This is a genomic window from Aeromonas genomosp. paramedia (genome assembly GCF_023093515.1).
Classification (GTDB): Bacteria; Pseudomonadota; Gammaproteobacteria; order Enterobacterales; family Aeromonadaceae; genus Aeromonas.
This window is the reverse complement of record NZ_JAAROG010000020.1, coordinates 141686-196819: the sequence shown is the minus strand read 5'-3', so window position 1 is coordinate 196819 and position 55134 is coordinate 141686. Positions and strand designations below refer to the sequence as shown.

58 protein-coding genes and 2 tRNA genes (1 of these 60 running past the window's edge) are annotated in these 55134 nt (G+C 62.3%); 35 read left to right on the top strand and 25 right to left on the bottom strand.

Annotation, left to right across the window (positions count from 1 at the left end; all coding sequences use genetic code 11):
• Positions 1-170: the 3' end of a bifunctional 2',3'-cyclic-nucleotide 2'-phosphodiesterase/3'-nucleotidase gene (locus HB860_RS16515; RefSeq protein WP_247627443.1), read on the top strand. It extends 1810 nt beyond the left edge of the window; 170 of the gene's 1980 nt are visible here — the last part of the coding sequence; the start codon falls outside the window, past its left edge; its stop codon occupies positions 168-170.
• A 62-nt stretch (positions 171-232) separates the two neighbouring features.
• On the opposite strand, the gene lpxL is transcribed toward HB860_RS16515, so the two are convergent.
• Complete coding sequence (lpxL, locus tag HB860_RS16510) at positions 233-1156, bottom strand: LpxL/LpxP family Kdo(2)-lipid IV(A) lauroyl/palmitoleoyl acyltransferase (RefSeq protein ID WP_247627321.1); 924 nt, start codon at positions 1154-1156, stop codon at positions 233-235.
• A 253-nt stretch (positions 1157-1409) separates the two neighbouring features.
• Here lpxL and hldE point away from each other — a divergent pair, with 253 nt between their 5' ends.
• Positions 1410-2837 (top strand): bifunctional D-glycero-beta-D-manno-heptose-7-phosphate kinase/D-glycero-beta-D-manno-heptose 1-phosphate adenylyltransferase HldE, encoded by a 1428-nt coding sequence (gene hldE / locus HB860_RS16505; protein ID WP_106885090.1) that lies wholly within the window; start codon positions 1410-1412, stop codon positions 2835-2837.
• A 108-nt stretch (positions 2838-2945) separates the two neighbouring features.
• On the opposite strand, the gene tolC is transcribed toward hldE, so the two are convergent.
• Positions 2946-4271, bottom strand: coding sequence for an outer membrane channel protein TolC (gene tolC, locus HB860_RS16500; RefSeq protein ID WP_139438805.1), 1326 nt, complete (start codon positions 4269-4271; stop codon positions 2946-2948).
• Between the two features lie 307 nt (positions 4272-4578).
• On the opposite strand from tolC, the gene nudF reads away from it, so the two are divergent.
• The 11 genes from nudF (at position 4579) to parC (ending at position 15887) form a co-directional block, all read left to right on the top strand.
• Complete coding sequence (nudF, locus tag HB860_RS16495) at positions 4579-5220, top strand: ADP-ribose diphosphatase (protein WP_043132558.1); 642 nt, start codon at positions 4579-4581, stop codon at positions 5218-5220.
• 105 nt (positions 5221-5325) lie between these two features.
• Positions 5326-5751, top strand: a complete 426-nt coding sequence (locus HB860_RS16490) for a DUF1249 domain-containing protein (RefSeq protein ID WP_404835543.1) — start codon at positions 5326-5328, stop codon at positions 5749-5751.
• A 27-nt stretch (positions 5752-5778) separates the two neighbouring features.
• Positions 5779-6597 carry a 3',5'-cyclic-AMP phosphodiesterase gene (gene cpdA / locus HB860_RS16485; RefSeq protein ID WP_247627320.1) on the top strand — a complete coding sequence of 273 codons (819 nt, stop codon included), beginning with the start codon at positions 5779-5781 and terminating at the stop codon, positions 6595-6597.
• Between the two features lie 9 nt (positions 6598-6606).
• Positions 6607-7194: a YqiA/YcfP family alpha/beta fold hydrolase gene (locus HB860_RS16480; protein ID WP_247627319.1), complete on the top strand. Its 588-nt coding sequence runs from the start codon at positions 6607-6609 to the stop codon at positions 7192-7194.
• Positions 7195-7196: 2 nt separating this feature from the next.
• On the top strand, positions 7197-7820 hold the full coding sequence (locus HB860_RS16475; protein ID WP_139438796.1) for an NUDIX hydrolase: 624 nt from the start codon (positions 7197-7199) through the stop codon (positions 7818-7820).
• A gap of 38 nt (positions 7821-7858) precedes the next feature.
• A complete protein-coding gene (locus HB860_RS16470; protein WP_247627318.1) occupies positions 7859-8260 on the top strand; it encodes a GFA family protein in 402 nt (133 codons plus the stop codon).
• 93 nt (positions 8261-8353) lie between these two features.
• A complete protein-coding gene (locus HB860_RS16465) occupies positions 8354-8596 on the top strand; it encodes a DUF1656 domain-containing protein (protein ID WP_139438791.1) in 243 nt (80 codons plus the stop codon).
• Positions 8589-9455: an efflux RND transporter periplasmic adaptor subunit gene (locus tag HB860_RS16460; RefSeq protein WP_247627317.1), complete on the top strand. Its 867-nt coding sequence runs from the start codon at positions 8589-8591 to the stop codon at positions 9453-9455. Before HB860_RS16465 ends, HB860_RS16460 begins: the two co-directional genes overlap by 8 nt.
• A 1-nt stretch (position 9456) precedes the next feature.
• Positions 9457-11469 (top strand): FUSC family protein, encoded by a 2013-nt coding sequence (locus HB860_RS16455; RefSeq protein ID WP_247627316.1) that lies wholly within the window; start codon positions 9457-9459, stop codon positions 11467-11469.
• A 159-nt stretch (positions 11470-11628) separates the two neighbouring features.
• Positions 11629-13524: a DNA topoisomerase IV subunit B gene (gene parE, locus HB860_RS16450; RefSeq protein ID WP_202047484.1), complete on the top strand. Its 1896-nt coding sequence runs from the start codon at positions 11629-11631 to the stop codon at positions 13522-13524.
• A gap of 71 nt (positions 13525-13595) precedes the next feature.
• Entirely contained in the window at positions 13596-15887 is a 2292-nt protein-coding gene (gene parC / locus HB860_RS16445; RefSeq protein ID WP_247627315.1) for a DNA topoisomerase IV subunit A, read from the top strand.
• Positions 15888-15931: 44 nt separating this feature from the next.
• Here the strand turns inward: parC and HB860_RS16440 are convergent, their stop codons facing one another.
• Positions 15932-16720, bottom strand: a complete 789-nt coding sequence (locus tag HB860_RS16440) for a hypothetical protein (RefSeq protein ID WP_247627314.1) — start codon at positions 16718-16720, stop codon at positions 15932-15934.
• A gap of 628 nt (positions 16721-17348) precedes the next feature.
• Between HB860_RS16440 and HB860_RS16435 the strand changes: the two genes are divergently transcribed.
• On the top strand, positions 17349-17561 hold the full coding sequence (locus tag HB860_RS16435) for a hypothetical protein (RefSeq protein WP_247627313.1): 213 nt from the start codon (positions 17349-17351) through the stop codon (positions 17559-17561).
• A gap of 107 nt (positions 17562-17668) precedes the next feature.
• Here the strand turns inward: HB860_RS16435 and HB860_RS16430 are convergent, their stop codons facing one another.
• The 7 genes from HB860_RS16430 to atcJ all read right to left on the bottom strand — a co-directional run bounded on the left by HB860_RS16430 (position 17669) and on the right by atcJ (position 22067).
• Positions 17669-18466 (bottom strand): CPBP family intramembrane glutamic endopeptidase, encoded by a 798-nt coding sequence (locus HB860_RS16430; protein ID WP_247627312.1) that lies wholly within the window; start codon positions 18464-18466, stop codon positions 17669-17671.
• A gap of 193 nt (positions 18467-18659) precedes the next feature.
• Positions 18660-19034 (bottom strand): hypothetical protein, encoded by a 375-nt coding sequence (locus tag HB860_RS16425; RefSeq protein WP_247627311.1) that lies wholly within the window; start codon positions 19032-19034, stop codon positions 18660-18662.
• A gap of 71 nt (positions 19035-19105) precedes the next feature.
• The gene (locus tag HB860_RS16420) at positions 19106-19357 is read right to left on the bottom strand and encodes a hypothetical protein (RefSeq protein WP_247627442.1); all 252 of its coding nucleotides are present in this window, start codon (positions 19355-19357) and stop codon (positions 19106-19108) included.
• A gap of 199 nt (positions 19358-19556) precedes the next feature.
• Positions 19557-20459 (bottom strand): cold adaptation protein AtcC, encoded by a 903-nt coding sequence (gene atcC, locus HB860_RS16415; protein WP_247627310.1) that lies wholly within the window; start codon positions 20457-20459, stop codon positions 19557-19559.
• Positions 20460-20469: 10 nt separating this feature from the next.
• A complete protein-coding gene (gene atcB, locus HB860_RS16410; protein WP_139438759.1) occupies positions 20470-21231 on the bottom strand; it encodes a cold adaptation protein AtcB in 762 nt (253 codons plus the stop codon).
• Positions 21232-21244: 13 nt separating this feature from the next.
• Positions 21245-21775 (bottom strand): cold adaptation protein AtcA, encoded by a 531-nt coding sequence (gene atcA / locus HB860_RS16405; RefSeq protein WP_139438756.1) that lies wholly within the window; start codon positions 21773-21775, stop codon positions 21245-21247.
• Between the two features lie 7 nt (positions 21776-21782).
• Positions 21783-22067, bottom strand: a complete 285-nt coding sequence (gene atcJ, locus HB860_RS16400; RefSeq protein ID WP_025325592.1) for a cold adaptation protein ActJcold adaptation protein ActJ — start codon at positions 22065-22067, stop codon at positions 21783-21785.
• A 321-nt stretch (positions 22068-22388) separates the two neighbouring features.
• Between atcJ and HB860_RS16395 the strand changes: the two genes are divergently transcribed.
• Complete coding sequence (locus HB860_RS16395; protein ID WP_247627309.1) at positions 22389-22808, top strand: EF-hand domain-containing protein; 420 nt, start codon at positions 22389-22391, stop codon at positions 22806-22808.
• Between the two features lie 78 nt (positions 22809-22886).
• On the opposite strand, the gene HB860_RS16390 is transcribed toward HB860_RS16395, so the two are convergent.
• From HB860_RS16390 to HB860_RS16375, 4 genes are read right to left on the bottom strand one after another with little or no spacing between them, the layout of a single operon-like run.
• The gene (locus HB860_RS16390; protein ID WP_247627308.1) at positions 22887-23414 is read right to left on the bottom strand and encodes a protein disulfide oxidoreductase; all 528 of its coding nucleotides are present in this window, start codon (positions 23412-23414) and stop codon (positions 22887-22889) included.
• 3 nt (positions 23415-23417) lie between these two features.
• Positions 23418-24149 carry a DsbA family protein gene (locus tag HB860_RS16385; RefSeq protein WP_247627307.1) on the bottom strand — a complete coding sequence of 244 codons (732 nt, stop codon included), beginning with the start codon at positions 24147-24149 and terminating at the stop codon, positions 23418-23420.
• Positions 24146-26188, bottom strand: coding sequence for a protein-disulfide reductase DsbD family protein (locus tag HB860_RS16380; RefSeq protein ID WP_247627306.1), 2043 nt, complete (start codon positions 26186-26188; stop codon positions 24146-24148). Before HB860_RS16380 ends, HB860_RS16385 begins: the two co-directional genes overlap by 4 nt.
• 50 nt (positions 26189-26238) lie before the next feature.
• Positions 26239-26616, bottom strand: a complete 378-nt coding sequence (locus HB860_RS16375; RefSeq protein WP_247627305.1) for a hypothetical protein — start codon at positions 26614-26616, stop codon at positions 26239-26241.
• A gap of 176 nt (positions 26617-26792) precedes the next feature.
• On the opposite strand from HB860_RS16375, the gene HB860_RS16370 reads away from it, so the two are divergent.
• From HB860_RS16370 to pspG, 4 genes are all read left to right on the top strand, one after another.
• A complete protein-coding gene (locus HB860_RS16370; protein ID WP_247627304.1) occupies positions 26793-27521 on the top strand; it encodes a 1-acylglycerol-3-phosphate O-acyltransferase in 729 nt (242 codons plus the stop codon).
• A gap of 207 nt (positions 27522-27728) precedes the next feature.
• Complete coding sequence (gene pspA, locus HB860_RS16365; RefSeq protein WP_202047473.1) at positions 27729-28391, top strand: phage shock protein PspA; 663 nt, start codon at positions 27729-27731, stop codon at positions 28389-28391.
• A gap of 2 nt (positions 28392-28393) precedes the next feature.
• On the top strand, positions 28394-28600 hold the full coding sequence (locus HB860_RS16360) for a PspC domain-containing protein (RefSeq protein ID WP_042649985.1): 207 nt from the start codon (positions 28394-28396) through the stop codon (positions 28598-28600).
• Between the two features lie 48 nt (positions 28601-28648).
• Positions 28649-28867 (top strand): envelope stress response protein PspG, encoded by a 219-nt coding sequence (pspG, locus tag HB860_RS16355; RefSeq protein WP_005331057.1) that lies wholly within the window; start codon positions 28649-28651, stop codon positions 28865-28867.
• Positions 28868-28937: 70 nt separating this feature from the next.
• On the opposite strand, the gene HB860_RS16350 is transcribed toward pspG, so the two are convergent.
• Both HB860_RS16350 and rarD read right to left on the bottom strand, forming a co-directional pair.
• Positions 28938-29282, bottom strand: a complete 345-nt coding sequence (locus tag HB860_RS16350) for a GIY-YIG nuclease family protein (RefSeq protein WP_247627303.1) — start codon at positions 29280-29282, stop codon at positions 28938-28940.
• Positions 29279-30172 (bottom strand): EamA family transporter RarD, encoded by an 894-nt coding sequence (gene rarD, locus HB860_RS16345; protein WP_247627302.1) that lies wholly within the window; start codon positions 30170-30172, stop codon positions 29279-29281. Before rarD ends, HB860_RS16350 begins: the two co-directional genes overlap by 4 nt.
• 101 nt (positions 30173-30273) lie before the next feature.
• On the opposite strand from rarD, the gene HB860_RS16340 reads away from it, so the two are divergent.
• Positions 30274-30855 (top strand): uracil-DNA glycosylase family protein, encoded by a 582-nt coding sequence (locus HB860_RS16340; protein WP_247627301.1) that lies wholly within the window; start codon positions 30274-30276, stop codon positions 30853-30855.
• Between the two features lies 1 nt (position 30856).
• Here the strand turns inward: HB860_RS16340 and HB860_RS16335 are convergent, their stop codons facing one another.
• Positions 30857-31714, bottom strand: coding sequence for a DMT family transporter (locus HB860_RS16335; protein WP_139438720.1), 858 nt, complete (start codon positions 31712-31714; stop codon positions 30857-30859).
• Positions 31715-31805: 91 nt separating this feature from the next.
• Here HB860_RS16335 and HB860_RS16330 point away from each other — a divergent pair, with 91 nt between their 5' ends.
• Entirely contained in the window at positions 31806-32696 is an 891-nt protein-coding gene (locus tag HB860_RS16330; protein WP_025325605.1) for a LysR substrate-binding domain-containing protein, read from the top strand.
• Between the two features lie 97 nt (positions 32697-32793).
• Here HB860_RS16330 and znuB read toward each other — a convergent pair whose 3' ends face one another.
• Together znuB and znuC are read right to left on the bottom strand one after the other, a co-directional pair.
• Entirely contained in the window at positions 32794-33573 is a 780-nt protein-coding gene (znuB, locus tag HB860_RS16325) for a zinc ABC transporter permease subunit ZnuB (protein ID WP_247627300.1), read from the bottom strand.
• 20 nt (positions 33574-33593) lie between these two features.
• Positions 33594-34358, bottom strand: a complete 765-nt coding sequence (gene znuC / locus HB860_RS16320) for a zinc ABC transporter ATP-binding protein ZnuC (protein WP_005331064.1) — start codon at positions 34356-34358, stop codon at positions 33594-33596.
• Positions 34359-34452: 94 nt separating this feature from the next.
• On the opposite strand from znuC, the gene znuA reads away from it, so the two are divergent.
• Both znuA and HB860_RS16310 read left to right on the top strand, forming a co-directional pair.
• Complete coding sequence (znuA, locus tag HB860_RS16315; protein ID WP_247627299.1) at positions 34453-35397, top strand: zinc ABC transporter substrate-binding protein ZnuA; 945 nt, start codon at positions 34453-34455, stop codon at positions 35395-35397.
• A 76-nt stretch (positions 35398-35473) separates the two neighbouring features.
• Entirely contained in the window at positions 35474-36148 is a 675-nt protein-coding gene (locus HB860_RS16310) for a transglutaminase-like cysteine peptidase (RefSeq protein ID WP_111913433.1), read from the top strand.
• Here HB860_RS16310 and HB860_RS16305 read toward each other — a convergent pair.
• Positions 36143-37084 carry a TAXI family TRAP transporter solute-binding subunit gene (locus HB860_RS16305; RefSeq protein ID WP_282101243.1) on the bottom strand — a complete coding sequence of 314 codons (942 nt, stop codon included), beginning with the start codon at positions 37082-37084 and terminating at the stop codon, positions 36143-36145. The genes HB860_RS16310 and HB860_RS16305 overlap by 6 nt on opposite strands.
• Positions 37081-38379: a LapD/MoxY N-terminal periplasmic domain-containing protein gene (locus HB860_RS16300; RefSeq protein WP_247627298.1), complete on the bottom strand. Its 1299-nt coding sequence runs from the start codon at positions 38377-38379 to the stop codon at positions 37081-37083. Before HB860_RS16300 ends, HB860_RS16305 begins: the two co-directional genes overlap by 4 nt.
• 270 nt (positions 38380-38649) lie before the next feature.
• On the opposite strand from HB860_RS16300, the gene mepM reads away from it, so the two are divergent.
• Positions 38650-39987: a murein DD-endopeptidase MepM gene (gene mepM / locus HB860_RS16295; protein ID WP_139438705.1), complete on the top strand. Its 1338-nt coding sequence runs from the start codon at positions 38650-38652 to the stop codon at positions 39985-39987.
• A 67-nt stretch (positions 39988-40054) separates the two neighbouring features.
• Here mepM and HB860_RS16290 read toward each other — a convergent pair whose 3' ends face one another.
• Positions 40055-40999 carry a D-2-hydroxyacid dehydrogenase gene (locus tag HB860_RS16290; protein WP_202047463.1) on the bottom strand — a complete coding sequence of 315 codons (945 nt, stop codon included), beginning with the start codon at positions 40997-40999 and terminating at the stop codon, positions 40055-40057.
• Positions 41000-41160: 161 nt separating this feature from the next.
• Here HB860_RS16290 and HB860_RS16285 point away from each other — a divergent pair, with 161 nt between their 5' ends.
• Entirely contained in the window at positions 41161-41742 is a 582-nt protein-coding gene (locus HB860_RS16285; RefSeq protein WP_247627297.1) for a YjaG family protein, read from the top strand.
• Between the two features lie 47 nt (positions 41743-41789).
• On the opposite strand, the gene HB860_RS16280 is transcribed toward HB860_RS16285, so the two are convergent.
• A complete protein-coding gene (locus tag HB860_RS16280) occupies positions 41790-42269 on the bottom strand; it encodes a MarR family winged helix-turn-helix transcriptional regulator (RefSeq protein WP_025325615.1) in 480 nt (159 codons plus the stop codon).
• Positions 42270-42432: 163 nt separating this feature from the next.
• On the opposite strand from HB860_RS16280, the gene HB860_RS16275 reads away from it, so the two are divergent.
• The gene (locus HB860_RS16275) at positions 42433-42960 is read left to right on the top strand and encodes a hypothetical protein (RefSeq protein ID WP_025325616.1); all 528 of its coding nucleotides are present in this window, start codon (positions 42433-42435) and stop codon (positions 42958-42960) included.
• A 9-nt stretch (positions 42961-42969) separates the two neighbouring features.
• Positions 42970-44568, top strand: a complete 1599-nt coding sequence (locus tag HB860_RS16270) for a BCCT family transporter (protein ID WP_139438696.1) — start codon at positions 42970-42972, stop codon at positions 44566-44568.
• Positions 44569-44639: 71 nt separating this feature from the next.
• On the opposite strand, the gene mutS is transcribed toward HB860_RS16270, so the two are convergent.
• Positions 44640-47210, bottom strand: coding sequence for a DNA mismatch repair protein MutS (gene mutS / locus HB860_RS16265; protein ID WP_247627296.1), 2571 nt, complete (start codon positions 47208-47210; stop codon positions 44640-44642).
• 268 nt (positions 47211-47478) lie between these two features.
• Positions 47479-47886, bottom strand: a complete 408-nt coding sequence (locus HB860_RS16260; protein WP_236661740.1) for a Spy/CpxP family protein refolding chaperone — start codon at positions 47884-47886, stop codon at positions 47479-47481.
• Between the two features lie 239 nt (positions 47887-48125).
• Between HB860_RS16260 and pncC the strand changes: the two genes are divergently transcribed.
• The 8 genes from pncC to HB860_RS16220 all read left to right on the top strand — a co-directional run bounded on the left by pncC (position 48126) and on the right by HB860_RS16220 (position 55134).
• The gene (pncC, locus tag HB860_RS16255; protein WP_202047579.1) at positions 48126-48617 is read left to right on the top strand and encodes a nicotinamide-nucleotide amidase; all 492 of its coding nucleotides are present in this window, start codon (positions 48126-48128) and stop codon (positions 48615-48617) included.
• Between the two features lie 80 nt (positions 48618-48697).
• Positions 48698-49759: a recombinase RecA gene (recA, locus tag HB860_RS16250; RefSeq protein WP_005324574.1), complete on the top strand. Its 1062-nt coding sequence runs from the start codon at positions 48698-48700 to the stop codon at positions 49757-49759.
• Positions 49760-49799: 40 nt separating this feature from the next.
• Positions 49800-50300, top strand: a complete 501-nt coding sequence (locus HB860_RS16245; RefSeq protein WP_139438832.1) for a regulatory protein RecX — start codon at positions 49800-49802, stop codon at positions 50298-50300.
• Between the two features lie 276 nt (positions 50301-50576).
• Positions 50577-53201: an alanine--tRNA ligase gene (gene alaS, locus HB860_RS16240; RefSeq protein ID WP_247627295.1), complete on the top strand. Its 2625-nt coding sequence runs from the start codon at positions 50577-50579 to the stop codon at positions 53199-53201.
• 16 nt (positions 53202-53217) lie between these two features.
• Positions 53218-54465, top strand: coding sequence for an aspartate kinase (locus HB860_RS16235; RefSeq protein WP_202047460.1), 1248 nt, complete (start codon positions 53218-53220; stop codon positions 54463-54465).
• 93 nt (positions 54466-54558) lie between these two features.
• Entirely contained in the window at positions 54559-54747 is a 189-nt protein-coding gene (gene csrA, locus HB860_RS16230) for a carbon storage regulator CsrA (RefSeq protein WP_005315760.1), read from the top strand.
• A 213-nt stretch (positions 54748-54960) separates the two neighbouring features.
• Positions 54961-55053, top strand: a tRNA-Ser gene (locus tag HB860_RS16225).
• Positions 55054-55057: 4 nt separating this feature from the next.
• Positions 55058-55134: transfer RNA gene (locus tag HB860_RS16220), tRNA-Arg, on the top strand.

Below are 55134 nucleotides of genomic sequence, written 5' to 3'. Positions count from 1 at the left end.
ACAACTGGCACATGAAGGCGCTGCCCGCAGGCGTTGACGTGCGCCTCTACTCCTCTCCGGGTGAGGAGGCCAAGGCCCTGGCGGGGGCGGATCTGGCGTACCAGTCCACCCTGCCGATGAGTGACGCCAAGCATCCCGGCTACGCCATCTACCGCCTGATCCGCCAGTAAGGCAGCCTCGGGTAGACAACAAAAAGCCCTCGCAGTGCGAGGGCTTTTTCGTGGGGACGAGCTTAGTAGAAACCCGGATCCTCCGGGTTGGGACGGGTCTTGAAGCGGCGATGCAGCCACATGTACTGCTCGGGGGCACGGCGCACGGCGGCTTCAATCTCGCGGTTGGCACGGGCGGCATCGACCAGGTCGTCACCGCTCGGGTAGCCTTCCAGCGGCGCCCCTATATGCAGGGTATAACCGGTAGCGGTACGGATGTTGTAGCAGGGCAGGGTGACGGTGTTCTTGACCCGGGCCAGGGTGGCGGTGCCCGTGATGGTGGCCGCCTGCTCCACCGCGAAGTAGGGCACGAAGACGCTGGCGTGGCTGCCGTAGTCGTGATCCGGCGCGTACCAGAGGGCGTCGCCGTTGCGCAGCGCCTTGATCATCCCCTTCACGTCCATCCGATCCACCAGGTACTTGTTGGAGGCGCAGCGACCGTGGTACTGGGCATACTCCAGCACCGGATTGGTGTTGGGGCGATAGACGCCGACCCCGGGCCGCACCAGGCCGAAGCAGCGGGCGTTGAGCTCAAGGGTGAGGAAGTGGCAGGAGAGCAGCAGCATGCCCTGACCCTTTTCGATGGCGTCGATGACATGCTCTTCCCCTTCCACCTTCATCAGGCGGCGCATCCGCCAATCCGGCCAGAACCAGGCCATGCCCACCTCGAAGATGGCGCAGCCCACGCTCTCGAAGTTCTGTTTGAGCAGGGTTTCCCGCTGATCCCGGCTGAGCTCGGGCATCGCCAGCTCCAGGTTGCGGCGGGCAATCTTGACGCGGGATTTCAATACCTTGCGTGCCAGGGTGCCGAGCTGGCGACCCAGCCACATCTGGCTGCGCCAGGGCAGCAGCACCAGCAGCCAGAGCAGGCACAGACCGAACCAGCTGCCCCAGTAACGGGGATGGAACAGACGGGGTTCGAGGCGGGGAGCATGTTCTTGGGCCATGAAGAGTCTCTTGTTCACAAAGGCAAGGGAGGGAGCCCAGCCGACACGGGGGCATCGGTGCCCGTGGACAGGCTGTCACTCGCAATCTGGGGATTCTATCCGAAAAACGGGGGCGGGTGCGAATCGCCATCACCTGGTCAGAGGGGTCGGGCGGAAAGTGCCATGGCGGGCATGGCAGTGCTTTTTTCACGTCCCGGAAAAGAGTGTGATAAAATCGCCCGCTGAAATTTTCAGGTTTTGAGAGCCGATACAGATGAAAATCACCCTGCCCGAGTTTGAGAAAGCCCGCGTTCTGGTCGTTGGCGATGTCATGTTGGATCGCTATTGGCATGGCCCCACCGGCCGGATCTCCCCCGAGGCGCCGGTGCCCGTGGTCAAGGTCGAGCACATCGAGGAGCGCCCGGGTGGCGCCGCCAACGTGGCCCTGAACTCCGCCGCCCTGGGTGCCCAGGCCGTGTTGCTCGGGCTGACCGGTCAGGATGAGGCCGCCGATGCCCTGGCCGGCCAGATGGCAGGGGTCAAGGTCGCCTGTGATTTCGTTCGTCTGACCGACTACCCGACCATCACCAAGCTGCGGGTGCTGTCCCGCAACCAGCAACTGCTGCGCCTCGATTTCGAAGAGGCCTTCCACGACGTGGACGCCAGCCTGCTGATGGGCAAGGTGGAGCAGGCGCTGCCAGGGGCCGACGTGATGATCCTCTCCGACTACGGCAAGGGCGCCTTGAACGACGTGCCTGGCATGATTGCCCGCGCCCGTGCCGCCGGCATCCCTGTGCTGGTGGATCCCAAGGGGACGGATTTCGAGAAGTATCGCGGCGCCACCCTGCTGACCCCCAACATGTCCGAATTCGAGGCCGTGGTGGGCAAGGTGAAGAGCGAAGAGGAGCTGGTCGCCAAGGGGCTGGAGCTGGTCAAGCGCTTCGAGCTGGACGCCCTGCTGGTGACCCGTTCCGAGAACGGCATGACCCTGATCCGCGAAGGGCAGCCCGAGCTGCACCTGCCGGCCCAGGCTCACGAAGTCTATGACGTGACCGGTGCCGGCGATACCGTCATCTCCACCCTGGCCACCTCCCTGGCCGCCGGCATGAGCCTGGACGAGGCCTGCGCCCTGGCCAACACAGCCGCCGGCATAGTGGTGGGCAAGCTGGGTACCTCCACAGTGAGCCCGGTGGAGCTGGCCAACGCCCTCTACACCGAGCAGGAGACCGGCTTTGGCGTCATGTCCGAGGCCCAGCTCAAGGTGGCCGTGCAGGCCGCCCGCCTGCGCGGCGAGAAGGTGGTGATGACCAACGGCTGTTTCGACATCCTGCACGCGGGCCACGTCTCCTACCTGGCCAATGCCGGCAAGCTGGGGGATCGCCTGATAGTCGCGGTCAACACCGATGAGTCCGTGCGTCGCCTCAAGGGACCGGGTCGCCCGGTCAACCCGACCGAGCGCCGCATGACGGTACTGGCGGCCCTGGGTGCCGTGGACTGGGTGGTGCCCTTCGGTGAGGACACGCCCCAGCGACTGATCGCCGAGATCCTGCCAGACCTCTTGGTCAAGGGGGGCGACTACAAGCCCGAAGAGATCGCCGGCTATGCCGAAGTGACCGCCAACGGCGGCGAGGTGCGGGTGCTGAACTTCGAGGACGGCTGCTCCACCAGCGAGATCATCAAGACCATACGCGAGCGCGGCTGAGCACCTCCGGCCTCGGCCGGAGGTGCCTGATCACTCGCCCTGGCGAGGGGCAAGCAGGCAGCAAAAAGGCGACCACAAGGTCGCCTTTTTTCATGCCGTGAATTTGGCTCAGGATTTGGTCGTCACCTGGGCGGCGGGCATCAGGCCCTGGTTCACGTCTTCCAGATCCTTCTGCTCCAGTATGCCGGCGGCCTGCTTGAGGGAGAGGATGCTGAGGATGTAGTTGTAGCGGGCCTCGGAGAGTTTCTGCTTGGCCTGGTACAGCTTGCGGGTGGCGTCCAGCACGTCGACTATGGTCCGGGTACCCACTTCATAGCCGGCCTCGGTCGCTTTCAGGGCGCTGTCGGCGGAGATGACGGACTGGCTGTAGGCGCGCACCGAGCCGATGCTGGCGTTCACGTTGTTGTAGGAAGAACGCACCGTGCTCTGCACCGAGCGGAAGCTGCGCTCCAGCTGCTCGCTGGCGGCCACGTAGTTGAACTGGGCCTGCTTGACCTGGGAGGTGGTGGCGCCCCCGGTGTAGAGCGGCAGGTTGAAGTTCAGACCGACATTGCCCTGATTGCTGTTGCTCTCGGGGTTGCGGATCTCGTCCTTGTAGTCGTTGTAACCGGCGGTGAGGCCGGCGCCCAGATCCAGGGTCGGCTCGTGGCCCGTCTTGGCCAGATCGATCTGCTCCTTGGCGATGTCCTTGCCGATGCGGGCGCTGTGCAGCTCAAGGTTCTTGTCCAGTGCCAGCTCCAGCCACTTGTCGGAGTTGAACGGGGTCTTCTGCGGGGCGAAACGCTCGGTGTTGAGCACATCCAGCTGGCGATGATCGATGCCGGTCAGCTCGCGCAGGCTCTCGTAGCTGTTGTCCAGGGTGTTCTCGGCATTGATCTCGTCTGCCAGCGCCTGATCGCGCTCGGCCTCGGCTTCATGCACGTCGGTGATGGCGGTCAGGCCCACTTCGAAGCGCTGCTGGGTCTGTTCCAGCTGACGCTCTACCGCGGTCTTGTTGGCACGGACGAACTCCAGGGTGTCCATCGCCTTGAGCACGTCGAAGTAGGCCTGGGCGGTACGCAGCATCAGGTTCTGGTACTCGAGGTTGTAGGCCACGTCGGACTGGGTGGCGCTCTTCTCGGTCAGGTCCAGGTTGACCCAGTTGCTGCGACGGTAGATGGACTGATCCAGGGTCACCGAGCCGGTGGCGCCGCTGTTGGTCTGGGTATCGTCCTTGTTCTGCAGGTAGTTCAGACCGGCACCCAGATTGATCTGTGGCAAGAGGGCGGCGCGGGATTCGTTGATCTTCTCGAAGGCTTGGTCCCGCTTGGCCTTGGATTCCAGCAGCTGGGTATCCTTGATCTGGGCTTGCTGGTAGATTTCGAGCAGGTCTTCGGCATGAGCGGCACTGCTCACACCCAGCATCACCATGACTGACAAGAGTGTTCTTTTCATATGATATTTTTAACCTTATTTATCAACCCAAAGCTGTCCGCTGGATGAGGGAGGGGATTGTCACCGACCAAGCTTGATTTCAGCTTAACCACTCTACTACATGCAGATTTCATTGCGAACTGTCTCTTTTCCTGCGACAGGAACGTCAAGAGTCAGGGCGAGTTTTCTCGGCAACGCGCCTAGCCAAATGTCCTGTGGCTGCTAAAATCCATCCCTCATCGTCGGCGAGAGCGAGTGAATGAATGTTCATTCATGCCCCCGAATATTATGGTCAAACCAAGCCAAGTCAAGCTGGTAGGAGTCTCGTATGTCACAGCAAGCCTTGCCTCAAACCAGTCACTATTCCGGTGATGATGTGAAAATCATCGATAAATCATCTGGATACAACGGCTTTTTCAAAGTGAACGTCTATCGCCTGCAACACAGGTTATTTGCCGGTGGCTGGAATGAGCCCATAGTCCGCGAGCTGTTCGAGCGGGGCCATGCGGCCGCGCTGCTGCCTTATGATCCCGTGCTGGACCAGATAGTGCTGGTGGAGCAGTTCCGCATCGGTGCCATCGAGACCAGCCCCACGCCCTGGCTGCTGGAGCTGGTGGCCGGCATCATAGATGAAGGGGAGACCGCCGAAGCCGTGGTGCGCCGCGAGGCGGTGGAAGAGGCGGGCATCGAGGTGGGCCGCTGCGAGCATGCCATCAGCTACCTGGTGAGCCCGGGTGGCAGCACAGAGCGGATCGAGGTCTATGTGGGGGAGGTGGATGCCAGCCAGGCGGCGGGGATCCACGGTCTGGCGGAAGAGGGTGAAGACATCCGGGTCCATGTGGTGAGCCGCGAGCAGGCTTACGCCTGGCTCAAAGAGGGGCGCATCGACAATGCTGCCTCCGTCATCGCCCTGCAATGGCTGGCCCTCAATCATGGCGAGCTGCAGGCCCGCTGGCTGGCGGGGCGCTGAGGTGGTGCTCGTTCACGCCAGGCGCCATGTGCCTCCTGCCTGCGAGGTCAACTCACCATGGACCCTGATTGATGGAGTTGCGATATGCCATTAGTCCAGAGCCCGATGAAGCGCTATGTGCCTGATCTGATGTCCTTGCAGCGTACCTGCGAGGTCAATTACATGGCCTTGATGAAGTTGCTGCCCCCCGGCGGCAGCGTGGGGGCGGAGCGCCGCTATCAGGTGGGCAACGGCCTGCAGTTCCAGCTCACCGTCAGCGAGGAGAGCCGCTTCACCAGCCAGGTGATCCTGGCCCAGCACAATCCCGAGTTGCCGAGCTACTTGCAGGCTCGCATCGAGATTCGTTTGTATCACGACGTGCGGATGGCGGAAGTGTGTGCGGCGCAACAGATTTCAATGTTGCAACCACGTTATGATTATCCCAATAAAAAAATGCACCACAGGGATGAAAAAGAGCAGGTAAATCTATTCCTGGCCGATTGGCTAAGATTTTGTCTCAAACATGGCACCAGCCTGATCAACATCCTCTAGTCGAACCCATAAAAAAGAAGCGTGATTTTGGAAACAGAGCTACCTCAGGCGCCGGACGGCAGTGTGCGCCTGTTACAGATTACCGATACCCATCTCTTCGCCAGTGCCGAGGGACGACTGCTGGCCGTGCGAACCGCAGATAGCCTGGCCGCCGTGCTGGAGCAGGTGCAGGCCAACGCGCATCCGTTCGATCTGATCCTCGCCACCGGGGATCTCTCCCAGGATCACAGCCCGGAATCCTATCAGCGGTTCGCCTCCATGATGGCCCCGCTGGCGCGCCCCATCTACTGGTTGCCCGGCAACCACGATGACGGCCCCCTGATGACGGAATACCTGCATGCCGCCGGGATCAGCGAGGCCAAGCAGCTGGTGGGAGACCACTGGCAGGTGATCCTGCTCGATACCCAGGTGCGCGGCAAACCCCACGGGGTGCTCGGCGATCACCAGCTGGCGGCGCTGGACAGCGCCCTGCGCCAGCATCCCGAGCGCCACGCCCTCATCGCCCTGCACCATCAGGCGGTGCCGGTGGGCTGCGCCTGGCTGGATCAGCACAATCTCAAGAATGCCGACGATCTCTTCGCCGTGCTGGCCCGCCACCCGCAGCAGAAGACAATCCTGTTCGGCCACGTGCATCAGGAGTTTGACGAGGTGCACCGCGGGGTGAGGCTGATCGCCAGCCCCTCCACCTGCATCCAGTTCAAGCCGCTCTCCGACGGTTTCGCCCTGGACGAGTCCGGCCCGGGCTGGCGTTATCTCACCCTGCATCCGGATGGCCGCATTGCCAGCCAGGTGTGGCGGCTGCCGGTGGGGCAGTTCGTGCCCGACCCCGATGCCACCGGTTACTGAGGCGTTGCCATGAAGCCCGTACTCCTCTACCTGCACGGTTTCAATTCATCCCCCGGCTCGGCCAAGGCGCAGCAGATGGCGGCCTGGGTGGCCGAGCACAGGCCCGACATCGAAGTGCTCATCCCGGCCCAGCCCAATACCCCGGCGGCGGCCTGGGAAGCCATCGAGGGCGTCATTGCCGAGGCCAAGGCTCGCCATGATGGCCGGCTCAGGCTAGGTGCCGTGGGCAGCTCCCTCGGCGGCTTTATGGCGACCCGGGTGAGCGAGCTGCATGGCTGCCGCGCGGCGCTGATCAACCCGGCGGTGCGCCCTCACGAGCTGCTCTGCGACTACCTGGGCCCCCAGGTCAATCCCTATACCGACGAGCGCTACGAGCTGCTGCCGACCCACATGGACGAGCTGCGGGCGCTGGCGGTGCCGGTTCGCGCCCCCGAGCGGCTCTGGATCCTGCAGCAGCAGGAGGATGAGGTGCTCGACTATCGCAAGGCATTGAGGGAATACGAGTTTGCCCGCCTCTCCCTGGAGTGCGGCGGCAACCACGCCTTCGTCGGCTTCGAGCGCTATCCGGCCCAGATCATTCGTTTCCTCGGGCTCTAGCCGTGCAACCGCCGTTGGCCGCCTTTCTGGAACAGGTACTGGCCACGGCGCAAGCGGGCCTCACCTACTCCCAGGATCCCTTCGATATTGCCCGCTTCGAGGCGCTCAGGGCGGCCACGGTGGCCCTCATCGCCAGCCAGAGCGAGCTGGCGCCCGAGGCCATCGCCTCGTGGATCGCCCTGGATGACGGCTACCCCACCCCCAAGCTGGATGTACGGGCCTTTATTCAAAACGACGACGGTCATCTCCTGCTGGTGCAGGAGCGCAGCGATGGGCTCTGGACCCTGCCTGGGGGCTGGTGCGACATCGGCGACTCGCCGGCGGGCGCCGTGGTGCGCGAGGTGGTGGAGGAGACCGGCCTTGAGTGCCGTGCGGTGCAGCTGCTGGCCCTGTTCGACAAGCTCAAGCACCCCCATCCCCCGCAACTGCCCCATGCCCACAAGGCCTTCTTCCTGTGCGAGGTGACGGGCGGATCGCTGCTCACCGAGACTGACGAGACCCGGGGAGCGGCCTATTTCCCCATCGACGCCCTGCCCGAGCTCTCCCGCCATCGGGTTGTCGAGTCCCAGCTGCGCAGCCTGCACGACCATGTGCGGCAGGGGCGGCGCCACACCCTGTTTGACTGACACTCCCGGGACACTGGGCCCGGCGGCAAGGAGGCCACATGATCAAGCGCATCGGCAATACCCCCATTCAGGCGAAACACAGGGCCAGCTGCCACTGCGGCGCCCTGGTGCTGGAACTCAGTCTGCCGGACGGCGTGGTGGATCCCCGCCGCTGCGACTGCTCCCTCTGCCGGCGGCGGGGGGCCATAGTCGCCTCTGTGCCGCTCTCCGGCATCCGCATCCTGCAGGGGGAGGAGGCACTGCGCTGCTACCAGTTCAACACCCGCACCGCGAAGCACTACTTCTGCGGGGTCTGCGGCATCTACACCCACCACCAGCGCCGCTCCAATCCGGCCGAGTATGGCTACAACCTCGCCTGCCTCGAGGGGGTCAATCCGTTCGCGCTGGGGGAGGTGCCGCTGCGGGACGGCATCAACCACCCGGCCGACAGGGCGGAATGAGACCAGGGGGCCATCTGCTTCTGTAGCCGCCGAAATGGCTGTGTTAACCTTGGTCTGCCTGCCCTCTGGCGGGCCATTGCCACTCTTCTCCTCTTGCCAACCGGGAGCCTGCCCGTGACGACTGCTTCAGCGCTGCCGGATCTGATCCTGGGGGCCTCGCTCTACTTTCCGCCCCTGTTCAAGGCGGTGCTGCTCGGCCTGCTCGGCTGGTTGCCGGTGCACCACCTGCTGCGGGACTGGCTCTACGGCGGGGAGGTCTGGCACCCCCTGCTGATGGATCTCTCCCTGTTTATCCTCGCCGTCAGTGGCGCACTCTGGATACTGCTACATGGCTAAATCTCCCCTGGCAACCCTCAAATACTTCTCCACCCTGCTGGTCTGCGCCCTGGCGCTGGTGTCGCTCTGGTGGCTGTGGAACTACTACATGCAGGGCCCCTGGACCCGGGATGGCAAGGTGCGGGCCGAGCTGGTCAGCATCACCCCCGAGGTGTCGGGCAAGATAGTCAGCATCTGGATCAAGGACAACCAGCTGGTGAAGAAGGGGGACGTCCTCTTCAGCCTGGATCCCGTGCCCTACCGGATTGCCCTGGACAACGCCAACGCGGCCCTGGCCAAGGCGAAGTCGGATCTCGACAAGGCGGAGCACGAGGCCAGGCGTCGCCAGGGGCTGTCCCGCACCGTCATCTCCGCCGAGGCGGTCGACGAGTCCAGGCTCAATGCCCAGGCGATGAAGGCGGCCTATCAGGTGGCCCAGGCCAATCTGGAGCAGGCCAGATGGTCGCTCGCGCGAACCGAGGTGCACGCCGCCAGCGACGGCTACATCACCAACCTGCAGGCCAGGGTCGGCAACTACGCCAGCGCCGGCGTGCCCCTGGTGGCTTTGGTCGATATCCACTCCTTCTACGTGCAGGGCTATTTCGAAGAGACCAAGCTCGGGCACATAGCGCCGGGCAAGCCGGCCCGCATGGTGCTCTACAGCGGGGAGCAGGCGCTCAAGGGGGAGGTGGAGAGCATAGGGCGCGCCATTCACGATCAGAGCCTGGAGGGGAGCGAGGGGCTGCTGCTCGACGTCAAGCCGAACGTGCCCTGGGTGCGGCTGGCCCAGCGGGTGCCGGTGCGGATCAAGCTGCTGGAAGTGCCGCCCGGGCTTGCCCTGATCGCGGGCACCACCTGCACCATCACCATAGGGGAATAGGGTGGCAGGCCGGGGACACTGGCGCCGGACCCCCTGGGGCCGGGCCAATGAGGGCCAGTGGCGCTATGCCCTGCGCAACAGCCTGGCCATGTGCCTGTCGCTCTGGCTGGCCTTCGTGCTGCAACTGGATGCCCCCTACTGGGCCATGACCTCCGCCGCCGTGGTGAGCTTCCCCACCGTCGGCGGCGTCATCAGCAAGAGCCTGGGGCGGGTGGTGGGCAGCCTCATCGGTGCCATGGCGGCCGTGATGATCACCGGCCTTGGTATCAGCGATCCCTGGCTGTTCAGCTTCCTCATCGCGCTCTGGCTCGGCCTTTGCACCTGCATCTCCAACCACCATCAGAACAACGTCTCCTACGCCTTCGCCCTGGCGGGCTACACAGCGGCCATCATCGCCTTCTCCTGCGTCAACGTGACCGAGGCGGAGCACATCTTCGACATCGCCCAGGCCAGGGTGAGCGAGGTGATAGTGGGCATCCTCTGCGGCGGCCTGATGATGATGATTCTGCCGAGCCTCTCGGATGGCGAGACCCTGCTGGCCTCCCTTGGCAAGAGTCAGGCCCGGCTGCGGGAGCACGCCCAGCTGCTCTGGCTGGGGGAGGCGGGGGCCGATGTGCGCGGCGCCCACGAGGGGATCATCGGCCAGATCCTCACCATGAACGTGCTGCGCATTCAGGCGGTGTGGAGTCACCACCGCCTGCGCCGCCACAACCGCTTGCTCAACTTCCTGCTGCACCGCCAGCTGCGGATGGTCAGCCTGATCTCCGGGGTGCGCCGCATGCTGCAGCACTGGCCGCAGCCACCGGACGGGCTGACGCCCCTGCTGGGCTCGGTGATCCACGCGCTGGGCGAGCCCGATTGCGACAAATACCGCATCGCTCGCCTGCTGGCCCCCTTCGTGGCCGAGTCGGGCAGCGATTTTCGCCGCCGCACCTTCTGGCTGCGCCTGCGCCATTTCTGCTGGAGCTATCTGGAGTGCCAGCGCTGGCTCGGCCGGCTGGCGCCCTATGACGGCCAGGAGTGGCCCACGCCGCCCCACCACAGCTCGCTCACCCGCTACAACGACAGCGTCGAGGCGGCCTACAACGGCGGTCGCACCTTCCTCTGCGTGGTGCTGGGCTGCGCCTTCTGGATCAACACCCAGTGGGAGTCGGGTGCCTCGGCCCTGACCCTGCTCTCCATCTGCTGCGTGCTCTACTCGGCCACCCCGACGCCGACCAAGGGGACCCAGACCATGCTGCAGGCCATCCTGCTGCTGAGCCTGGTCTGCTTCGCGGTCAAGTTCGGCCTGATGATCCGCATCGACGACTTCTGGCTGTTCTGCGCCTTGCTGTTCCCGGCGCTCATCACCATGCAGCTGATCAAGTTGCAGCGCCCCGCGTCGGCGGCGCTCTGGGGCCAGCTCATCGTGCTGCTCGGCTCTTTCCTCGCCATCACCAATCCGCCGAGCTACGACTATCAGGCCTTCGTCAACGACAGCATCGGCAAGGTGCTGGGGGTCATGGTGGCGGGGCTGGCGTTCCAGATCCTCAGACCCAGCTCGGACAGGCGCAAGAGCCGCCGCCTCATCCGCTCCCTGCGCCGCCACTTCATCGTTCAGCTGGCCGCCAGGCCCCGGCAGAGCGAGAGCCAGTTTGAATCCCTCATCTATCACTGCATCAGCCAGCTCGGGCAGGGGCAGGATCTGGGGGCCCGGCTCTGGGTGCTGCGTTGGGGCGTGGTGCTGCTCAACTGCAGCCACATCGTCTGGCAACTGCGCCAGTGGCGGGGCAGGGAGCCCGCACTCCATCTGGTGCGGGACGCCTGCGTGCGCTGTCTGGAGGGGATCCTCACCGAGCAGGGGGTGCAGCACAGCTCCCTCCATCAGACCCTGGCCGAGCTGGATCGCATCAGTCGTGGCCTGGCCGATCACCCCGAGCCCTCGGCCCGGGAGCTGGCGGGCCTGGTGTGGCGACTCCATTGCTCCCTCTCCCCCCTGTTGCAGGCACAGCCTTCGGCACTGGCACCCGCCTGATCCCGCTCGTCCTTGTTGCAGGCGCTGTCACCGGCACTGGCATCCGCCTGATCCCGCGGGGCGATCGCCTCTCTGGATCACCCTTTGCCACCTCCCTATTTGTCCAAGGCCCTCCCAGCGAGTAAGATTCCCTCCAAACGTCAATTCGCAAGGCCCTCCATGTCCACTCAATACAATGCGGATGCCATTGAGGTCCTCAATGGCCTCGAACCGGTGCGTCGCCGCCCCGGCATGTACACAGACACCACCCGGCCCAATCACCTCGGCCAGGAGGTCATCGACAACAGCGTCGACGAGGCGCTGGCGGGCCATGCCCGCACCCTGGAGGTGATCCTGCACGAGGACCAGTCTCTCGAGGTGATCGACGACGGTCGTGGCATGCCGGTCGACATCCACCCGGAGGAAGGGGTATCCGGGGTGGAGCTGATCCTCTGCAAGCTGCACGCGGGGGGCAAGTTCTCCAACAAGAACTACCAGTTCTCCGGCGGTCTGCACGGGGTGGGCATCTCTGTGGTGAACGCCCTCTCCGATCGGGTCGAGGTGACGGTACGCCGGGACGGCCAGGTCTATGACATCGCCTTCGAGCGTGGCGACAAGGTACAGGAGCTGACCATCACCGGCACCTGCGGGCGCCGCAACACCGGCACCCGGGTGCGCTTCTGGCCGCAGGCGAGCTACTTCGACTCCCCGCGCTTCTCGGTCTCGAAGCTCGAGCACCTGCTCAAGGCCAAGGCCGTGCTCTGCCCCGGCCTCACCATCAAGTTCCTCGACAAGAACACCGGCATCAAGCTGGAGTGGTGCTACGAAGATGGCCTCAAGGATTACCTCATCGATGCGGTCAAGCAGTTCACCTGCCTGCCGGAGCAGCCCTTCGTCGGCGCCTTCAGCACGGATCAATCGGCGGTGGACTGGGCCCTGTGCTGGCTGCCGGAGGGGGGCGAATGCCTCGCCGAATCCTATGTGAACCTCATTCCCACGGCGCTGGGCGGCACCCACGTCAACGGCCTGCGTCAGGGGTTGCTGGACGCCATGCGCGAGTTCTGCGAGTTCCGCAACCTCTTGCCGCGCGGGGTCAAGCTGACCCCGGAAGACATCTGGGATCGCTGCGCCTACATCCTCTCGGTCAAGATGCAGGATCCCCAGTTCGCCGGTCAGACCAAGGAGCGGCTGTCGTCCCGCCAGAGCTCGGCCTTCGTCTCGGGTGTGGTGAAGGATGCCTTCAGCCTCTATCTGAACAGCAACACCGAGCTGGCGGAGCAGATCGCCGAGATCTGTATCAGCAGCGCCCAGCGCCGGATGCGCGCCGCCAAGACGGTGGTGCGCAAGAAGATAACCCAGGGCCCGGCCTTGCCCGGCAAGCTCACCGACTGCAACTGCGCCGATCCCATGCAGGGGGAACTGTTCCTGGTGGAGGGTGACTCCGCGGGCGGCAGCGCCAAGCAGGCGCGGGATCGCGAGTTTCAGGCCATCATGCCGCTGCGCGGCAAGATCCTGAACACCTGGGAGGTGGAGGCCGGTCAGGTGCTCGCTTCCCAGGAGGTGCACGACATCTCGGTGGCCATCGGCCTGGATCCCGACTCCGAGGATCTCAGCGGCCTGCGCTACGGCAAGGTGTGCATACTCGCGGATGCGGACTCGGACGGTCTGCACATCGCCACCCTGCTGTGCGCCCTGTTCGTGAAGCACTTCCGCACCCTGGTCAACAAGGGCCACGTCTATGTGGCCATGCCGCCGCTCTATCGTATCGACATCGGCAAGGAGGTCTTCTATGCCCTCGACGAGGACGAGAAGAACGGCGTGCTGCAACGAGTCGAGGCGGAGAAGAAGAAGGGCAAGGTGATGGTGACCCGATTCAAGGGTCTGGGCGAGATGAACCCGAAACAGCTGCGGGAAACCACCATGGATCCCAACACCCGCCGCCTGGTGCAGCTCACCATGGGCGAGCTGGAGGAGGGGGACGAGACCCTGCAGCTGATGGACATGCTGCTGGCCAAGAAGCGCGCCCCGGATCGCCGCGAATGGTTAGAGGAGAAGGGGAACCTTGCCATCATCTAAGCCGTCGTTTAACTGCCGACCCGCATTCCAGGCGTGCCCTCCAGGGGCGCGCCATAGCAAGAGAAAAACATATGAGTGATGCTATCGAGCTCAGTCTGGACGGGGTAGAGCGCCAGCCCATGCGCGCCTTCACCGAGCAGGCTTACTTGAACTACTCCATGTACGTCATCATGGACCGGGCCCTGCCCCATATCGGCGATGGCCTGAAACCCGTGCAGCGGCGCATCATTTACGCCATGAGCGAGCTGGGGCTGTCGGCCCTCTCCAAGCACAAGAAGTCTGCCCGTACCGTGGGTGATGTGCTGGGTAAATACCACCCCCACGGCGACAGCGCCTGTTACGAAGCCATGGTGCTGATGGCCCAGCCCTTCTCCTACCGCTACCCGCTGGTGGACGGTCAGGGCAACTGGGGGGCGCCGGACGATCCCAAATCCTTCGCCGCCATGCGTTATACCGAGGCGCGGCTGTCGCGCTTCTCCGAGCTGCTGCTCTCCGAGCTCGGCCAGGGCACCGTGGAGTGGACGCCGAACTTCGACGGCACCATGAAGGAACCCGTGGTGCTGCCCGCCCGCCTGCCGCACATCCTGCTCAACGGGGTGACCGGCATCGCGGTGGGGATGGCAACCGACATCCCACCCCACAACGCGCGGGAAGTGGCCCTTGCCTGTGCCGAGCTGCTGGACAACCCCAATGCGGGGCTGGATGTGCTGATGACGCACATTCAGGGGCCGGACTACCCGACCAACGCCGAGATCATCACCCCGCGCGACGACATCCGCAAAATCTACGAGACCGGCAAGGGCTCCATCAAGCAGCGGGCGGTGTGGAGCGAGGAGGATGGCGACATCGTCATCACGGCTCTGCCCCATCAGGCGTCCGGCGCCAAGATCATGGAGCAGATCGCCGCCCAGATGGTGGCCAAAAAGCTGCCCATGGTTACCGATCTTCGCGATGAATCGGATCACGAGAACCCGACCCGTCTGGTCATAGTGCCGCGCTCCAACCGGGTGGATGTGGAGGGGCTGATGGCCCACCTGTTCGCCACCACGGATCTGGAGAAGAACTACAGGGTCAACCTCAACATCTTGGGGCTGGACAACCGGCCCCAGGTGAAGACTCTCAAGATGATCCTCTCCGAGTGGATCGTCTTTCGCCGCGAGACGGTGCGCCGCCGTCTGCAATATCGTCTCGACAAGGTGCTGGCCCGCCTGCACATCCTCGAAGGCTTGCTGGTCGCCTACCTCAACATCGACGAGGTGATCGAGATCATCCGCACCGAGGATGAGCCGGGCAAGGTGATGGTGGAGCGCTTCAATATCAGCGAGACCCAGGCCGAGGCGATCCTCGAGCTCAAACTGCGCCACCTGGCCAAGCTGGAAGAGTTCAAGCTGCGTGCCGAGCAGAACGAACTGGCCGAGGAGCGCGACAAGCTGGAACTGATTCTGGGTTCCGAGCGTCGCCTCAATACCCTGCTCAAGAAAGAGCTGCTGGCGGATGCCGAGAAGTACGGCGACGATCGCCGCACCCCCCTGGTGGAGCGTGCCACCGCCGTGGCCCTGACCGAGAAGGAGCTGACCCCAAGCGAGCCGGTCACCGTGATCCTCTCTGACAAGGGCTGGGTGCGTGCCGCCAAGGGCCACGACGTGGATGTGGCCGGGCTCTCCTACAAGGCGGGGGATGGCTATCTGGCCCACGCCTGCGGCCGCAGCAACCAGCAGGCGGTGTTCCTCTCCAGCCTGGGCCGCACCTATTCCCTGGAGGCGCACACCCTGCCTTCCGCCCGCAGTCAGGGGGAGCCGCTCACCGGTCGCTTCGCTCTGGGGGCGGGGGAAGAGGTGCGCCATCTGGTGATGGGCAACGAAGGGGAGCCTTATCTCATCGCCAGCGACGCCGGTTACGGCTTCGTCTGCAAATATGACGACCTGATTGGCAAGAACAAGAACGGCAAGGCGCTGCTCACCGTGCCGGAAGGGGGCCAGGTGATGGCGCCTCAGAAGATTGGCTCGCCGGAAACCGATCTCTGCATGGCCATCTCCAACGAGGGGCGCATGTTGCTGTTCCCGCTCAGCACCCTGCCGGTGCTCGGCAAGGGCAAGGGCAACAAGCTGATCAGCATCCCCTCGGCTCGCGTGAAGGCGCGGGAGGAGTTTATGGTGATGGCCGCCATTATCCCGCAGGGGCAATATGTCACCCTGTTTGCCGGCAAGCGCAAGCTTACCCTCAAACCCTCGGATCTCGACTACTACCGCGGCGAGCGCGGCCGCCGCGGCGCCAAGCTGCCCCGCGGCTTGCAGCGCGTCGATCGCATCGAGATTGAACCCGTGGCCGGTGAGACGGTTGCTGGGGAAAATCAGGAAGGGTAATTAATAGAAAGGGCGCGAAAGCGCCCTTCTATATTCTGGGGCATTCAAGATATATGCATGCTTGTTTTTTCTTTAAGCAATGAATACACATCATATCTAGTCGATTTAAGAACTATATCGATTGCCTCTTGAATAAAGTCCGCAACCCAATCTTGCGAGCCATGAGGCGGTTCCATTCCACACTCTAAGAAATCAATATAGTCTGATGAACACATATAATGCGGACTAATTTTAAACATATACGAAAGATTTAGTGCGAAAATCTCTTTTATATCTTGTTGTAACTGGGAAATGATTTTTATCCGTTCCTGCATGTAAACTTGCCCTTCATTCATAACTAATAAAGAGAAACTGTTGTAATGCACATTGTCATTACATCTATCTCTTATAAGTTCATATCTACTATCGATAGATAGAAGCTTTGATAGATCTGAAATCCTATTGGAGCTGACTAAATACTTGTCCATTTTTTGTATTCTTGGTAATGGTTTACATCCCTTTAACCAACTATTTATTTCTTCTATATAGTAGCCATCACGACCAGCATTATCTTGTAAATATAAGTTTGTGTAGGCATTTATAATTACAGCATCATTATATTTTCTGAGAAGTGCATATGCATCATTTACCTTGCCATCTTGCAGTACGAGTGCAATTGACTCGATGGTGCACTTTATCGACATGAAAACATAGGTATCCATATTCATGATCGTTGATGTGCCAACGTTGACATAGCTCATAACAGAGTCAGATAGCATTTCATAAAACTTTGCGTAATATTTTAAATCACTATGTATTGAATGCTTTTTGTACATTTCGTCAGATGTTTGCACGCCGCCACCTAATTAATATTGAACTGGTTTCGAAATTCAAAATACTGTAGTCAGCTTATCAAGCAGGATTGAAATGTGGTAGTGCCGTAGATCTGATTAGCGAAACGTAATCAGACGATCGCGAAAACCTATTGTCTCGATGTTATCGGTAATTTCATTTTGCTCCCCCCTCATCCCCAGCCCTTCTCCCGCGAGGGGAGAAGGGGGTGCAGATCGCAGCGATTTTGGAATGGCGTGACAGCTACGCCCAAAGGTTGGCAGGCACCTGTCCCCTCTCCCCTTGGGAGAGGGCTAGGGTGAGGGGAGGTAACCGTAGGGTGCAATGAAATTGCACCGCTATTGAATCCGCGAGGTTGCCGGTGCTATGCGCTTCGCTTATTGCACCCTACGTCCTTTCTCTTTTGCCTGCTCGCGGCCGGATAACCGGTGCGGCCGATTACGCTTCGCTAATCGACCCTACTTGCCTCTGTTTTATTTAAGGCACTGTTGCTGGTCGATGGCTTCTGCTGTGGTGGCTTGCTCTCCCCTTTGCCAATTGCCACAGGTCAAGGATTTGGCCGATTAGGCCCTGCAAGTTGCCTCTGCTCGCTAACCTTGTAGGGAGCAGCACAGTGCCAGGAGGCCAGACATGGAAACGGAGCAAGCCATCGGACTGATCGAGGCCCACGGGGCCTTTCACGGGGATCACTACAGCTTCAACAGCGACGAGTTCGTGCAGTGGTGTGAGCAGGATGCCCACCAGACCCTCAGCCTGGAGCAGGCGAATCACGAGCTTGCCCCCTTCTGCATCCGGGTCGGCTATGCAGAGCCGAGCAGGTCGTGGCGTTACTATCTCACCTGATCCCCACCTGATGAAGACAAAGGCGAGGCAAGGGTCTCGCCTTTGCTATGGGCTGGAGAATGGAAAAAGGAGCCGTCAGGGCTCCTTTCTTGTGATCATGCACGGCCCTATATGCCGGCCTGGGCACCATGCAGCAGCACCATGCCGGTAAACAGCAGCCAGTCGTTGATGATGTGCGCGCCGGTCGATACCCAGATGTTTTTGGTGATGATGTAGCCACTGAGCAGCACGATGCGGGCCGTGCCGATCACCAGAAAACATTGCAGAAAATTCCAGTCATAGGTGGGCAGGTGCATGGCCCCGAAGATAAGGGCAGTGGATAGCCAGGCGATGATGATGGCGGACTTGCGCGTCAGGCCGAGCTTTGTGTGACAAAACCAGAGGATGGCCAGAAAAGGCAGGATGGAGACCACCTCCTCGCCAAAGAGCTGAGGGGCCGTTTTTAAATAAAAGAGGATGCGCGCCGTATTGGGGGCCTCTGCCAGCATGGCGCTGACCGGGTTGTCACTCATCTTGAACAGCTGTTGCAGCACCAGGGCAACGGCGACCGAGACCAGAATGTTGACGACGGCGATCGCCAGCATCAAGAGGAGATCCCGCCCCGTCGGCGTTCGAAACAGCGCTCGCCATGCCTTACCCGCCACCATGGCGAGCACGGCCAGGGGGATGAGAGGGAACAGGATGGCGGATACAAAGCCGCCCGCCGTGGTTTTATAAAATGCAAGGTGCGCCGTCAGCACGGCGAAACCCAGCACCACCCCCAGCAGGATCAGCACCCAGCTGCGGCCAGACAAGGCATTCGGGGGCTGGCGATAGAAGGGGAAGTCTCCGGCACTTCTACGCTCGAAAAAAAAGCCATTGCCGTCGTTCAATCCCGGCATTGCTGCAGACTGGTGCTCACCCATGCTGACCCTCGATAGTTCATTCAGTTGGCATGGAGTCAACCCTACACCAAGTGGGGCACCTGGGTAGCCACGCCAGCCTCTTTATTTAAAGGCCATCCATCGAGCCGTCATTTTGGAGCGCCTGCCTTCTTGGCCGCCGTGTCATTCAGTCTCTGGCACAGCCCCACCGATTTCACCCGGGTTGCCGGTGCCATTAATGATTGAAATTCCAGGCGATGGGCAGCTCAAGGTCGAAGACGAGCTCGTCCCCTTCCAGGCGAAAGGGGACGCTGGTCTGGTGCTGGTCATATTCGTTGATGATGAGGCAGCTCTCGGCGAAGTTGGACTCGTAGTTGAGCTGGGCCTTGCCCGTGGTGCCTGCGGCGTCGAGCGCTATGCCAAGCACCCCCATCGGGTTCTCCAGGCTCAGGTTGACCCTGGTGTCCCCCACGTCCACCAGCCGCTCCAGCAGGGGGAAGAAGTCCTGCTTGTGGTGCTCTATTGCCCGGGCTATGGCCTGCTCCAACTCGGCCTGAGTGGCAAAGGGGCCCGCCAGTTTATATCGGGTCTGGATCCGCTCCTGGGTCATTCTGGTCTCCTGCTCGCTTGTGCCCGATCCGGGCCTGTGGGTCACACCTTATCAGATACGGGGGCAAAGCATCAGGCGGGGATGCGGCCGTTGCGCACCAGGGCCCGGCGGATGTTCTTGCACATCTTGCCGAAGCGCTGGATCTCGTCGAAGGAGGGCGGGATGCCGCGGTCGATCTGGTATTGCCAGTAGCTGAGATCCGTATCCACCAGCTCCATCAGCTTCTTGGGGCAGCCGATGCAGCTGTTGTCGGGCCCGCATTTGAAGGTATCCGGTTGATAGAGCGGGAATTCTTGTTTCACGGCGTCGATGATCTGCTGCATGGCAGTGATGCGGTCGGGTTTTCTGCTCACGGCGTTCCCCTGCGGTCGGTATGGGGGAGTCATTATATCCCTGACAAAAAGTGGGCCAATGACGCTGAAGGGGTAGTTCGGCGGCGGCCGATGGCGGATAGCATAACGCCCGGCAAGCCGGGCGTTATGGGGACAGGCGGCCATGGCGCCATGAAAGCGCCGACAGACGCTAGAAGTCGTGGTAGAGGGGCCAGCCGAGCAGGGGGTGCCTGAGCCCGGCGCGCATCTCCATGTTGTCGAGCTTCTCCGGGGAGGCGTTCTCCCGTTGCTGTTGCTGATACTGGCGCACAAACCCCAGGGTGTGCAGCAGGTTCGGCACGAAGCCCGGGCTCAGCTCCTGGCGCAGGGCATCGGCCATGTCGGCGGGCAGCTCGGCGAGCATCAGGGCAAGCTGGGCGGCGAGATAGTCGGTATCGTACCAGGCCTCGTCGAGCTCAATCTCCCGCGCAAGTTTGCGCTTGAGATCCTGCTTCACCTTGAGGGGCGCGGCGCCGCTGCCCTTGCCGCACAGGATGCGGTAGAGCAGGGCCTCGGCCAGCTTGTCTTCCATGGTGGGGTGATCGCTCTCGCAGGCGAAGAAGTGCTGGTCGATGAGCCCCATCAGGCGGACCTTGCTGTGCTCGGCCAGCGCCTTCTCGTACTCCTGCCACCCTTGCCACTCCTCGATGTCCGGGGGGCTCGAGATCTTGTCCAGCAGCCTGGCATCCACGTCGCCATAGAGGCTGTTGCCCGTCTGTTTGGGGCTGACGGAGATCAGCATGGACCAGCCCTTCTGGAACGGCTTGATGGGCCCTTCCGGCGCCTGCAGCAGGGCCAGCGCCCGGGCCGTGTCGCGCCCGGAGAGCTCCTGCAACCCCAGGCTCACCACGCCGATGACGTCGTGGGCGGCCTGCTCCAGCAGGTGCATCTTGTACTTGTTGTAGTACTTGTCGGCGAATTTCAGGCTCATCAGCACCGCCTTGCCCTTGATGGCGGCAAGCTGCTGGGCGCTCAGGCGTTCGTTGTCGCGGCCAAAGCGCAGCACCTGGGTGAGGAAGGGGCCTTCGTTGGCCTCGCGGATGACTAGCTGCATAGGGCTCTCCTCAATCCAGGAAGCTGAACATGTCGTCCACTTCGTCGTACTCGTCGCTGACCTGGTTCTTCTCCTTGGCCTGCATCACCAGCTCGTTGGCGAACTTGTTGATGATGCCGTCCCAGGTGGCGTTCTCGCTGCGCAGCAGCGACTTGATGGCTTTCTCCACCTCGGGAGCCTGCTCGCGGATCAGCATCAACAGGCTTCTCGGATCATCCAGCGGGTAGTCGTGGGCATCTTCGCTCTGCTGGCGCTCGCTGTAGGCGAGGGACTCCTCGAGATCTTCCTCTTCGGCGTGCAGGGTGTCGCGATAACCCTCTTCATCCTCGTAGCGATCGCCACGGTAGAACTCGATGAAGGGGATGGCGAGGTAGAAGAGACCGGCCGGGTCTTCGGCGATGCACTCCAGGATCTCGCGCTGCTTGGCCTCGCTGTCCTGGGTGCGGATCAGGTAGTTGAGGAAGTCGAAGGTGTGCTGCTGCAGCTCTTCGGCATTGTTCTTGATGGCCTCCTCCCAGTAGAGAGGCTGCTGGCAGACGATGTCGCGGATCCGCTCCGGGGTCATCAGCTCGGAGATGATGGACGGAAAGGAGATGTCGTGCTGGCCGTTGATCTGGGTCAGGGTGACGATATCAATGTTTTCAATGACTTCGGCCAACTGCTCGTCGGACATTGTCTTGGCGATCAGCTCGAACTTTTCGCTGGCCTGCTTGGGCTCGACCACGGCCAGCTCTTTGATCTCGATGGCGGTAATTTCTATCAGACTGTTCATGCTTTGCCTCAAATTAGAAACGCACTTCGTCGTACATGTCCTGATCGTCTTCCTCACCCTCGCCGCCATGGTAGTCGGCGTCGGCATCTTCCCCGTCGTCATCTTCGTCGTCGCGCAGCTCATAGTCGTCATCGGCACGACGGCCACCGCGGGGCAGGGGGTTGTCCAGCAGGTAGAGCACGGCGCAGGCTTCGATCAGCTGATCTTCGCTCTGGGCTCGCACCGCCTTGACCAGCGGCAGATCGGCGTTGTTGAACGCCACCGACACCTTGAACGCGTCCCATGAGGGTTGTACGCCGTCGGCGAGCCACCTGGCCCACTCAGGTTTCGCCTTGGGCGGGAACTGCACCCGGCCATAGAGGGCGAGCGGCAGGTATTCGGGCATGAACTCCAGCATGCTGATGTCGGCCAGCAGCAGGGCCTTCATCTTGCCGGTAAACTGCTCGAGCGCCTTGGGCTGATCCTGATCCCGGTAGGATTCGATGTTCTCGCCCGCGTCACTCATCAGCGCTTTGATGCGCGCCTGGTCCCATTTTTTTTGCATAGCGCCCTCAGGGGTAGAATTGGTCCCACATCTCCTGCATGGCAGCAGCGGGATCGGTCACGATGACGTTGTTGAAATCCTTGATAAAAGCGGCTCTCGCCTTGGGATCGGAAAGCACTTCGTAGGCCTTCTTCACCTGATGCAGCTTGATGGCTGCCTGCTCTTTCTCTTCTTCGCTCGCCCCGTGCAACTTGTCGGGGTGGTACTGGTTCGAGAGCCGTCGATAGGCTTTCTTGATGTCGTTTTCGCTGGCGTTGGACTTGACGCCCAGCACCCGAAAGTAGTTGTTCATGGCAGATCCTGCATCACTGGCATCATCAGAGTCACAATGCTGGCGCTTGATGGGGCTTGGGGGAACCAGGCACGGTAAAAACCCGTCATTTTAACGGAAACCACCGGCCACCGCCATGAATAGGACGCGATATGGCAGCGACCCGGGGGGAATGGGGAGCCCGCCCGCCACCCAGGGGGCTCTGTATCTTGCCACGCCGGGCTGATCCGGCTCGGGGACTACAATACAGAGGGCGTCAGACTGCTGCTGTCGCCAGGGGGCCGCCTCTGCGACAGGCATCAAGATCCGGCAAGGCCGGGACCATCACAAGGAATAGACACCATGTTCAAACGTTATCTTCTGCCTCTGGTACTGCTGGGGGGCGTCGCCATCGCCGCCGATGAGAGCCTCGATGAGCCGCTGGTACTGCTCAAGGGGGATGTCACCAAGGCCCAGTTCATGGAGAGAGCCGAGCAGCGCTTCGCCCGGCAAGACAGCAACGGCGATGGCACCCTGTCGGTTGCCGAGAAAGAGGCCGCCATGGCCAGGATGCAAGAGGCGATGAAGCAATCGGGCAAGGCCATGCCGGGCAAGATGGGCAATATGAGGCCGATGCAGGACACGACCAAGGCGCAGTTCATGGAGCGCCATGAGACCCTCTTCACCCGGCTGGACAAGAACGGTGACGGCGTGATCGACGAGGCCGAACGGGCCAGCGTCAAGGCCCGGCTCGGCCAGGGGATGATGTCACCGGCGCAATAGGGGCAGCAGCAAAAAGTACCGCCTTCAGATAAAAAAGAGCCCGGTCGTCATACCGGGCTCTGTTCATTGTGATGGGGCTCAAGCCAACCAGTCGGCCCACAGCAGCCGCAGCTGCAAGCCCCAGCGACTGCTCCAGCCCGTGGTGCTGCTCACCACCTTGCCCTCCTTGATGATGAGGAAGCTGGGGGTGACGCTCACCTGCCAGCGGGCGGCGAGCGCCCCCTGTTCATCGTTGTGGGTGGGGAAGCTCAGCCCCTTCCTGGCCATGCCCTGTTGCAACCTGGCGTCGTCGCCGGAGCGCAGCGCCACCGTCAGCACGTTGCCGCCGTCCTGCCAGAGCTGCTCCACTGCCGGGGTAGTGAAGCGGCAGACGGCGCACCAGCTGGCCCAGTAGTAGACCAGCAGCGGCCGCTCCCGGCTCATGGCCTGCAGGTCGGCCCGGGTGCCATCTTGCAGGGTCAGCACAGGCAGCGGGCTTCCCTCCGGCAGCGCCGGGCTGCGCCACAGATCCAGCAGGGTCGAGATGATCAGGGCAAACAGCAGCAGCCAGAGCGCCTCCCTGCCCCAGCGTCGCCAGCGGGGTCTGGGGGTTGTCGTCTCGGTCATGCGTTACCCCAGTTTCGCCAGTTCAGTTTTCACGAGCTGTTCGAGCTGCTCATAGGGGAGGGCGCCCGGCACCAGCTGGTTGCCGATCAGCGTCGCCGGTGTGCCCTGCACTCCAAGCAGAGTGCCGATACGCAGGCTATTGCGCAGCTCCTCGGTGGCCTTGCCCTCGGGCTTGAGCGCCACATTGCCGGTGGCCGCCAGCGCCTTATTGATGTCCGCCTCGGTCAGCATGCCCTGCTTGCTCATCAGCTTGTCGTGCAGGGCGAGGAAGCGGGCCGGATCCTGCTGCCACAGGGTCAGGCTGTACTGGGCCGCCTTGGCGGAGGTCTGCCCCTTGAACGGCAGCAGCTTGATCACCAGCCCCAGATCGTTCGGATAGGCCTTGAGCAGCCTTGCCACCGCTGGGTCGAACTGCTTGCAGTAGGGGCAGTTGTAGTCGGTGAAGAGCACCAGGGTCAGCTTGGGGTTCTTGGCCCCCAGGCGCGGGCTGGTGGCGCTGTTGAACAGCACCTCTTTGTTGCCCTTGATGAAGTCGCCGAGCTGGGCCGCCTGATCCGCGGCGTTCTGTTTCTCCCAGGATTCGGCCGCCTCATCGAGGATCTTCGGGTTCTGGACCAGGGTCTCGCGGATGAGCTCCTTGATGCGGGCCTCCTGCTCCGGAGTGAAGGGGGCGGCGTGCAGGGCCGGGGTCAACAAGGTGCCCAGCAGGGTCAGGGCGATCAGGGTCGGTTTCATTTGGTTTCTCCTTGAGAGGGGGCAATACCGGCTTGCGCCAGGGTGGCAAGCAGGGTCGATCGGTCCAGCAGGGGGGAGAGGATCTCGCCATCCGTCAGGCCGGGCCCGTAGATCTGGTTGAAGGGAATGGCCACGCTGCCGCGCTGGCGCAGGAAGCTGGCGATGCCGTCGGAGGGGCGGCTCCAGTCCCCGCGCAGGGCCACCACATCGGGGGCGCTCAGGGCCTGTTGCACATCATCTCGCAGCAGTACGTTGAATTTGTTGGCCTTGCAGGTGATGCACCAGTCGGCGGTCACATCGACGAAGACTCGCTTGTTCTGGGCCAGTGCCAGTTCGATGGCCTGCTCCGAGAGCGGCTGCCAGTCGACCCTGTCCTGCTGGGGCTTGCCGTCCAGGGTGAAGGCGCCGCCGAGCAGCAGGGCCCCGCCCAGCAGGCAGCCCAGTGCCAGCCCCAGGGTCAGTGCACGTATGCCGTGGCGCCAGACGACGGCCAGCAGCAGGGCGACCAGCATCAGCGCCATCAGGATCAGCATCCAGAAGGGGCCGACGTGGTTGCCGAGCAGGCTGAGCAGCCAGAGGCTGGAACCCAGCATCATCAGGCCGAGCAGGGTGCGCAGGCGCCCCATCCAGCGGCCCGGCTTCGGCAGCCAGAGCGCGAGACGAGGGACGGCGGCGATCAGCAGCCAGGGCAGGCTCATGCCCACCCCCAGGGCGGTAAAGATGAGCCAGAGCTGACCGAGCGGCGCCCCGAGGGCAAAGGCGACCGCAGTGCCGAGGAAGGGCGCGGAGCAGGGGGTGGCCAGCAGGGTGGCAAAGCAGCCCTGCAGGAAGTGACCCCCCAGCCCCTGACCGCCGCTGGTGGCCAGGCGGGTATTGAGGTTGCTCGGCAGCCGCAGCTCGAACAGCCCCAGCAGGTTGGCGCAGAACAGCGCCGTCACCACCACCATGAAGCCGATAAACCAGACGCTCTGGAACTGTATGCCCCAGCCGACCGCCCCCTGAGTGGCGCGCAGCAGGGTGCTCATGAGCGCCAGCGCCCAGAAGGAGACCAGGATGCCGGCACTGGCCGCCAGGAATTGCAGGCGCACCGGGCGGCGCTCCCGGCTCTCGAGTTGCAGCACGGATCCCAGCTTGAGGGCCAGCACCGGCAGCACGCAGGGCATCAGGTTGAGGATGAGCCCCCCCAGCAGCGCGGCTCCCAGCAACCAGAGCAGCGACTGGCCGCCGCTCGGCAGGGTCAGGGGCTCACCAATGCGGACCTCGCTCTGCCAGGCCTGCTCGCCGCTCGCCAGCACCAACCCGAGTGGCTGATGACGGATATCGGGGGCATCCCCCTGCCAGCCATCGCTGACCGGAATACGGGCGATCAGGGTGTTGCCCTGCACCTCCAGCTTGGGCTCGCCATATTCGGCCCCCTCCAGCCGCTGAAGGAACACCTGGGGATCCTGCCAGCCCTGGGGGTTGTCGGCGGTCAGTTGCAACTGGCTCTGCCGGTAGCCCGCCTCAAGGGTCACAGTGCCAGGCATGGCCTGTGGCAGGGTGCTCATCGCCTTCGCATAGGCAAGGTCGAACCCTTCGGGGGCAGCGCCGTCCAGCGCCAGGGTGAAGGGGTAGTCGGTCAGGATGCAGACGTTGCTGCAGGTCGAGAGGCGCAGGGTGCCCGTCAGTGCCTCGCCGCCGCTGCGGGTGAGGCTGATGGGAAGGCTGACGTCCCCCTGATAGCCCTGGGTCGAGATGCCGCTGACGTCGAACCGCCTGGGCACTGGCCAGTGCCACTGCGCCGCTGGCTGGGGAGCATCCCAGAGGATCTCGGGGGCTATGCCGCCTTCCCCCGGGTTCTGCCAATAGGTTTTCCAGCCAGACTCAAGCTGCAGGCTGAGCAGCACCCGGGGGGCGGTGGGATCCCGGGTGTCAGCTTGCAGCCGCACCTTGGCGTGATCGTTCTGGGGGCTGGTGAGCCAGCCGGTGTCGCTGGCCAACCCAAAGGATTGCCATAGCAGACCGCTCAGCAACAGGGCGGTCTTGATGATGTTTGACATGTGTTTGTCTCTTGAAAATGAAAGTCAGGGTGGAGAAAACCGCCGCAGACTCATTCCCGCCAGACACAGAGAGTGAGGTGCAGTCGCCGTTCCGGGGGCGAGATGTTGATGGGAGGAGGAAGCGCAGGGGAGCGGCGCGACAGGGGTGCCAGCAGGGCAATCACGAAGGCGATGGCAAAGAAGATCTGCTCGACGCAGAGCAGGCTGGCGGCACTGAGCCACTTGCCGTTGAGCTGGCAACTGCTGGGCTGGGGCGTCGTGGCTTGCCCCTCGTCGGCATCGGCGCTGGACGAGGAGAGGGGGAGCATCTGGCAGCTCAGGGCCTGGTCGAGCTGTGCCAGCCTGGCCAAGGGCTGGGCCGCACAGTTGATCACCAGGATGCAGACCAGCAGCAGGAGTCTTGTCGCCACGCGTTGTCGCAAAATCATGCTCGTCCTACCCTGTTGAATGGGGCATATCCTATCGATCAATGGTGGCGTGAGCAAGCCGATGGGATTCGATGCGGCCACGTGCTCCATCCGGGGTGGTCGGTTCTGTCTGGCGAACGCTTGTTCGCTAAAAGGGGGACCAGTATACTGCGCCGAGTCAAATTCCGAGGTGTTCGATGCTCAAACTTGCCCGTGTGCTGCTGCTTACCCTGCTGCTCATCTTCTGGTTCGTGTTTGGTCTGTTGCTCTGTCTGGTGCGTCCGCGCCACCCCAACAACGTCTATGTTTTCGCCCGCATGTACCATGCCGTCTGCCCGATCATCGGGCTCAAGGTCCGGGTCACCATTCCGGACGAGGTCAAGTCGGTGGGACCTGCCGTCTATGTCTGCAATCACCAGAGCAACTTCGACATCTTCACCGTGACCGGCGCCGTGCGTCCCGGCGTGGTGGCAGTGGGCAAGAAGAGCCTGCTGTGGCTGCCCTTCTTCGGACTCATCTTCTGGCTCTCCGGCAACGTGCTGATCGACAGATCCAACCGCTCCCGTGCCATCGGCACCATAGGTCAGGTAGTGGATCGCATCAAGCACCACGGCACCTCCATCTGGATGTTCCCGGAAGGGACCCGCTCCCAGGGCCGTGGTCTGCTGCCGTTCAAGGCCGGCGCCTTCCACACCGCCGTCCAGGCCGAAGTGCCCGTGGTACCCATCGTCTGCTCCAGCTACTTCGGTCAGGTCGACCTGAACCGCTGGGACAACGGTGAGGTGCTGCTGGAGATGCTGCCCCCCCTGTGCAGCAAGGAGCACGGCGCCGCCGGCATCCGCGATCTGTCGGATACCTGCCGGGCCAGGATGGAAGCCAAGCTGGCGGAGCTGGATGGCAAGCTGGGCCATCGCCCGGCCGCCTGAGGCTGGACCCAACTCCATGAAGGGAGCCGCTGGCTCCCTTTTTTATTGGTTAAAATCACCACATCATTGGCAATTCTCGCCAGCTCATGGCCTTGAGATGGCAATGCCAAGTCTCCATCTATCTGTAAAACAACAATAAATTATCTTGGCACGGCTCTTGTAATGCCATGGGAAGAGAGTGACATCCCATCAACAAGGAGCCAGACCATGAGCGTATTCAGCCGCCTGACCGACGTGATCAATGCCAACCTGCACAGCCTGCTCGACAAGAGTGAAGAGCCGGAGAAGATGCTGCGTCTGATGATCGAAGAGATGGAGCAGGTGCAGATCGAGATGAGAACCCAGGCCGCCCGCGTCATCGCCGAACAGAAACAGCTGGAGCGCCATCAGCAGGCGCTGCGCCACCAGATCCAGGAGTGGTCTGCCAAGGCCGAGCTCGCCATCCAGAAGGGACGTGAGGATCTGGCCCGTGCCGCCCTCACGGAGAAGCTGGCCGAGGTCAAGAAGTGCGAGCAACTGGAGCAGGACAAGGCCCGGGTGACCGAGGTGCTGGCCCAGCTCACCGCCGACAGCGAGCGGCTGGCGACCAAGCTGACCGAGGCCCGCGAGAAGCAGAAGATGCTGACCCTGCGCGAACAGACAGCCCATAGCCGGATCCGTGCCCGCGCCCAGGTGGACAACCAGCGCATGCATGAGCTGATGGCCCGCTTCGACGGCTTTCAGGGCCGGGTCGATCAGCTGGAAGCCCAGCTGGAGGCGGCGACCCTGGGGCAGAATCCCTCCCTGGAGGCCCAGTTCCGCGAGCTGGAGTTGAACGACGAGATTGAGCGCGAGCTGGCTCGCCTGAAAAGCCGTAAGGCGGAGGCATAACCATGAGCCCCTGGCCCAAAGATCTGGCCCATCGCAAGCTGACCGGGGTCTGTGCCGGTCTGGCCAGGGGGCTCGGGATCTCGAGGGTGACGGTGCGGGTGCTGGCCTTGCTGGCGCTGATCCTGATGCCGCCCCTGGCCCTGGCCCTCTATCTGCTGGCGGTGCTGGTGATGCCGCCCCGTCGTGAATTGAAACGCTGGCTGGATTGATCCCCGGATCAGACCCGCTGGCCACTGCAAGCCTGTGAGGAGCACAACATGCTGGAATTTATCGTCTTGATGCTGGTGCTGGTGACCATGGCGCTGACCGGTTTTACCGTGCTGGCCATGCTGCTGGTGAGCGGGGTCTTCGTGCTGTTTGGCGCCCTGGCCGGCATGTTTGCCCTCATCATCAAGCTGGCGCCCTGGCTGCTGCTGGTGCTGGCGGTGTGCTGGTTGCTCAGCAACAGGCGCAAGCAGTCGAACACCTACCGTTAAGCCTCCCTGCTATCGGATCCTTCCTTGGCCGCTGCTCCCAGCGGCCTTTTTTATGGCGGGAGCGACTGGTTCAGGGGGACGGTTCGATAGGGGCCGTATCGGCGCTCAGCCAGGGCTGGCTCCAGTCGTGCCAGAGTCCGGGGTCGAGCACCAGGCGCTCCTTGAATGCCTTGCTCTGCTGCTTGAGGCGATACTCGAGGCGCAGCGCCTCGCCCTTGTCCGCCACCCCCTGGCGCCACACCAGGGCCAGCGGCCCCTTGCCACGCAGGGCGCGGGCACCCTTGCCACTCTGGTGCTGGCGCAGACGCCGCTCGGGATCCGTGCTGATCCCCGCATAGAGCGAGCCCGCACCGGTGCGCACCAGATAGATAAACCAGTTAGTTGCAGGCTTATCGGTACAGACGTCCGTCGTCATGACTCTTTCCACTGGACCCGGCCGCGCCCGAGCAGGTGCAGGGGCAGCAGGCTCACCAGCAGGCCGGCCCAGACGAAGGCGAAGCCCACCGATTTCACCGGATCCGGGATCTCCCCAAACCAGAAGATGGCGAGCAGGAAGGCGAGGCTCGGCTCTATGTATTGCAGCAGCCCCACAGTGCTCATGCGGGTGCGTGCCACTGCGTAGCAGAACAGCCCTACCGGCAGCAGGGTCGCGGGGGCAGAGCCCATCAGCAGCAGCTTGTCGGCCCAGTCACCGGCCATGAACTGGCTCATGCCGTGCAGACCCAGCCAGGCGAGGATCAGCAGGGCGACGGGAAGCTGGGCCAGGGACTCGAGATAGAGGCTGACACCGGCATCGTGGCGCACCTTCTTCTTGATGAGGCCGTAGAAGGCGAAGTTGGCCCCCATGATGAGGGAGAACCAGGGCAGCTCGCCGTAGGAGAACAGCATGTAGGCCAGCCCCGCCAGGGCCAGGGCGACCGCCAGATGCTTCTGGGGGGTGAGCCGCTCCTTGAGGAAGAGCACGGCGAAGGCGATGTTGAACAGCGGCGTCATGAAGAAGGCGAGGCTGGTGGCCAGCACCTGGCCCGTGGTCAGGCACCAGGTGAACATGCACCAGCTGATGGACATGACGGGGCCCGCCAGCAGGATGAGGCCGAGCTGGCGGGGTTCGCTGCGCAGGCGTGCCCAGGGGACCTGCACGCCGAGCAGCAGGAAGAGGCCACCCAGCAGGACAACAGACCAGAGCACCCGGTGGGAGAGCAGCTCCCACATGTTGATCTCGGGCATGAACTGGTAATAGAGGGGCAGCATGCCCCAGAGCACGAAGGAGAGGGCCGCACTGCCGGGGCCCAGCCAGTTCTTCATCGCTTTCCGTTTATTAAATTAAACAAATGTGGCCGCATGATAAGTATCTGCCGCCGGTTCCACAAGCGGGATCCTGCCGGAAACTCTGTTACCATCAGGCCATGAACCGACTAGACCTGCTGTTTGAACAGATCCGGGCCTGCCGCCTGTGCGAGGCCCACCTGCCGCTCGGGCCCAGGCCGGTGATCCGCGGCAGCGAGCGCGCTCGCCTGCTGATCATCGGTCAGGCGCCCGGTACCCGTGTCCATGCCAGCGGCATCCCCTGGGACGATCCATCCGGTGATCGGCTGCGCCACTGGCTCGGGGTGGACAAGCCCACCTTCTATGACGAGTCCCGCATCGCCATCATGCCCATGGGGCTCTGCTACCCCGGCAAGGGCAAGTCGGGGGATCTGCCGCCGCGCCCAGAATGTGCCCCCACCTGGCACGACAAGGTGCTGATGCTGTTGCCCAACATAGAGTTGACCCTGCTTATCGGCCAGTACGCCCAGCGCCACTATCTGCGGGAGGCGGGCAAGGAGTCCCTTACCGAGACGGTGCAATGCTGGCGGGAGTATGGCCCCGGCTGGCTGCCGTTGCCGCACCCTTCCCCGCGCAACACCTTCTGGCTCAGGAAGAACCCCTGGTTCGAGCAGGCCGTGATCCCCCACCTGCAGCAGCGGGTTGCCCCCTTGCTGCTTTGATTCAGACCGCCGGCTCTGCCAGCGGTTTTGACTTGCCGCGCGCCATGGCGACCAGCGGCAAGATGATGCACAGGCACCCCAGCAGCAGCGGCAGACCGGGCTGTTCGTCGAACAGCCAGACCCCGATGGCGACCGCCATCAGCAGGCCCGTGTACTCCGCCGAGGCTATCTTGCTCGCCTCCGCCTTGCGATAGGCCACCACGCACAAGCCCGCATAGACCATGATCAGCGCCGAGGAGCCGAAGGCGGGCCACCACATCTGCCACTGCCAGTTTCCCCCTTCCCACCAGGCCAGCGCCAGTATGAAGGGCATGCTCAGCACGTTGGTGAAGAACAGGGTCTGGGCGATGGGCTGCTTGAGCGGGATCCGCTTGATCAGCAGGTTGTTGACCGCCATGGAGAGCGCCACACCGAGCGCCGCCAGGGCGGCCCAGTTCACCTCGGTCGGGCGCAGCACTATCAGCACACCGATGAAACCCACCAGTGCCGTCAGCACCTTCTGGCGCGACAGCGCCTCCCCCGCCAGCCAGACCGCGAGCGGCACCATCAGCAGCGGGGCCGCATAGAAGAGGGCGTTGGCGGTGGCCAGCGGCAAACGGGTGAGGGCGACCACCATCAGGCAGACGCCGATGGCCCAGATGTGGGCCCGCAGCAGGTGCCACTTGATGGCCACCGGCGGGTTGCGCCGCCAGGACCAGAGCAGCCAGGGCGCCAGCAGGAGGGCGGCGGAGAGCTGGCGGAAGAAGACGAACTGGAACACGGGCTGGCTCGGCTCCAGCACCTTGACCAGCGCATCGGAGAAGACCGCCACCATGTTGCCCAGCACCAGATAGAGGATGCCAATCCCGACTGCGTTCATACCACCTCCCACGTTAGATGAGGGAAGGGTAGTCTGACGCCTGTTATCCAGTAAAATGATAAAAAATCACCATCCATGAGAATTTTGGATAATGAAGCTGCCTCCCCTGCGCGCCGTTCAATACTTCGAGGCGGTTGCCCGCCTGCTCAGCTTCTCCCGTGCGGCCCTGGAGCTCAATGTCAGCCAGAGCGCGGTCAGCCACCAGATCCGCCTGCTGGAGGACTTTCTGGGGGAGCGGCTGCTGCTGCGCCAGGGGCGACTGCTGTCACTGACTGCCCAGGGGGAGAGCTATTTCGAGGGGATCTCCGCCGGGCTCGGCCAGATAGCCCAGAGCAGCGAACAGCTGCGCGGCGGCGGCGAGATGCGGCTGCGGCTCGCAGTCTACAGCTCCTTTGCGGTGAAGTGGCTGATCCCCAGGCTGGCCGGGCTGCGCCAGCTCTACCCCGAGCTGGATCTCAGCCTCGAGATGGTGGCGGAGGATCCCGAGCTCTCCGATCGGGTGGCGGACTGCTTCATCACAGTCTCCCCCCACGGACGGGGCTATTGCCACGACCTCATCTATCGGGAGCGGCTCTTTCCGGTCTGCAGCCGTCGCCTGTTGCAGCAGGTGGAGGGGGAGTGGCCTGCCGCCATCTGGCAGTTGCCGCTGCTCTCGGTGCAATCCATCTACAAGGCGCGGGGGGAGGATTGGCAGCGCTGGGCCAAGGCGGGGGGGCTGGTGATCCCGGATGAGGCGCGGATGCACCACTTCAGCCATGTGCTGCTGGCGATGGAGGCGGCGGCCTGGGATCAGGGGGTGGCATTCGTGAACGACTACATGCTGCGACCGGACGATCCCCAGTTGGTGGCCCTGCCGGTGCACCAGCTGGAGACGGGGGATGCCTTCTACTTCACCTGCAAGCGCTCCCGGGCCCATGAGCCCGCCATCAGCCGGCTGCGCCAGTGGTTGATGATGGAGACGCGCCAGAGCATGCCGCTCTAGCCGGTTGGGCTGCTGGCTCGGGATGAACAGGGGGCAGGGGATGAACGAGGGGGCGAGATTGGGAGTGGCCTGACAGCGGGATCAGGCCACTCCAGGTTCAGGCTTTCTTGAACTGGCTCAGGATGAAGAGGCTGGTGGCGCAGACCACGACCGAAGGGCCAGCCGGTGTGTCCTGGTACCAGGAGAGGGTCAGCCCCCCCAGCACGGCGAGACAGCCGATCAGGGCCGCGAAGCCGGCCATCTGCTCCGGCGTCTGGCTGAAGCGGCGGGCGGTGGCGGCGGGAATGATCAGGAGCGAGGTGATGATCAGCGCCCCGACAAACTTCATCGCCACGGCGATCACCAGGCCTATCAGCAGCATCAGCACGCAGCGCAGCACATCGACCCGCACCCCTTCCACCCGCGCCAGCTCCTCCGAGATGGTCATGGAGAGCAGGGGATCCCAGAGCCGCCACAGGGTGAGCAGCACCAGGGCGCCGCCGCCGTAGATCCAGAGCAGGTCCATGGGCTGCACCGAGAGCAGGTCGCCGAACAGGTAGGCCATCAGATCCACCCGTACATTGTCCATGAAGCTCAGGGTGACCAGGCCCAGCGACAAGGCGCTGTGGGCCAGGATGCCGAGCAGGGTATCGGTGGCCACCTGCTGGTTGTGGCTCATGATCACCAGCAGCATGGCCATGGCGAGGCAGCAGACCACCACCGCCAGGGTGAGATCCACCTGCAGCAGTATGCCCAGCGCTATGCCGAACAGGCAGGCGTGGGAGAGGGTGTCGCCAAAATAGGCCATCTTGCGCCACACCACGAAGCTGCCCAGGGGCCCGGCCAGCAGGGCGATGCCGAGGCCGGCCGCGAGGGCGTATAACAGAAAGCTGTCCACTTGAATGTCCTTAACTGCGCTTATGGATTGCGAGACGGCAGGCGGATGACGGGGACCTGCGGCTCATGATGATGGTGTTCGCCGTCGCAGTGGTGATGGTGGGTATAGACCGCCAGCACCTCCCGCTCCGGGCGCCCGAACAGGCGGGCGAACTCGGGGTGACGGGCCACGCTCTCCGGCTCGCCGTGGCAGCAGACGTGGCGATTGAGGCAGATCACCTCGTGGGTGCTGGCCATCACCAGGTGCAGATCGTGGGAGACCATCAGCACGGCGCAGTGGAACTCGGCGGCGAGCTGGCTGATGAGGGCGTAGAGCTCGATCTGGCCCGTGATATCCACCCCCTGGACCGGTTCGTCCAGCACCAGCAGCTCGGGCTTGACCAGCAGGGCGCGGGCCAGCAGCACCCGCTGCATCTCGCCGCCGGAGAGCTTCTGCATCCTGTTGTCCAGCAGTTCCTGGGCGCCGACCCGCTCCAGCGCTTCCTCGATGGAGAGGCGGCTGTTCTTGCCGAGTTGCAGGAAGCGGCGCACCGTCAGCGGCAGGGTGGGATCCAGATAAAGGCGCTGGGGAACATAGCCGACCCGCAGATCGCGACGACGAATGATCTTGCCGGAGTCCGGATTGAGCAGGCCCAGCACCAGCTTGCTCAGGGTGCTCTTGCCCGCCCCGTTGGGGCCGACCAGGGTGGTGATTTTGCCTTTGTTCAGGGTAAAGGAGACCTTGTCGAGCACTGACCGTCCGTCAAACGACAGACAGACCTCTTTCAGCTCCACCAGTTGGGTCATGACAGCTCCGGGGTTTACAGCCTGTGAGAGTTATAATATAACAGCGACGTTGGTTTGTTATATTATCACACACTCACTCCCTGACGAGACCTCTATGCGAATTCTTACTCTGATCACTGCGCTGCTGGCGGTGAGTCTGCCTGTCCGCGCCCTCGAGGTGCTGACCACCATCAAGCCCCTTGGTTTCATCGCGGCGGCCATCACGGATGGCGTGAGCGAGCCCAGCGTCTTGCTGCCAACCGGTGCCTCTCCCCACGACTTCTCCCTGCGTCCTTCCGATATTCGCAGCATCAACGACGCCGATCTGGTGGTCTGGGTTGGCCCCGAGCTGGAAGGTTTCATGGCCAAGCCGCTGGCCAATCATCCCCACAAGCTGACCCTGACCCAGGTTCCGGGGATGCCGCTGTTCAACTACGCGACTCAGGGCAGCCAGGATTCCGGTCATCATGACGACCACGACCATGATCACGCCGCCCATGAGCACGATGACCACGATCACGATGAAGGCCATGAGGGGCATCACCACGAGGGGGTGGATCCCCATATCTGGCTGGGGCCGACCCAGGCCAAGGTGATTGCCAGGGCGATCGCGACCGAGCTTGGCAAGCAGGATCCGGCCAATCAGGCCCGTTATGCCGCCAACCTGGCCGCGTTCGATGCCAAGGTGAACGCCAAGGACAAGGTGATCGCCGAGCAGATGAAGGTGGTGAACCAGAAGGGCTATTTCGTGTTTCACGAGGCTTATGGTTACTGGGAGCGTCACTACGGCATGAGCTCCAGGGGCCACTTCACCGTGAGCCCGGAGCGTCGCCCCGGCGCCAAGACCCTGGTGGAGATCCGCAAGGCGCTTGAAGAGAAACAGGCGAGCTGCATCTATGCCGAGCCGCAATTCTCCCCTGCGGTGATCGAATCGGTCGCCCGCAACACCGGCGCCAAGGTGTTGCTGCTGGATGAAGTGGGTGAGCAGGTGCCGCTTGGTCCCGATGCTTATCCGCACTTCATGCAACAGCTGGCCGACTCCTTCGCCCAGTGTCGTTGAGGCATCCCTGACTCGCCCTATGGGGTGGCCGCAGCCAACTATACTGACCTCCAGCGCCTGATATGGAGTGTCAGCTATGAAATTATTGCTTGTCCCCACCTGCACCCTGGCACTGCTCTGTGCCAGTGTGCAGGCCTCCCGCCTGTCCGAGCATATTGCCAGCCCCGAGCTGAAGGCAAAAATGCAGGAAGTCTATGGCGCCAGGGCCATCCAGCGCGCCGAGGCCTTTTCCCGCCTGCTCGCGCCCAGAGCGGGCACCACGGATCAGCAGAAGCTGGAACTGGTCAACAACTACTTCAACAATCTGACCTACAGCGAGGATCCCAGGCTTTGGGGGGACGAGGACTATTGGGCCAATCCGCTGGAATTCATCGGGGCCAGAGGGGGTGACTGCGAGGATTACAGCATCTCCAAGTACTACACCCTGATGGAGCTTGGCGTTGACGAGAAGAAGCTGCGGCTGGCCTATGTGAAGGCGATCCGCTACAACCAGTTTCACATGGTGACGCTCTATTTCCCGACGACCAAGTCCGACCCTCTGGTACTGGACAACATCAATGGTCGCATCCTGCCCGGCAGCAAGCGCAACGACCTGCAACCCGTGTACAGCTTCGATGCCAAGAGCATCTGGGTCATGAAGTCACGTCGTGAGGGGACCCTGGCCGGGAGTGCCGATCGCCTGACCCAGTGGAAATCGATGCAGAGCCGCTTCTCCAGCGAACATCTGCGAGCCCCCCGCCGCCAGCTATAGCTTGCCTGCGGCTTTCAACTCCTCGAAATACCTTGCTGCCCCCGGATGTTGCGGGGCGTTCAGCACCGGGCCTATCTTGTTGTGCGCCTTGTGGAACAGGTTGGCATAGCCATAGGTCTGCTCGTTGAAACTGGTCTGCTGGCTCAGCATGGCCTTGGTCAGGCGATAGGCGTCTTCATCCGGCGTGGCGGCATTGGTCACCAGGGTGGCGGCGATGGCAAAGGTGGGGGTGGCTTTCAGGTTGCCGGGATAGATGCGGGCCGGAACCTGGCTGCGCTGGTAGTATTTGACCCCTTGCAGCAGTTGATCCCGGGTCGCGCCCTCGATGGCCATGAAACGGATGGCGCAGCGCTTGGATGTCTCCAGCACTATCCGGTTCGGGTGCCCCATCACCAACCCATAGGCATCGATCTGTTTGCTGCACAAGGCTTCGGACAGATTGGCCACACTCTTCAGATCGAGATCCTGCTCCTTTGCCCCCAACACGTTGAACAGTGCCAGCGCCGTCTGGCGAGTGCCCGAACTCTTCAGTCCCATGTCGATGGGGGCCAGCTTGAGTTGCTCCAGGGTGGTGATGTCGCCATCGGCCCGCACCACTATGGTGAAAGGCTCGGCGTGGGTGGCAAAGAGGGTTCTCAATTCGGGCTGGGGTTGCTTGGCAAATGGTCCCGTGCCCTGGCTGGCCTGATAGAGCCAGTCGGACTGGACGAGGGCGTAGGGGATGTCTCCGGCTTGCAACTGCCGCAGATTCTCGATGGAACCCGAGCTGGCCTGCGGTTTGCATTGCAGTGCGGGGTCGCTCTTGTGAGCCAGTCGGCAAAACTCCTTGATGACCTGGTAATAGATACCCTGTTCGCCCCCCGTGCCTATGGTCATGGACACAGCGTGCGAGCCGGGCTGCCACAGCAGGGCAAGCAATAGAATAGGGATTCTCATGATGCCTCCTGGCTGGCATAGCCATCGATGCCCCAGCTACGCAGGGTATCCGTGTCGTTGATGTCGCCGGCTTCAGCCAGCAGGGTATAACCGGAGGCATGCAGACACTGGGAAAGCAGGTTCCAGTAGAGGGGGGCCTGGGTCAGCTGGCAGCTGATGAAGACCGGCTTGATGGGATCGAGCTTGGTCAGGTTGTCATTGTTCATGGGCACATTGCTGAATGCCATCTCGACACCCTGGGCCTGAAGCGCCCCCAGACGCTCCTCGGCCAGGGGAGGGAAGTTTGCCAGATCCCAGCGCCAGTCCAGGGTCTTGCTCCTGGCGCTGGCCAGGGTGGGGGCGAACTGTGCCCAGTCGGGATGATTGAGCAGGCTGAGGGGGAGCTGTAGCCCTTCCGCCTTCTGGTTCAGCCAGTCGTTGAGCAGTGCCCGGATCTCGTCCGGCGAGCTGTCCGTGGTGGGGGGGGTCTGGGGCAGCAGCCGGCTATAGAGCCGGATGTTTCCCTGAGTTGAGAAAAAGTGTTGCAGGTACATGCCGTTGGCGATGTCGGTCAGTCCCGCGAGTTTCTGATGGGCCTGCAGGTTGTCATGTTTGCCGAGCTGGGTGATCTTGAGTCTTTGCTGCAGCAGATCCCGCTTGCGCTCGGAGACCAGCTGGTTGATGGAGACCACAACCTCCTGCAACTCGCGAAGCCATGGGGTTGGCAGATTGCCGCTGAACTGGCGTTTGCGGATCTGCACCAGTTGCAGGCTGACTTGTTCGAGGGGACGCAGCAGGCGGCTGCACACCCAGGTGATCACCAGGGTGAATACCAGCAGCCCCGCGAGCAGTGCCAGTCCGGTGCGGCTGATGGCGTTCCAGAGATGTTGGTAGGCGTACCCTTCGTGGCCCTCGAGGGTGAGGGTGCCCAGAATGCGCCAGCCGTCGGTGAGCTCCTGCTCAATTTTTACCGGCGGCATGTCGATAACAGAAGGGAGCCAGGTCGGCACATTTTGCTGGGCCGTGTGGAAGACCTTCTGGAACAGCAGTTGGCCATCGGGATCCAGCAGCGTGACCGAGCTGACGAAGCCGCCATCGAACATGGCGTTGACTATGGTTTCCGCCAGCACCTTGTCATCGTTGAGCAGGGTGCCCTGCAGCACCAGGCCCAGGGCCGTGATGGCCGTCTCCAGGTTGGCCGACATCTGATCGAGGATGGACTGCCGTACCGTGGTGATCTCCAGCATGAGCAGCAGGATGGCACCAATGGTGAACAGGATCAGGATGATTACATTTAACAATCTTGCCAATGACATACCCACTCCCTGGAAATGTTTTTGCAACATCTGATGGTCCGGGGGGGAACGCAACCGGACTTGGTTCTTAAAAATAGAAAAAAATGGCTGAAAAAGGCGATCATTTCTGCCCATGCAGGAAGGTTATGCATAAAATGTGAGTTTCGTGCATATCGCGATGAACTTTTTGTAAGTATTTAGGTCTAAAACCCAGATATTCGGTTTTCATAATAAAAAATCATAAAAACAGACCCACAACTACCACCCTTAGATCTAATAACAGGATAGCGGATGAAACGTCTCCGTCCCTTGGTAGCGCAGGCTGCCAACTGGGAACCCCCGGTTCCCCGCAAGCATTTTTACGCCATGCTATTGCTCACGGCCATGACGCTGTCAGCGGTAGCCGTATTGCCAGCTCCGGGTGACATCCTTGAGCGGCCACTGCGTCTGGAGTTGCCCATTGCCACCACTGGCACCGCAACCAACGAAGACAACACCGACTTCAACGACATCCCGGATCACGAACTGGTGGAAGCCGCGGCGCCTGAAGATGACATTCCGGCCGATGCCACGCCCCAGTGGCAGGACTACCGGGTGCGCAACGGCGAGAACCTGACCACCATCTTCAACAATCTCGGCCTCTCCACCACCACCCTCTACAAGGTGCTGGATGCGGATGCCAAGAACAATCTGGCTCGCCTCAAGCCCGGCCAGACCATAGAGCTGCTGATCGATCAGGACAACATACTGCAGCAGCTGAAGATCCGCCTGAACATCAAGCAGACCCTGGTGCTGGAGCGTACCGACGATACTTACAGCGCCAACATGCTCAATGAAGAGGTGCAGTGGCAGCAGAAGAGCTATGACGGCGTCATCAATGGCAGCTTCTACGTCAGCGCCCGCAACGCGGGGATCCCGGCCAACCACATCCAGAAGATTGCCAACCTGTTCCAGTGGCGCCTGAATTTCGCCAAGGATCTGCAAAGAGGCGACAAGTTCAAGGTGTTGGTGAGACAGGAGACGGTCGAGGGCAAGAGCACCGGCAACACCCAGCTGCTGGGTGTCGAAGTGTTCAGCCAGGGCAAGACGGTATCTGCCTGGCTGTCGGAAGATGGCAACTACTATGATGGCCAGGCGAACAGCCTGGAGCGTGGCTTCCGCCGGTATCCGACCCATAGTCGCTACCGCGTCAGCTCCAGCTTCAACCCGGCCCGACGCCACCCCATTACCGGCCAGGTTCGCCCCCATGAGGGAACTGACTTCGCCCTGCCGGTGGGGACGCCCGTGATGGCGACCGGCGACGGTGTCGTGCTCAAGGCGACCCGCCATCCCCTCGCGGGCACCTATGTGGTGATCAAGCACGGCCGCACCCTGATGACTCGCTATCTGCACCTGAGCAAGCTGCTGGTCAAACCTGGCCAGAAGGTGAAGATGGGGGACAAGATAGCGCTCTCCGGCAACACGGGTCGCTCTACCGGTGCCCATCTGCACTACGAGGTGCGAGTCAACAACCGCCCGGTGGACCCCATGAAGGTCAAGCTGCCGATGGCGGAGCCGCTCTCCGGCAAGGACAAGCGCCAGTTCCTTGCCAAGGTGAAGAGCTATCGCAAGGAGATGGAGGCGGGCTGAGCCCCTCTCTGAGGGTAACAAAAAGGCCCCGCCAATCTGGCGGGGCCTTTTTGTTGGTGGCCTGGACTCAGTAACCCTTGTCGAAGTCGATGCGACCGTCGAGTTGCTGGCCGTCGATGAAGCGGATGTAGTTGCGGATGAAGATCTGGGCCACATCTTCCGGGAAGCTGTAGGCACTGTTGTGGGGGGTGATAATGAGATTGGGCTGATGCCAGAGCGGGCTGTCGGCGGGTAGGGGCTCCTGCTCGAACACATCCAGCACCGCAGTGCCCAGCTTGCCGCCGCGCAATGCCGCCAGCAGATCCCCTTCATGGACGGCGTTGCCCCGGCCGACGTTGAAGAAGATGGCCCCCGGCTTGCAGTGGTTGAAGCGATCGGCGGTGAACAGATGGCGGGTCTCGCGGGTCGCCGGCAGCACGCTGACGATGACATCGGCCTGGGCCAGCATCTTGTTCAGTGCCGGCAGTTGATACACCTGATCGAAGCCGGCGCGCTCATTGCCACTGTGGCTGATGCCGAGCACCCGCATGCCGAAGTGCTTGGCGGTGTGGGCTATGTGCTGGCCTATGCTGCCGGTGCCCAGGATCAGCATGGTGCGTCCCTTGAGCCCCAGATAGGGGTGGCTCTGCCACAGTCGCTGCTGCTGCTGTTCGCGGTAGAGCGGCAACTGGCGCGACAGGCTGAGCAGGTGGCCGAACACGTACTCGCTCATCAGCGGCCCGAAGATGCCGCGCACATTGGTGAGCAGGTAATCGCGGCGGCAGCTGGCATCCAGCAGCACATCGACCCCGGCGTAGGTGGACTGGAGCCAGCTCAGCCTGCCGGCTTTGGCCAGCAGGGGTCTGGCCCGTGCCGGTTCGGCCATCAGGATGTGGGCATCACCGATCAGCTTCTCGGCGTCGCTCTGGTTGTCGGCCCGCAGTATGTGCAGATGGGGAAGGCGGGCGGCCTTGAGCAGGCGCTCATAGTGGTTGTTGTCCTGGCTGAGCAGAAGCAGGGTACGTTGGCTCATACTCTTGTTCCTTATCATGTTTGCGGCACGGTGGAGGAGGTGTCTGTCCTCATCTTACCCCAGTTGATCGGGCAAGATAGTCGACCAGGGCGCTTTTTCGTTTTCGCCACGCCCCTCGTGGGCTACAATCTGCCCCACATTTTGCAAAGGATCCGACTCCAGTGTTTGGTGACAAGTTTTATAAGCGACTGGCCGAGCTGCAGCCTTGGCAGCAGACCGTCTACACCCTGGCGCTGGCAGAGCGCATGTACCCCAACTATGCGCTGTTTACCCAGGCCTCCGGCTTCGGGGATGCGAAGGCATTTCGCCACGCGTTGGATCAGATGTGGAATTACCAGACGGTGAAGGGCTCCCGGGTCAATCTTGGGGCGATCCTGGAGGCGTTTGAAGTCTATATTCCCGAGCCTGGCAAATTTGAGTCTTACGGGGCCTACCCGGCGCTGGATGCCTGCGTGGCGCTGGGCTGTGCCTACAACTCGGTGATCTGCCGGGTGGGTGAAGAGGCCAACGATGCCAGCCATGCCTCGGTCGGTACCGTGGCCGGTTTCATCGAGATGCTGGAAGAGCGGGATCTCACTGACGAAGAGCTCTACGAGCATGAGTACATGGAAGCCGAGCTGGAGTTCCAGGTCGAGCTGCTAAAGCGGGTCGCCCATGAGCGCGATAGCGATCGCATCCTGGCTATCCGCACCTTTGCGGCCCAGGGCGGCGTCTCCAACATAGGCATCAGCCTGGAAGAGTGATCTCCCCCACGCTTCCCATAAAAAAAGCTCCCATCCGGGAGCTTTTTTTATGCCCGCTCTTCGGTGAGCGGCCTGACGCTCAGCACGGGAGCCGCGTCTATGCCGTCGGCATTCATCATGGCCGAGATCCGTTGCAGGGAGGAGAGCAGCAGTCCCTGCTCCCAGTTCTCCAGGGCCTGGAAGCGCTGGATGAAGCTCTCCTGCAGCGGGGTGGGGGCCTGGGCGAGCAGGGCACGCCCCGCGTCAGTCAGTGTCGCATGCACCTTGCGCTTGTCGGTTTCGCTGCGGATGCGCTGTACCAGCTGGCGGCTCTCCAGCCTGTCCATGATGGTGGTCGCGGTGGCCTGACTCATGTTGGTGTGATCGGCGAGCTGGCGCATGGAGATCTGGCCAAGCTCGTTGATCCCCTTGAGCAGCAGGAGCTGCGGCGACGTCAGTCCGGCCTCCTTGATCAGGCGCTTGGAGTGCATGTCGATGGCACGGATGATCTGGCGCAGAGCAATCAGCACTTCATCATGTTTTTCCATGGAGTCGGGGTCATCGCAGGGCTGTGGAGAGGCGCAAAATTCTCCGCCTAATCCACAACAAGGTCAATATGGTTTTTGGTGTAATCATTTCTGCTCTAATGAATTTTATGTTAGGTTATTGGACAATTGCCGCATTTAAACCCGATATTTGAGGAGAGACATCATGAATGACGACCTGGATATCAAGTCCCTGGTTGCCGACCTTCGCGTGGTCAGGGTCCGCTATGAACTGCCAGATACCTCGGCTTTCGTGCGTTATCAGCCCGCCTATGACGAGGATCCCAACAACCTGCAAGTCCATCACTACGATGGTGAGCTGCCGCTCTCCTGCAGTGACACAGGTTCTTTCAGTCTAAAGGAGTTGGTGAACGAATTGCGCTACGCCTATGTGCTGGTGCACCTCTTCCCTGATGAGAGCGCCATGAACTTCTACCTGGCCGGTCTGGACAATGGCCTGGCCCAGCTCGAGTTCATCGGCGGCTCCTATGACTTCAACCGGCTCTGGATCACCAGCGGGGTCTCCAGTCTGGGGGTGCCCATGGCCATCTTCCTCGGCAAGCGCCACGCCGTGAACGGCCAGCCTTCGGTCACCCTGGTGGATCACCGCGAGCGGGTGGCGGGTCGACTGGTCTATCGCGCCATCGGTGGTGCGGGGGATCACGTGGGTGAAGATTTTTTCAACAATGACTAAGGAGGCCAGATGAGAGCAACCAAAGGGCTTTTGAAAGGCCTCAATCCCACCATGGCCATGACGGCCCTCACCGTCGTGACCCTGTTCCTGCTGTTCGGGGTGTTTGACCCGGATACCGCGGGAACCTGGTTCACCGGCGCCAAGGACACCATCATCGCTGGCTTCAAGTGGTACTACATCCTGGTGGTCGCCCTGTTCCTGTTCTTCGCCGTCTACCTGATGTTCAGCCGCTTTGGCAGCATTCGACTGGGCGACGACGACCAGGTACCGGAGTTCGGCTACTTCGCCTGGTTCTCCATGCTGTTCAGCGCCGGCATGGGCATAGGCCTGGTGTTCTGGAGCATCGCCGAGCCCATGTATCACCTGCAGGGCAACCCCTTCGTCACCGAGGGGATGACGCCGGAAGCGGCCCAGATGGCCATGCGCCTCACCTTCTTCCACTGGGGTCTGCACCCCTGGGCCATCTATGTGATCGTCGGCCTGTCGCTGGCTTTCTTCAGCTACCGCCGCAAGTTGCCGCTGGCCATTCGCTCCGTGCTCTACCCCATTCTCGGCGAGCGGATCTACGGCTTCTGGGGCCATGCCGCCGACGTGCTGGCGGTGTTCGGTACCGTATTTGGGGTGGCCACCTCCCTGGGGCTTGGCGTCTCCCAGATGAACACCGGCCTCAATCAGATGTTCGGCATGGAAGTCTCCCAGCACAGCCAGCTCTGGCTCATCGGCGGCATCAGCCTGATCGCCACCCTGTCGGCCATCTCCGGCGTGGGGCGCGGGGTGAAGATCCTCTCCGAGCTCAACATCTGGCTGAGCGCCTTCATCCTCGCCCTCTTCCTGGTGCTGGGGCCGACCACCTACATCCTCAACGCCTATGTGCAGAACATCGGCGATTACCTGCAGAACATCGTCAAACTGAGCTTCTGGACCAACACCGAGGCCAACGGCACCTCGGCCTGGCAATCGAGCTGGACCGCCTTCTACTGGGGCTGGTGGATAGCCTGGGCCCCCTTCGTCGGCATGTTCATCGCCCGCATCTCCAAGGGGCGCACCATTCGTGAGTTCGTGCTCGGCGTGCTGCTGGTGCCCTCCCTGCTCGGCATGTTCTGGCTCACCGTGTTCGGCGGTACGGCCATGCATCTGGAGCTGTTCGGCGGCGGTGGCGTGGTGGCGGCAGTCAACCAGGACGTGACTCTGGCGCTCTACAAGACGGTGGAGCTGCTGCACTGGGAGACCTTCGGCTGGATTGCGAAAGGGGTGTTGACCCTGCTCATCTGCACCTACTTCATCACCTCCAGCGACTCGGGCACGCTCGTGATTACGACGCTGCTCTCCATCGGCGATCAGGATCCTCCCGTATTGCACCGCGCCATCTGGGGACTGGGTCAGGGGCTGGTGGCGGCCATCTTGCTGGTTTCCGGCGGCCTAGCGGCCCTGCAGGCGGCCAGCATCATAGCCGCGCTGCCCTTCTCGCTGATCATGCTGGCCATGTGCTATTCGCTGATGCAGGGGCTCAAGCAGGAGAGCCAGCACCAGTTCGAATACCGGCAGAAGCTCAAGCGCCATCCCGGCTCGGTCAATCTGAGCCTGCTGGATCGCATAGGTCCGGGTTGATGGCAGGTTAAGGCAAACGAAAGGGGAACCTCGCGGTTCCCCTTTTTTCATGCCTGAGCGGCGGCCGGTGCTTACAGCATCTGCTTGAGGCGATAGAGCAGGTCCAGCGCCTGGCGGGGGGTGAGCTCGTCCGGGCGCACCGCTTCCAGCTCTTCCACCACCGGATGGGGTTGTGGGGCGAGAGCCACCGGAGCCGGACGGCTTTCACCGGCGGCCACCGGGGTGGCGCTCTCCAGCTCGTGCAGTTTGTGGCGGGCCTGTAGGATCACCGATTTCGGTACCCCCGCCAGCGCCGCCACCTGCAGGCCGTAGGAGCGGCTGGCCGCCCCTTCCTGCACTGCGTGCATAAAGGCGATGGTGTCGCCGTGCTCAACGGCATCGAGATGGACGTTGGCCAGCCCGCTCATCAGCTCCGGCAAGCGGGTCAGCTCGAAGTAGTGGGTGGCGAACAGGGTGTAGGCGCCAATCTTGCTCGCCAGCTGTTCGGCGCAGGCCCACGCCAGCGAGAGGCCGTCGTAGGTGCTGGTGCCGCGGCCAATTTCGTCCATCAGCACCAGACTGCGGGCGGTGGCGTTGTTGAGGATGTTGGCGGTCTCGGTCATCTCCACCATAAAGGTGGAACGGCCGGAGGCGAGATCGTCCGACGCCCCGATCCGGGTAAAGATGCGGTCGATGGGGCCGATGCGGGCGCTGTCGGCGGGCACGAAGGCGCCGATATGGGCCAGCAGCACGATGAGCGCGGTCTGGCGCATATAGGTGGATTTACCGCCCATGTTGGGGCCTGTGATGATCAGCATCCGGCGTTCCCGCTCCAGCCGGATGGGGTTGGCGATGAAGGGGTCTGTCATCACCTGCTCCACCACCGGATGGCGTCCCGCCTCGATCAGGATCTGATCCTCGTCGATAAGCGTCGGGCAGCGGTAGTCGAGGGTCTCGGCCCGCTCAGCCAGATTGGCCAGCACGTCCAGCTCCGCCAGCGCGGCGGCGGATTCTTGCAGATCGCCGAGGTGGGGCAGCAGGGCGTCGAGCAGCTCTTCATAGAGTCGCTTCTCCAGTGCCAGCGCCTGAGCCTGGGCGGTGAGCACCTTGTCCTCGTATTTCTTCAGCTCGTCGATGATGTAGCGTTCGTTGTTCTTGAGGGTCTGGCGGCGGATGTAGTGAGCCGGCACCAGATGGCTGTTGGCGCGGCTCACCTCGATATAGAAGCCGTGCACCTTGTTGTAACCCACCTTGAGGGTGTTGATGCCGGTCAGCAGGCGCTCACGCTCCTCGATGCGGGCGAGGCTGGCGGTGGCGCCGTTGGCCAGATCCCGCAGCTCGTCCAGCTCCTGATTGAAGCCGTCACGGATGACGCCGCCATCGCGGATAAGCACTGGCGGCACCTCCATCACAGCGCGCTCCAGCAGGTCGAGCAGCTCGGGGAAGGTGCTGGCGCGCTCGCGCAACTGCTGCACCGCTTCGTGCTCGTTGTCCGCCAGCAGGCGCTGCAACTCGGGCAGCTGGGCGAAGGCCTGACGCAGGCGGGTGAGGTCGCGGGGGCGGGCCGAGCGCAGGGCCAGACGGGCCAGCACCCGCTCCACATCGCCCACCTGGCGCAGCAATCCGCCCAGCTCGTCATAGAGGTTCTGCTCGATGAGCTCCTTGATGGTGCTCTGGCGACCTTTGAGGATCACCCGATCGCGGATCGGCTGGTGGATCCAGCGCTTGAGCAGCCGGCTGCCCATGGGGGTGGCGGTGCGATCCAGCACCTCGCTCAGGGTATTTTCGTAGCCACCGGCCAGATTCTGGGTCAGCTCTAGATTGCGGCGGGTGGCGGCATCCATGATGACGGCGTGATCCGGCTGCTCCAGGCGCACGCTGCGGATGTGGGGCAGGGCGGTGCGCTGGGTGTCTTTCACGTACTGCATCAGGCAACCGGCGGCGCAGAGCGCTGTCTCGCTCTGCTCGACCCCAAAGCCCACCAGATCCTGGGTGCCGAATTGCTGGCAGAGCAGCTTGCGGGCAGTGCCCAGTTCGAACTCCCACTCCGGGCGGCGGCGCAGGCCGCGGCGACCCTCGACGTGGTGCAGGAACTCGAAGGATTCCGGGTAGAGCAGCTCCGCCGGATTGGTGCGTTGCAGCTCCGCCAGCAGGGTCTCTTCTTTCTCGAACTGGTTGATGAAGAAGCGGCCGGAGCCGATGTCCATGGTGCCGTAGCCGAAGCGGCGGCCATCGTGGTATACGGCGGCGATCAGGTTGTCCTGCCGCTCGCTGAGCAGCGCCTCGTCGGAGACGGTGCCCGGGGTGATGATGCGAATGACCTTGCGTTCCACCGGCCCCTTGCTGGTGGCGGGATCCCCCACCTGTTCGCAGATGGCGGCGGATTCACCGAGCTGCACCAGCTTGGCCAGATAGCCCTCGATGGCGTGATAGGGGACGCCCGCCATGGGAATGGGGCTGCCCGCGGACTGGCCGCGCTTGGTCAGGGAGATGTCGAGCAGTTGGGACGCCTTGCGGGCATCGTCGTAGAACAGCTCGTAGAAGTCGCCCATCCGGTAGAACAGCAGGATCTCCGGGTTCTCGGCCTTGAGGCCAAGGTACTGCTGCATCATGGGGGTGTGGGCGCTCAGGTTGGCGCTGGTGGCTTGGTGCTGTGCTGTCATGTTCTATTCCAGAAGGTGCTCTTGCGGGCAAGCGTCTGCCGTAATGGGTCTGAATCTGGTGGCCATTCTACATGGTCGGGCCGAGATGGTGAGGGGTTATCTCGCGTTGGGGAAGGCTGTCCTGAGGTTTCAGGGGGTGGGTGACGTTGGTAGGCCATCACCGGGATCAGAAGCTAAGGGGAGGGTGGGGCGCGAGGCGTGCGGGAGTAAGGGGCAAGATCCCCGCCATCAGCGCGGGGATTGGCATCACAGAAACGGGAGCCGTCTCTCAATACATGGCTTCGTTGCCACTGAGCATCTCGTGCAGCTTGGTTTTCTGCTCCGGGGTCAGCACCTTGCTGACTTCGAACAGGTAATGGGCACGATAGTAGCGAGCCTCGGCCTGCACGTTGCTGATGGTCTGCAACTGCTTCTTGGCGGCCGCTTCGTCCCACTTGCCGGTCTTGATCATGTTGATGATGACGTCCTGACCGATGGCGTCGAGCTTGACCGCGCCGAGCTCCTTGGCCGCCTGCTCACGCAGGCTCTTGATCTGCTCAACCTGTGCGGTGGAGAGGTTCAGCTCTTGCGCCAGTGTGGTCTCGCTCTGCAGCTCCGGGGTGCTCTCGGCGGCGAAGGTGTTGGTGGCAAAACAGATCGCCAGGGCAGTCATGGCGACTTTAAATTGATGCTTCATCTGCTTTCTCCAGTATCCAAAAAGATAGAAACCGCATACATGGCGGTGCCTGCAGATTATAGGAAGCCCCATGTACTGGAGCTTAAGCGCGGGCGACTTGCCGCTGTGGTGCGTTAGCCCGGCAGGGCCATGCCGGTCGGTCGCTGACGCAGCCGGTCCCGGGTCGGTTGCTCGCGATTCGGGGCAACTGCATAATGACCCCCATGTTTCCCCCGCAAGGGGCCAGAGAGGGCATGATGATGGGGCTTGAGGCAGAGATCGACCGTTTATCCCGGGAGCTCGGCGAGGCATTGCAGGCAAGAGGCTGGCTCGCCGCCACGGCGGAGTCCTGTACCGGGGGCGGCGTCGCCACGGCCATCACGGATATTGCGGGCAGCTCAGGCTGGTTCGACCGCGGCTTTGTCACCTACACCAACGAAGCCAAGCAGCAGATGCTGGGGGTGAGCATCGACAGCCTGCTGCGCCATGGCGCCGTCAGCGAGGCCGTGGTGCTGGAGATGGCCAGAGGGTGCCTGGCCCGTTCGGATGCTGGGATCTGCGTCGCCATCAGCGGTATCGCCGGGCCCGGTGGCGGCAGTGACGACAAGCCGGTCGGCACCGTCTGGTTCGCCTGGGCGGATCGCTCGGGCCGTCATCACTCCCTGCTCGCCCGCTTCGATGGCGACCGCCATCAGGTGCGCCAGCAGGCGGTCAGACAGGCCTTGTCCGGACTGCTGGCCCTGCTCAGATAAATTGGGCTTGATACTGTATGCATAAACAGTATACTTAGCCCAACTTCACTTCTACATCACGATTCCCAGCGGAGATTGGCATGGATCAGAACAAACAGAAGGCACTGGCGGCTGCGCTGGGCCAGATCGAAAAGCAGTTTGGCAAAGGCTCCATCATGCGTCTGGGCGACAGCAAGACCATGGACATCGAAGCCATCTCCACCGGCTCCCTCTCCCTGGACGTGGCGCTGGGCATCGGCGGTCTGCCGTGCGGTCGTATCGTCGAGATCTACGGCCCGGAATCGTCCGGTAAAACCACCCTCACCCTGCAGGTGATCGCGGAAGCCCAGAAGAAAGGCAAGACCTGTGCCTTCGTCGATGCGGAACACGCCCTCGACCCCATCTATGCCGCCAAGCTGGGGGTCAACGTCGACGACCTGCTGATCTCCCAGCCGGATACCGGTGAACAGGCCCTGGAAATCTGCGACATGCTGGTGCGCTCCAACGCCGTTGACGTCATCATCGTCGACTCGGTGGCAGCCCTGACGCCGAAAGCGGAAATCGAAGGGGAGATGGGTGACTCCCACGTTGGCCTGCAGGCCCGCCTGATGTCCCAGGCTCTGCGCAAGCTGACCGCCAACATCAAGAACGCCAACTGCCTGTGCATCTTCATCAACCAGATCCGGATGAAGATCGGCGTCATGTTCGGCAGCCCGGAGACCACCACGGGTGGTAACGCGCTCAAGTTCTACGCCTCGGTGCGTCTGGATATCCGTCGCATCGGCGCCATCAAGGAAGGTGACGAAGTGGTCGGTAACGAGACCCGCGTCAAGGTAGTCAAGAACAAGGTGGCCCCGCCCTTCAAGCAGGCCGAGTTCCAGATCTTCTACGGTGCCGGCATCTCCAAGGAGGGCGAACTGGTGGATCTGGGCGTCAAGCACAAGCTGATCGACAAGGCCGGTGCCTGGTACAGCTACAACGGCGAGAAGATCGGTCAGGGCAAGGCCAACGTGATGAAGCTGTTCGCCGAGAACAAGGTGATGGCTGCCGAGGTGGAAGCCCGCCTGCGTGAGCTGCTGCTCTCCGGTGCCGTACCGGTCGAGAAGCCGGTGGCCGCGGTCGCCGAAGAGTTTGAAGACGAAAGCGAACAAGAGTTCGAATAAGGAACAAGGAAGGCCGGGTTGATACCCGGCCTTGTCATTTATGGTCGATGAATCCTCCCCCGAACCCGTTGAACTCTCCTTTGAAGAACTGTTTGCCGCCGCCCGCGCCTTTGCCATGCGCAGTCTGGCTCGCCGCGAGAGCGCCGAGTCGGAGCTGGCCAAGCGGCTGCGGCTGCAGGGCTTCAATGAAGAGGTGATCGAGGCGGTTGTCGAGTATTGCCGCGGTTACAACTGGGTCAATGACGATCGTTACGGCGCCATGGCGGTGCGGGCTGGTGCGGCCAAGGGCCATGGTCCCATCAAGATCCGCTTCGATCTGCGCCGCAAGGGGCTGGACGATATGCAGATAGACGCCGCCTTCGACCAGCCGGAGCTGGACTGGTTCGAGCTGGCGCTCGCCCTGCTGGCACGGCGTGCCAGCGTCGCCGATCTGGCCGATTTCAAGCTGCGGATGAAATGGCTCAAGTACCTGCTTGGGCGGGGCTTTACCCAGGATCAGGCGCGTTACGCCATCTCTGCCCTGCAGCAGGGGGAGGAATAAAGGGCCGGTGCTGGTCATGGCGCCATGCGTGTTCCTGCACCGTGCGCTGATAAGAGAGGGCCTTTTCCCTGTTTTATTCTGTTTCTGATGGCCGCGGCACCATGATCCGCCACCCAGCCGACTCCCCTTTCAGCCTGCTCCTGTACGGCGTCCTGCCGCTGCCCCGTCCATTGGGGGCTTTTTCACCCGTGACGGGCCCGCGCGTTTTACTTTACCCCGCAGAAAACTTACATTATTGCGATTAAAAGTCCGTATCCGAATCAAGCAGGATTTTCCATGTATATGTCCACGTCAGAGTTACGCGCAGCGTTTCTCGAGTATTTCCGCTCCCAGGGGCACCAAGTTGTCTCCTCCAGCTCGCTGGTGCCGCACAACGATCCGACCTTGCTGTTCACCAACGCAGGGATGAACCAGTTCAAGGACGTGTTCCTTGGCGCAGAGAAACGTGCCTACAACCGCGCGACCACGGCCCAGCGCTGTGTACGGGCCGGCGGCAAGCACAATGACCTGGAAAACGTCGGCTATACCGCTCGTCACCACACCTTCTTCGAGATGCTGGGCAACTTCAGCTTCGGTGACTACTTCAAGCAGGACGCCATCCGTTTTGCCTGGGAATTCCTGACCGGTACCCTCAAGCTGCCCAAAGAGCGCCTGCTGGTGACCGTCTATGAAACGGACGACGAAGCTTTCAACATCTGGGCAAACGAGATCGGCGTGCCGGTCGAGCGCATCGTACGCATCGGCGACAACAAGGGGGCCGCCTTTGCCTCCGATAACTTCTGGCAGATGGGTGACACCGGTCCCTGCGGTCCTTGCACCGAGATCTTCTACGACCACGGCGATCACCTCTGGGGTGGCCCTCCCGGCTCACCGGAGGAAGACGGCGACCGTTTCATCGAGATCTGGAACGTGGTCTTCATGCAGTTCAACCGTCAGGCTGACGGCACCATGGAGCCGCTGCCCCGTCCGTCCGTGGACACCGGCATGGGCCTGGAGCGCATCTCCGCCATCATGCAGGGGGTGCACTCCAACTACGAGATCGACATCTTCCAGGCGCTGATCAAGAAGGCCGCCGAGATCGTCGGCACCGAGGACCTGAGCAATCAGTCCCTGCGCGTCATCGCCGACCATATCCGCTCCTGCGCCTTCCTGGTGGCTGACGGCGTCATGCCCTCCAACGAAGGCCGTGGCTATGTGCTGCGCCGCATCATCCGCCGCGCCGTGCGCCACGGTCGCAAGCTGGGTGCCACCGAGATCTTCTTCTACAAGCTGGCCGCCGAGCTGGCGGTGCAGATGAAGGACGTGGCTGCCGAACTCATCGCCCAACTGCCGCTGGTCGAGCGCGTGCTGCGCATCGAGGAGGAGCAGTTCGTCCGCACCCTGGACAGGGGGCTGCTGCTGCTCGAAGAGGTGCTGGCGAACCTGGGGGATGCCAAGGTCATCCCGGGGGAGGTGGTGTTCAAGCTGTATGACACCTACGGTTTCCCGGCAGATCTCACCGCCGATGTGGTCCGCGAGCGCGAGATCGGTATCGACGAGGAAGGCTTCAAGGCCGAGATGGAGAAGCAGCGCGCCCGTGCGAAGGAGGCCTCCAGCTTCGGTGTGAACTACAACGAGGTGTTGAAACTCGATTTCGAGACCCCATTTACCGGTTACAAGCAGCTGAGCCAAACGACTCAGGTGGTCGGCATCTACAAGGATGCTGTCGAAGTGAGCGGGCTGATCGCCGGTGAAGAAGCGGTGATCGTGCTGGCCGAGACCCCCTTCTACGCCGAATCCGGTGGTCAGGTGGGCGACAGCGGCATTCTGAAAGTGGATGACGGTATCTTCGCCGTGACCGACACCCAGTATGCGGGCAATGCCATCATCCACAAGGGCTATATGGAGCTGGGTACCCTGGAGAAGGGCGCCGAGGTGGAAGCCGTGGTCGACGGGGAGCGCCGTCAGGCCGTGGCCCTGAACCACTCGGTCACTCACCTGCTGCATGCGGCCCTGCGCCAGGCGCTGGGTGATCATGTGACCCAGAAGGGCTCCCTGGTCGGGGCGGAGCGCATGCGCTTCGACTTCTCCCACTTCGAAGGCCTGACCATGGCGACCATTCGCCGGGTCGAGGAGCTGGTCAACGCCCAGATCCGTGCCAACCACGATGTCGTCACCCAGGTGATGGATCTGGAGGCGGCCAAGGCCGCTGGCGCCATGGCGCTGTTTGGCGAGAAGTATGAAGAGGACGTGCGTGTCGTGCGCATGGGCGACTACTCCACCGAGCTGTGTGGCGGTACTCACGCCAAGCGTACCGGTGACATCGGCTTCTTCAAGATCATCGCCGAGAGCGGTGTTGCCGCCGGGGTGCGCCGCATCGAAGCGGTGACCGGCAAGGGCGCCATCGATTTCATGCACCAGCTGGCAGAGCAGTTTGAAGAAGCCGCGGCCCTGGTGAAAGGTGACCAGTTCTCCATCGGCAGCAAGGTGCGCCAGCTGCTGGACAAGTCCAGGATGATGGAACGCGAGCTGGAGCAGCTCAAGGCCAAGCTGGCCGCTCAGGCTGGCAGCGACCTGCTGAGCCAGGTGATCGAGATCAAGGGCCAGAAGGTGCTGATCGCGGCGCTGGACGGTGCCGATCCCAAGTCCCTGCGCGGCATGCTGGACGAGCTGAAGAACCGGATGAAGTCCGGTGTCGTCCTGCTGGCAACCAGCAGCGAGGACAAGGTCAACCTGATCGCTGGCGTGACCAACGATCTGACCGCCAAGGTAAAGGCCGGCGAGCTGGTCAACCTGGTGGCCCAGCAGGTGGGTGGCAAGGGCGGTGGCCGTCCTGACATGGCCCAGGCGGGTGGTACCCAGCCTGAAGCGGTGCCGGCGGCCCTGCAATCCGTTCACTCCTGGCTGGAAGAGCGCCTGTAAACGGGCGAGGTGATCTGTGGCACTCTATGTACAGAAGTACGGCGGCACCTCGGTCGGCACGCTGGAGCGGATCGAGGCGGTGGCTGATCGCGTTCAGCTGAGCCGCGCCCAGGGGCATGATGTGGTGGTGGTGGTGTCCGCCATGTCGGGCGAAACAAACCGGTTGCTGGGCATGGCCCAGCAGCTGGATCCGGATGCCAACCGGCGCGAGATGGATGTGCTGGTCTCGACCGGTGAACAGGTCACCATAGCGCTGCTGGCCATCGCGTTGAACAAACGGGGTTGTCCTGCGGTCTCAATGACCGGTGATCAGGTTCGTATCCACACTGATTCCGCCCATGGCAAGGCGCGCATCACCCAGATCGACACCGAGCAGGTTCAGGCCGAGCTGGGTGCGGGCAAGGTGGTGGTGATCGCCGGCTTCCAGGGCCGTGATGAGCACAACGCCATCACCACCCTGGGGCGAGGTGGTTCGGACACCACGGCGGTTGCCGTGGCGGCCGCCATCAAGGCCGATGAATGCCAGATCTTTACCGATGTGGATGGGGTCTATACCACGGATCCGCGCATCGAGCCCAAGGCACGCCGCCTCTCCACCATCACCTTTGAGGAGATGCTGGAGATGGCGAGCCTGGGGGCCAAGGTGCTGCAGATCCGTTCTGTGGAATTCGCGGGCAAGTACCGCGTACCGCTGCGGGTGCTGTCGAGTTTCGTCGACGGAGAGGGAACCTTAATCACATATGGAGGTGAGAGGATGGAAGCACCCCTGGTATCCGGCATTGCGTTCAATCGCAACGAGGCCAGCCTGACCATTCTGGGAGTGCCGGACAGGCCGACTGTGGCCGCGCAGATCCTGAATCCGATCAGCGATGCCAACATAGATGTCGACATGATAGTGCAGAACACCATGGGGGATGGCACCGCCGACTTTACCTTCACGGTGAATCGCGATGACTATCGCCGGGCTCGCGCCCTGCTGGAGGAGACCGCCACCGAGCTGGGGGCCGCCTGCGTGCAGGGCAACGGGGAGATCGCCAAGGTCTCCATCGTCGGGGTCGGCATGTGGAATCATCCCGGGGTCGCGCGCACCATGTTCAAGGTATTGGGCGAGGAGGGGATCAACATGCAGTTGATCTCCACCTCTGAAATCAAGATATCCGTGGTGATTGACGAGAAGTACCTGGAGCTGGCCGTGCGTTCGTTGCACTCAGCGTTCGGGCTGGATAATGAGCCTCATGAGCAGCCCTTGGGGAACAATCCCTGATTGATTTAGTTTCAACCATTTACCATATCGGTATCTTTGTAAGATAATGGCGCATATCGATATAAATACAAAACAGGATACAGGAGCAAGCGAATGCTTATTTTGACTCGTCGTGTAGGGGAAACCCTGATGATCGGTGACGAAGTGACAGTCACCGTGCTGGGCGTTAAGGGTAACCAGGTTCGTATCGGTGTGAACGCACCCAAAGAGGTCTCCGTGCACCGCGAAGAGATCTACATGCGGATACAGGCCGAGAAAGTACCGGGCCAACCGAATTTCTAAGCCATTCCATTGGCAGCCTCAAGGCGACATCTCAGGTGTCGCCTTTTGTTTTTCCGGGCCCTGCAAATCGGCTTGCGAGGCGCGGAACCAGGGGGTAAGTGTCGATATTGCTTGAATATTCCACGCTTTGACCAAATGCTGAGCGAACACGCTGTTTTCTCCAAAAAAGTGTTTGACTAAAAATCCCTGTGAAGTATTATCAGCCCCGCAAACGGAGAGGTGGCCGAGAGGCTGAAGGCGCTCCCCTGCTAAGGGAGTATGCGGCTTATACCCGCATCGGGGGTTCGAATCCCCCCTTCTCCGCCATTTTGCGCCCGTAGCTCAGCTGGATAGAGTACCTGGCTACGAACCAGGTGGTCAGAGGTTCGAATCCTCTCGGGCGCACCA

Bases quoted from the DNA above. Each gene is read 5' to 3' on its own strand.
- lpxL (WP_247627321.1), bottom strand. From the start codon at position 1,156: ATGGCCCAAGAACATGCTCCCCGCCTCGAACCCCGTCTGTTCCATCCC.
- hldE (WP_106885090.1), top strand. From the start codon at position 1,410: ATGAAAATCACCCTGCCCGAGTTTGAGAAAGCCCGCGTTCTGGTCGTT.
- tolC (WP_139438805.1), bottom strand. From the start codon at position 4,271: ATGAAAAGAACACTCTTGTCAGTCATGGTGATGCTGGGTGTGAGCAGT.
- nudF (WP_043132558.1), top strand. From the start codon at position 4,579: ATGTCACAGCAAGCCTTGCCTCAAACCAGTCACTATTCCGGTGATGAT.
- HB860_RS16490 (WP_404835543.1), top strand. From the start codon at position 5,326: ATGAAGCGCTATGTGCCTGATCTGATGTCCTTGCAGCGTACCTGCGAG.
- HB860_RS16480 (WP_247627319.1), top strand. From the start codon at position 6,607: ATGAAGCCCGTACTCCTCTACCTGCACGGTTTCAATTCATCCCCCGGC.
- HB860_RS16470 (WP_247627318.1), top strand. From the start codon at position 7,859: ATGATCAAGCGCATCGGCAATACCCCCATTCAGGCGAAACACAGGGCC.
- HB860_RS16460 (WP_247627317.1), top strand. From the start codon at position 8,589: ATGGCTAAATCTCCCCTGGCAACCCTCAAATACTTCTCCACCCTGCTG.
- parE (WP_202047484.1), top strand. From the start codon at position 11,629: ATGTCCACTCAATACAATGCGGATGCCATTGAGGTCCTCAATGGCCTC.
- parC (WP_247627315.1), top strand. From the start codon at position 13,596: ATGAGTGATGCTATCGAGCTCAGTCTGGACGGGGTAGAGCGCCAGCCC.
- HB860_RS16435 (WP_247627313.1), top strand. From the start codon at position 17,349: ATGGAAACGGAGCAAGCCATCGGACTGATCGAGGCCCACGGGGCCTTT.
- HB860_RS16430 (WP_247627312.1), bottom strand. From the start codon at position 18,466: ATGGGTGAGCACCAGTCTGCAGCAATGCCGGGATTGAACGACGGCAAT.
- HB860_RS16425 (WP_247627311.1), bottom strand. From the start codon at position 19,034: ATGACCCAGGAGCGGATCCAGACCCGATATAAACTGGCGGGCCCCTTT.
- HB860_RS16420 (WP_247627442.1), bottom strand. From the start codon at position 19,357: ATGCAGCAGATCATCGACGCCGTGAAACAAGAATTCCCGCTCTATCAA.
- atcC (WP_247627310.1), bottom strand. From the start codon at position 20,459: ATGCAGCTAGTCATCCGCGAGGCCAACGAAGGCCCCTTCCTCACCCAG.
- atcB (WP_139438759.1), bottom strand. From the start codon at position 21,231: ATGAACAGTCTGATAGAAATTACCGCCATCGAGATCAAAGAGCTGGCC.
- atcA (WP_139438756.1), bottom strand. From the start codon at position 21,775: ATGCAAAAAAAATGGGACCAGGCGCGCATCAAAGCGCTGATGAGTGAC.
- atcJ (WP_025325592.1), bottom strand. From the start codon at position 22,067: ATGAACAACTACTTTCGGGTGCTGGGCGTCAAGTCCAACGCCAGCGAA.
- HB860_RS16395 (WP_247627309.1), top strand. From the start codon at position 22,389: ATGTTCAAACGTTATCTTCTGCCTCTGGTACTGCTGGGGGGCGTCGCC.
- HB860_RS16390 (WP_247627308.1), bottom strand. From the start codon at position 23,414: ATGACCGAGACGACAACCCCCAGACCCCGCTGGCGACGCTGGGGCAGG.
- HB860_RS16385 (WP_247627307.1), bottom strand. From the start codon at position 24,149: ATGAAACCGACCCTGATCGCCCTGACCCTGCTGGGCACCTTGTTGACC.
- HB860_RS16380 (WP_247627306.1), bottom strand. From the start codon at position 26,188: ATGTCAAACATCATCAAGACCGCCCTGTTGCTGAGCGGTCTGCTATGG.
- HB860_RS16375 (WP_247627305.1), bottom strand. From the start codon at position 26,616: ATGATTTTGCGACAACGCGTGGCGACAAGACTCCTGCTGCTGGTCTGC.
- HB860_RS16370 (WP_247627304.1), top strand. From the start codon at position 26,793: ATGCTCAAACTTGCCCGTGTGCTGCTGCTTACCCTGCTGCTCATCTTC.
- pspA (WP_202047473.1), top strand. From the start codon at position 27,729: ATGAGCGTATTCAGCCGCCTGACCGACGTGATCAATGCCAACCTGCAC.
- HB860_RS16360 (WP_042649985.1), top strand. From the start codon at position 28,394: ATGAGCCCCTGGCCCAAAGATCTGGCCCATCGCAAGCTGACCGGGGTC.
- pspG (WP_005331057.1), top strand. From the start codon at position 28,649: ATGCTGGAATTTATCGTCTTGATGCTGGTGCTGGTGACCATGGCGCTG.
- HB860_RS16350 (WP_247627303.1), bottom strand. From the start codon at position 29,282: ATGACGACGGACGTCTGTACCGATAAGCCTGCAACTAACTGGTTTATC.
- rarD (WP_247627302.1), bottom strand. From the start codon at position 30,172: ATGAAGAACTGGCTGGGCCCCGGCAGTGCGGCCCTCTCCTTCGTGCTC.
- HB860_RS16340 (WP_247627301.1), top strand. From the start codon at position 30,274: ATGAACCGACTAGACCTGCTGTTTGAACAGATCCGGGCCTGCCGCCTG.
- HB860_RS16335 (WP_139438720.1), bottom strand. From the start codon at position 31,714: ATGAACGCAGTCGGGATTGGCATCCTCTATCTGGTGCTGGGCAACATG.
- HB860_RS16330 (WP_025325605.1), top strand. From the start codon at position 31,806: ATGAAGCTGCCTCCCCTGCGCGCCGTTCAATACTTCGAGGCGGTTGCC.
- znuC (WP_005331064.1), bottom strand. From the start codon at position 34,358: ATGACCCAACTGGTGGAGCTGAAAGAGGTCTGTCTGTCGTTTGACGGA.
- znuA (WP_247627299.1), top strand. From the start codon at position 34,453: ATGCGAATTCTTACTCTGATCACTGCGCTGCTGGCGGTGAGTCTGCCT.
- HB860_RS16310 (WP_111913433.1), top strand. From the start codon at position 35,474: ATGAAATTATTGCTTGTCCCCACCTGCACCCTGGCACTGCTCTGTGCC.
- HB860_RS16305 (WP_282101243.1), bottom strand. From the start codon at position 37,084: ATGAGAATCCCTATTCTATTGCTTGCCCTGCTGTGGCAGCCCGGCTCG.
- HB860_RS16300 (WP_247627298.1), bottom strand. From the start codon at position 38,379: ATGTCATTGGCAAGATTGTTAAATGTAATCATCCTGATCCTGTTCACC.
- mepM (WP_139438705.1), top strand. From the start codon at position 38,650: ATGAAACGTCTCCGTCCCTTGGTAGCGCAGGCTGCCAACTGGGAACCC.
- HB860_RS16290 (WP_202047463.1), bottom strand. From the start codon at position 40,999: ATGAGCCAACGTACCCTGCTTCTGCTCAGCCAGGACAACAACCACTAT.
- HB860_RS16280 (WP_025325615.1), bottom strand. From the start codon at position 42,269: ATGGAAAAACATGATGAAGTGCTGATTGCTCTGCGCCAGATCATCCGT.
- HB860_RS16275 (WP_025325616.1), top strand. From the start codon at position 42,433: ATGAATGACGACCTGGATATCAAGTCCCTGGTTGCCGACCTTCGCGTG.
- HB860_RS16270 (WP_139438696.1), top strand. From the start codon at position 42,970: ATGAGAGCAACCAAAGGGCTTTTGAAAGGCCTCAATCCCACCATGGCC.
- mutS (WP_247627296.1), bottom strand. From the start codon at position 47,210: ATGACAGCACAGCACCAAGCCACCAGCGCCAACCTGAGCGCCCACACC.
- HB860_RS16260 (WP_236661740.1), bottom strand. From the start codon at position 47,886: ATGAAGCATCAATTTAAAGTCGCCATGACTGCCCTGGCGATCTGTTTT.
- pncC (WP_202047579.1), top strand. From the start codon at position 48,126: ATGGGGCTTGAGGCAGAGATCGACCGTTTATCCCGGGAGCTCGGCGAG.
- recA (WP_005324574.1), top strand. From the start codon at position 48,698: ATGGATCAGAACAAACAGAAGGCACTGGCGGCTGCGCTGGGCCAGATC.
- HB860_RS16245 (WP_139438832.1), top strand. From the start codon at position 49,800: ATGGTCGATGAATCCTCCCCCGAACCCGTTGAACTCTCCTTTGAAGAA.
- alaS (WP_247627295.1), top strand. From the start codon at position 50,577: ATGTATATGTCCACGTCAGAGTTACGCGCAGCGTTTCTCGAGTATTTC.
- csrA (WP_005315760.1), top strand. From the start codon at position 54,559: ATGCTTATTTTGACTCGTCGTGTAGGGGAAACCCTGATGATCGGTGAC.